The following is a 56,002-nucleotide window of genomic DNA, read 5'->3' as shown; positions in this document are numbered from 1 at the left end:
ACGTGCGAAGTCCTCGGACGGACCGGTGTAGTAGATGCCGCCGTCGTTGGTCGGGGCGAGCATGCACTCGATGCGGCGGATCGGCTCGGGGATGTCGAAGTGCGCGTCTGCCATCGCCTCGATCGTGCGGTCGGCCAGGTCCTGCATCCAGCCACGGAAGGTCTCGCGCCCGTGCACCACCCGCGCAGGGTCGGCGTCGAGGTGGGCCACGGCGGCGTCGACGTCGGCACCGGGGAGGATCCGTTCGGCGGTCGCCGCCATCAGGTCGGACAACCGCTGCAGCTCGGTCCAGCCCCAGGCGTAGGTCTCGTCGAGGTCGACCTCGGCGCCGAGGAAGTAGCGGCTGGCCAGCGCGTAGACCTCGCGCCCGACGCCCTCCTTGTCCGCGCCCTGCGGCTCGAGCTCGTCGCTGAGGAACAGCCCGAACGCTGCCGTGGCGGCGCTCGCGGCGTTCGCCAGGGCGCGCAGCTCGGCGGGGTCGCCGCCATCGAGCCGGTCGACGAGACCGAGGTAGAAGTCGCCCGCGTCACCGACCTGACCGGTCCAGCGACGCACCTGCTCGGCGACCTCGGCGTACTGGCGGGCGGCGACGACGTTGCCCTTGCGCGCCTCGTCGGACAGCGTGACGCGCAGGCCCTCGAGGGCGGCCGGTACGGCGGCGAGCCGTGACGCGATGGCGGCGACTGCCTCCTCGCCCTCGGTCGGCATCAGGTCGAAGACGCCGCGGATCTCGTGGAGCGGGCTCCAGAGCACCGACATGCGCGACCTGTTGACGCCGGCGTCCTCCAGCTCGATCTCGAGCCGCGTGCGCTCGAGGAAGGCGTCGCGCGCCGCGGCCTCCCGGTCGTCGACCGGGGTGGCGGACTCGACGGCCGCGACGACGGCCCGGTTGAGCGCCTCGCGCGCGTCGAACCCGGCGGGGGAGTAGTCGGTCATCTCGTGCTCGTGGCCGGCCACCCCGATCGAGGTGGCGGTCAGCGGGTCGAGGGCGCAGAAGTCCTCGACGTAGGCGTCGCAGAGGGCATCGATGGTGCGGTTCTCGGTCACGGGGCGACCCTAGACCCGTCAGGTGACAGCGCTCGGTGGGGTCAGCGGGGCAGGCCGCTCGCGCGCCAGGCCCCCGCGCCGTGCCGGTGCGTGGTGCGTACGCCGCGCGCGGGCAGGTTCCAGGGCGGGCGGGGCTTGCGCGGGGGCTCGGCGCCCGCCGAGCCGAGCGCCGAGAAGACCGCCACCAGGGCGGCGACCTCCTCGGGCGTGGCGTCCTGGTTGATGACCCGCAGCAGCGGGGCCTCGTCCTGCTCGGCCGTCACAGCGGGATGTTCCCGTGCTTCTTGGGCGGCAGGCTCTCGCGCTTGGTGCGCAGCAGCCGCAGGGACCGGACGACCTCGACGCGCGTCTCGTGGGGGGCGATGACGGCGTCGATGTAGCCCCGCTCGGCGGCGATGTAGGGGTTGGCCAGCGTGGTCTCGTACTCCTCGATGAGCTCGGCACGCTTCGCCTCGACGTCGCCGCCCTCCTCGCCGACCTTCTTGAGCGTCTTGCGGTGCAGGATGTTGGCCGCGCCCTGGGCGCCCATGACCGCGATCTGCGCCGTTGGCCAGGCGACGTTGATGTCGGCGCCGAGGTGCTTGGAGCCCATCACGTCGTAGGCGCCGCCGTAGGCCTTGCGGGTGATGATCGTGACCAGCGGGACCGTCGCCTCGGCGTAGGCGTAGATCAGCTTGGCGCCGCGGCGGATGATGCCGTCCCACTCCTGGTCGGTGCCGGGCAGGAAGCCGGGGACGTCGACGAAGGTCAGCACGGGGATGTTGAACGCGTCGCAGAACCGCACGAAGCGGGCGGCCTTCTCGGAGGCGTCGATGTCGAGGCAGCCGGCGAACTGCATCGGCTGGTTGGCCACGACGCCGACCGCGTGGCCCTCGACGCGGCCGAAGCCGACGATGATGTTGGGCGCGAACAGCTCCTGGACCTCGAGGAACTCCTCGTCGTCGAGCACGGCGGTGATCACGTCGTGCATGTCGTAGGGCTGGTTCGCGCCGTCGGGGATGATCGTGTCGAGCGTCCGGTCGAGGTCGGTGACCTCCATCTCCGGCGACTCGTCGAGCTCGGGAGCCGGGTCGAGGTTGTTCTGCGGGAGGTAGGACAGCATCGCCTTGACGTAGTCGATGGCGTCCTCCTCGTCGGAGGCCATGTAGTGGGCGTTGCCGGACTTGGTGTTGTGGGTCCGGGCGCCGCCGAGGTCCTCCATCGTGACGTCCTCACCGGTGACGGTCTTGATGACGTCGGGACCGGTGATGAACATCGCCGAGGTCTGGTCGACCATGACGGTGAAGTCGGTGACGGCGGGGGAGTAGACGTGCCCGCCCGCGCAGTTGCCCATGATCAGGCTGATCTGCGGGATCACGCCGGAGGCGTGGACGTTGCGGCGGAAGATCTCGCCGTAGAGGCCGAGGCTGACCACGCCCTCCTGGATCCTGGCGCCCGCGCCCTCGTTGATGCCGATGATCGGGCAGCCGGTCTTGATCGCCAGGTCCATGACCTTGGTGATCTTCTCGCCGTAGACCTCGCCCAGCGAGCCGCCGAAGACGGTGAAGTCCTGGCTGAACACGCACGCCATGCGGCCGTTGATCTCGCCGTAGCCGGTCACCACGCCGTCGCCGTAGGGGCGGTTCTTCTCCAGCCCGAACGCGGTCGAGCGGTGGCGGGCCAGCTCGTCGAGCTCGACGAAGGTGCCCTCGTCGAAGAGCATCTCGATCCGCTCGCGCGCGGTCCTGCGACCCTTGGCGTGCTGCTTCTCCACGGCCTTGTTCGAGCCCGCGTGGACGGCCTCGTCGAGGCGCTGCTCGAGGTCGGCGAGCTTGCCGGCAGTCGTGTGCAGATCGATCTGGTCGGGAACCTCGGTTCCCTCGCCCGGCTGTGCACTCACGCGCTGTCCTCCTGGAGTGTGGCTGGTCCGTCACTGGTCCCTCTGGGGCAATCTAGTGCCCATGACGGACGCGCCCGCACCTCGCCCACCCATCGACCTCGCCCGGCTGGCCGCGCCCGCCGGGTGGCGCGTGGAGGTGGAGGAGGCCACGCCCTCGACCAACGCGGCCGTTGCCGAGCGTGCCCGGACGGGTGAGGAGCCCGGTCTCGTGCTCGTCACCGAGCACCAGACGGCGGGCCGCGGCCGGCTCGACCGGGTGTGGGAGACGCCCGCCCGGTCCTCGCTCACCTTCTCGGTGCTGCTGCGCCCGGAGGTGCCTGCCCAGTCCTGGTCGTGGATCCCGCTCCTCACCGGGTACGCCGTCCAGGCCGCGCTCGCCGACCGGCTGCCCGACATCGCGCTCAAGTGGCCCAACGACGTGCTCGTCGACGGCGGCGACACCGGCGCGGGCCGCAAGGTCGCCGGGATCCTCGTCGAGCGGATCGAGACCGACAGCGGTCCGATGGCCGTCGTCGGCGTCGGCATCAACGTCGACCAGACGCTCGACGAGCTGCCGATCGCCCTCGCCACGTCGATCGCGCTGGAGACGGGCGAGCCGGTCGAGCGGACCGGCCTGCTGGGCCAGGTGCTGGGATCGCTGCACGGGCTCCAGGGGCTGCTCGACGACACCGAGTCGCTGCGCCGCGCCTACGCGGACGTGTGCGTGACGCTGGGCCGCACCGTCGACGTCCACCTGCCGGGCGGCGACGTACGCCGTGGGGAGGCGCTCGACATCGACGCCACCGGGGCGCTGGTCGTCGGGACCGACGACGGCGCCTTCACCGTCGCGGCCGGCGACGTGGTGCACGTGAGACCCGCCTAGTGCCATGATCGGCGCGTGGCCTTCCCGACCAAGCTCCTGAACGAGGGCGAACACGTCGTCGTCTCCACCCGCACGCACGCCAAGGCGCTGATCCTGCCGGGGCTGGTGGTCGTCGTCGCCCTGGCCGCTGCGCTGCTCCTGACGGGCGTCGTCGACAACTCCGTCGCGCGGCTGGTGGTCTGGGTGCTGTTCCTGGCGGTGGTGGTCTGGTTCGTGGTCGGGCCGTTCCTCCGGTGGTTGACCACGACCTACACCTTCACCAACCGGCGCTTCATCAAGCGCTCCGGCTTCATCGCCAAGGAGGGTCGCACGATCCCACTCAACCGGATCAGCGGCGTCGACTTCGAGATCGGCGTGATCGACCGGATCTTCGGGTGCGGGACGCTGGTCGTCTCCGACGCCAGCACCGACGGCCGCGTCGAGCTGGACGACATCCCGCGCGTCGAGGAGGTCCAGCTGCAGGTGTCCGACGAGCTGCATCGCCTCGCCGGCGGCGACCGCCGCGACGACGGCACCTGATGGCACCAGACCGCGGCGCTCGCGGCGAGTCCCCGGGCCGGCCGACCGGGGAGCAGCTCGATGACGCCATCCTCCGCAGCACCCCCGAGTTCAACGCGCTCGAGGTCGCTGCCGAGACCGGCCTGACGATCGAGCAGACCCGACGGCTCTGGCGCGCGCTCGGCTTCCCCGAGTTCGTCGGTGAGAAGGCCTACACCGCTGCCGACGTCGAGGCCGTGTCCACCCTGATGAGCTTCGTCGACGCGGGTGCGGTCGACTTCGACATGGCGGTCAACCTCACGCGCGGCGTCGGCCAGACGATGGCGCGGCTCGCCGACTGGGAGGTCTCCACCCTGGTCAGCAGGGTCGAGGAGATGGAGCGCAGCGAGGAGGCGACCGGCTCACGCATCGGCTCGGCCATGCGGCTGATCGAGGAGGTCAACCCGCCGTTCGAGCGGCTGCTGGTCTACGCCTGGCGCCGCCACCTCGCGGCCGCCGTCGGCCGGATCGAGGCGATGGGCGCCAAGGACGAGGACCTCCACACGATCGACGTCTCGGTGGGGTTCGCGGACCTGGTGTCGTTCACCGCGCTGTCCAACACCCTCGACCGCGACGAGATCGGCGACCTGGTGGAGGTCTTCGAGAGCCGCTGCCAGGACGTGGTCGCCCGCTACGGCGGCCGGATCATCAAGAGCCTCGGCGACTCGGTGCTGTTCGTCACCAACGGCGCCGAGGACGCGGTCGCGGTGGCCGAGGGGATCATCAACGTCATCGGCCGCGACGCCAAGATGCCCGACGTACGCCTCGGGCTGGCCAGCGGACCCGTGATCCAGCGGCTCGGCGACATCTTCGGCCCGCCCGTCAACCTGGCCGCCCGGCTCACCCAGGTGGCGCGCCGCAACCGCCTGATCGTCGACCAGAACACCGCCGACCTGCTGCCGCCCGCGGAGTGGGAGAGCCGCCGGCTGCCGGCCCGGCCGGTGCGCGGGTTCGGCCTCGTGGAGCCGGTCGCCCTACGCCGTCGTTGACCCGGCCGACGGGCCACGAGGTGGACCAGACCAGTTCGCCACAATTCACCCATAAGGGTCCCCCCAGTCCCGCAGGCTGCCTACCTTCGCCCCGTGCTGGCTGTGCAAGACGTGCGACTGGACCCCTCGACGCGGCAGGTGTGGAGGGGTGAGCGGGAGATCCGGCTCTCGCGCAAGGAGTTCCAGCTCCTGCATGCCCTGATGGCGCGCCCGGACGACATCGTGACCCGCGGCGAGCTGATGGCGGACGTGTGGCAGACGTCGTTCTACACCAACTCCAAGACCATCGACGTCCACCTCGGGTGGCTGCGACGCAAGCTCGACGACGACCCGCGCAACCCGACGCTGATCACCACGCACCGCGGTCGCGGCCTGCGCTTCGAGTCGGCGGCGCCGGTCCCCGGCTGAGCCGGGCCCGGACGTCGCGCACGCCTTCTATAGGCTCCGGTCGTGTCCTCGACCGGCTCGCACCGTGCCCCCACGCTCGCCGTCATCGGCGGAGGCCAGCTGGCCCGGATGATGGCCCAGCCCGCGATCGCGCTGGGGCTGCCCCTGCGCCTGCTCGCCGAGGCCGAGGGCGTCTCCGCCGCCCAGGTCATCCCCGACCACCTCGTCGGTGACTACACCGACCTGCCGACGCTGCGCCGGGTCACCGAGGGCACGAAGGTGGTCACCTTCGACCACGAGCACGTGCCCACCGACCACCTGCACGCGCTCGAGGCGGAGGGAGTCGCCGTACGGCCCGGTCCCGGCGCGCTCGTCCACGCCCAGGACAAGGCGGTCATGCGCCGCCGGCTCGCCGAGCTCGACGTCCCGTGCCCGCGCAACGCCGTGGTCACCACCACCGCCGAGGTCGAGGCCTTCGGGCTGCCGTGCGTGCTGAAGACCACGCGGGGCGGCTACGACGGCAAGGGGGTGTGGGTGGTGCGCGCCCCCGGCGAGGCACAGGCCGCCTTCGACGCGGCCGACGCGGCAGGCGTGGAGGTGCTGGCCGAGGAGCTGGTCGACTTCCGCCGTGAGCTCTCCGCGCTGGTCGCCCGCTCGCCGAGCGGTCAGGCGGCGGCGTACCCGGTCGTGACCTCCACCCAGCTCGACGGCATCTGCCACGAGGTGATCGCCCCGGCGCCGGACCTCGCGCCCGCACTGGCCGGTCAGGCGCAGGAGATCGCCCTGCGCGTCGCCGGTGCGCTCGACGTCACGGGCATCCTCGCCGTCGAGCTCTTCGAGACCACCGACGGCCGGATCCTGGTCAACGAGCTGGCGATGCGTCCGCACAACACCGGCCACTGGACCCAGGACGGCGCCGTGACGTCCCAGTTCGAGAACCACCTGCGCGCCGTCATGGACCTCCCGCTGGGCTCGCCGGCACCGCGTGAGCGCTGGACCGTGATGGTCAACATCCTCGGCGGACCCACCGACAGCGGGCACCTCTACGACGGCCTGCCGCACGCGATGGCGCGCGACCCGCAGCTGCGCGTGCACCTCTACGGCAAGGACCTCCGCCCCGGCCGCAAGGTCGGGCACGTGAACGCCTACGGCGACGACCTCGAGGACTGCCTCGAGCGCGCCCGGCACGCGGCAGCGTGGTTCCGCGGCGACCTCGGCAACGAAAGCGAGTGAAGACATGAGCGAGCAGCAGCAGGCGAAGGTCGCCATCGTGATGGGCTCCGACTCCGACTGGCCGGTCATGCAGGCCGCGGGGGAGATCCTCACGGAGCTCGGGGTCGCGTGGGAGGCCGACGTGGTCTCCGCGCACCGGATGCCCACCGAGATGGTCGCGTGGGGCCAGCAGGCCCACGCCCGCGGCCTGTCGGTGGTCATCGCCGGCGCCGGGGGAGCGGCCCACCTGCCCGGCATGCTCGCCTCCCTCACCCCGTTGCCGGTGATCGGCGTCCCGGTGCCGCTGAAGTACCTCGACGGCATGGACTCGCTGCTCTCGATCGTGCAGATGCCCGGAGGGATCCCCGTCGCCACCGTCGCCATCGGCAACGCCAAGAACGCCGGCATCCTGGCCGCCCGGATCCTCGGCACCAGCGACCCCGAGCTGCAGCAGCGCCTCGTCGACTACCAGGCCGGGCTCGCCGAGACCGCCCACGCCAAAGGCGACGTCGTACGCCGTGCCGCTGCCGGCGACACCCGCCGCGTGGGCTTCTAGTCGGTCACCCGGCCCCGGAGCGACTTCGTGCGGGCGCGCTGCTTCTTGGCCTGCAGCCGCCGCTCCTTCGACCCGCGGGTCGGCCGCGTCGGTCGCCGCGGCGGCGGGGGCGGGGCGAGCGCCTCGCGCAGCAGCGCCGCGAGCCGCTCGCGCGCGGCCACCCGGTTGCGGTGCTGGGACCGGTGCTCGGACGCCGCGATCGTCACCCGGCCCGACGGCCAGCGCCGCAGCGCCCGGGCCCGCTGCGCATCGCTGAGCGCCGCCGACGAGGCCACGTCGTAGTCGAGCTCGACGCGCGAGTCGGTCGTGTTGACCGACTGACCACCCGGGCCGGGTGACTTCGAGAACCGCTCGACCAGCTCGGCAGCGGGCACGACCAGGCCGTCGGGCAGCCCCGGGCCGGCGGGGACGTGGAGGTCGCGCATGCCCCCATTCTGGGGTTGACGGCCGGTGGGGCCACCCACCACCGTCTGACGGCATGGGGGAGAAGACCGTGGGAGTCGTCGGCGGCGGCATCCTCGGGGTGGCGATCGCGCGCGAGGTCGTGCGACGGCGGCCCGGGACCGAGGTGGTGGTCCTGGAGAAGGAGGACCACCTCGCCGCGCACCAGACCGGGCACAACTCCGGCGTCGTGCACGCCGGCATCTACTACCGGCCGGGCACCCTCAAGGCCGAGCTGTGCACCCGCGGGCGCCTGCTCCTGCGCGAGTTCTGCGCCGAGCACGCGATCGCGTACGACGAGTGCGGCAAGCTCGTCGTCGCCGTCGACGAGGCGGAGATGGGGCGCTTTGACGCCCTGGAGCGCACGGCCACCGCCAACGGGGTGCCGGGACTGAGGCGGCTGACGTCCGCCGAGATCACCGAGGTCGAGCCCCACGCCGCCGGGCTGGCCGCGCTGCACTCGCCGGCGACCGCGATCACCGACTACGTCGCCATCACCCGGGCCATCGCCGACGAGGTGGTCGCCGCCGGAGGTGAGGTGCGGCTGTCCTCGCCGGTGGTCGGCATCCGCCGGGAGGGCGGACGGGTCGCGGTCGACGTCGCCGGTGGAGGCGCGCCCGTCGTCGTCGACCACCTCGTGGTCGCGGCCGGCCTGCAGTCCGACCGCGTCGCCGCCCTGGTCGGGGCCGGGCCGAGCCCGGCGATCCTGCCGTTCCGGGGGGAGTACCTCGCGGTCAGCCGGGCCAAGCAGGACCTGGTCCGCGGGATGGTCTACCCGGTCCCCGACCCGCGCTACCCGTTCCTCGGCGTCCACTTCACCCGTCGCGTCGGCGGCGAGCTCGAGGTCGGCCCCAACGCGGTGCTCGCCACCCGGCGCGAGGGCTACCGACGCCGCGACGTCTCGGCGGCCGACCTGCGCGACGTGCTGACCTACCCCGGGTTCTGGCGCCTCGCGCGCGCCCACTGGCGCACTGGCATCGACGAGGTGATCGGCTCGGCCTCCACCCGGGCCTTCATGCGCAAGGCGTCGCGCTACGTCCCCGCGATCGACGCGGGCGACGTGGTGCGCGCCGGCAGCGGCGTGCGGGCGCAGGCGGTGGACCGCGACGGCAGCCTCGTCGACGACTTCCGCATCACGCAGGCCGACGGCGTCACCCTCGTGCGCAACGCGCCGTCCCCGGCAGCCACCTCGAGCCTGGCGATCGCGGCGCACGTCGTCGACGAGACGTGGGGATGATCGCGGCGGTGCCGGTCCCTAGGGTGTGCCCATGACGACACGCTGGGGCATCGCCGCCACGGGTGGCATGGCCGCCGCCTTCGCCACCGACCTCGCGCTCGTGCCGGACGCCGAGCTCGCCTTCGTCGGCAGCCGCACGCCCGAGCGGGCCGCGGAGTTCGCCGGGAGGTTCTCCGCCACCGGATCGGGCACCTATCGCGAGCTGCTCGCGGCCGACCTCGACGTGGTCTACATCGCGACCCCGCACCCGCAGCACCACGCCCTCGCCCTCGCGGCGATCGAGGCCGGCGTCCCGGTCCTGGTCGAGAAGGCGTTCACGGCCACCCTCGCCGGCGCCCGGGAGGTCGTCGACGCGGCCCGCGCGGCCGGGCTCTTCTGCATGGAGGCGATGTGGACCCGCTTCCAGCCCGCCGTGGTGCGCGCCAAGGAGCTCATCGACGCCGGTGAGATCGGCGAGCCGCTGCTGGTGCAGGCCGACTTCGGCGCCGAGCGCGTCTACGACCCGTCCAGCCGGCTGTTCGACCTGTCCCTGGGTGGCGGGTCCGTGCTCGACCTCGGTGTCTACCCGATCTCGCTGGCCCAGCACGTCCTCGGCCGGCCCGACCGCGTGACGATCACCGGGACGACGTACCCGAACGGGGCCGACCGGTCCGCCGCCATCCACCTCGCCCACGACGACGGTCGCGCCGCGGCACTCGTGTGCACCCTGGCGGCGCAGACACCCGGCCGGGCGGTGGTCGTGGGCACGGAGGGCTCGGTCGAGCTGGTCCCGCCGTTCCACCACGCCCAGCGGCTCGTCGTACGCCGCAGCGGAGGCGACCCCGAGGAGCTCGAGCTGCCAGCCACGGGCACCGGCTACTCCCACCAGGCCGTCGAGGTCCAGCGCTGCCTGGCCGAGGGGCTCACCGAGAGCCCGACGATGCCCCTCGACGACACCCTGGACGTGCAGTGGGTGCTTGCCGAGTGCCTCGACCAGCTCGGCATCGAGATCGGCGAGGGGACCGTCGAGGTCTAGGCGATCCCGTGCCAGCGCTCGGACGCGGGTGCGTCGAGCGGGTCGGATGTGCCTAGGGTTCGCTCGTGAGCACCGATGACGTCCGACTGCACTCGATCTACGACCTCGTCGTCCAGCGCAACCCCGGCGAGCACGAGTTCCACCAGGCTGCCCGCGAGGTCCTCGACAGCCTCGGGCCGGTGGTCGCCCGGCACCCCGACTACGCCGACGCGCGGGTGATCGAGCGGATCTGCGAGCCGGAGCGGCAGATCATCTTCCGCGTGCCGTGGGTCGACGACTCCGGCAGGGTGGAGATCCACCGCGGCTTCCGCGTCGAGTTCAACTCCGCGCTCGGTCCCTACAAGGGCGGTCTGCGCTTCCACCCCAGCGTCTACCTCGGGATCGTGAAGTTCCTGGGCTTCGAGCAGGTCTTCAAGAACGCCCTGACCGGCCTGCCCATCGGTGGCGGGAAGGGCGGCTCCGACTTCGACCCCAAGGGCCGCTCCGACGGTGAGGTCATGCGCTTCTGCCAGTCGTTCATGACCGAGCTCTACCGCCACATCGGCGAGTACACCGACGTCCCGGCCGGCGACATCGGCGTCGGCGGACGCGAGATCGGCTACCTGTTCGGCCAGTACAAGCGGATCACCAACCGCTACGAGTCCGGCGTGCTCACCGGCAAGGGCCTCGGCTGGGGTGGCTCCGCGGTCCGCAAGGAGGCCACCGGCTTCGGCACCGTCTTCTTCGTCCAGGAGATGCTGCGCGAGCGCGGCGACTCCCTCGACGGCAAGCGAGTCGTGGTCTCCGGGTCCGGCAACGTCGCGATCTACGCGGTCGAGAAGGTCCACGAGCTCGGCGGGACCGTCGTGGCGTGCTCGGACTCCGGTGGCTACGTCGTCGACGACGCCGGGCTCGACGTCGAGCTCCTCAAGACGCTCAAGGAGGTCGAGCGCGCCCGGATCAGCGAGTACGCCGAGCGTCGGCCCGGTGCGTCGTACGTCGCCGGCGGGTCGATCTGGGACGTGCCCTGCGACGTGGCCCTGCCCTGCGCCACCGAGAACGAGCTCGACGAGTCGGCGGCGGTGAGCCTGGTCAAGCACGGGTGCATCGCCGTCGCCGAGGGCGCCAACATGCCCACCACGCCCGCGGGCGTCACCACCTTCACCGACGCCGGTGTGCTCTTCGCGCCGGGCAAGGCGGCCAACGCCGGCGGGGTCGCCACCAGCGCGCTGGAGATGCAGCAGAACGCCTCGCGCGACTCGTGGAGCCACGAGTACACCGAGGCCAGGCTGGCCGAGATCATGGCGGGCATCCACCGGCGCTGTGCCGAGGCGGCCGACGACTACGGGCGGCCGGGCGACTACGTCATGGGTGCCAACGTGGCGGGCTTCATCCAGGTGGCGGACGCGATGCTGGCCATGGGTGTCGTCTAGCGGCTGCGCTTGCGCCACTCGATCGCCGGGCAGGTGTCCATCACCATCGGCACCCCCGCGGCGGTCGTGCGCGCGAAGGCGTCCTCGTCGATGACGCCGAGCTGGAACCACACGCCGCCGGCACCGATCGCGACGGCCTCGTCGGCGAACTGCCCGGCCGCCTCGGAGCGGCGGAAGACGTCGACCACGTCGACGGGGAACGGCACGTCGGCGAGGGTGGCGTAGCCCTGCTCGCCGAGGACGGTGGGGGCGTCGGGGTCGGCGAACATCGGGTGGATCGGGACGACCCGCTTGCCGCGCTCCTGCAGGAGAGCGGCGATCGAGTACGCCGTCCGCTCGGGGTGGTCGCCCAGCCCGACCACGGCCCAGGTCTCGGCGTCGTCGAGCATCCGGTCGATCGTCGTGGGGTCCTGCCAGGCGGTGCTCATGGCGCCACGGTAGCCGTCCGGGCCCACGTCGGGCCTGCCGGTGCGAACCCGTGGCTACTGGCGGGTAGTGAAACGCGTGGTGATGCCGGGTCAGACGTGATCCTTGTGGTGGGATGACCCTCGTCACACCACCACCACGAGGGGGAACACCACCCATGCTCCACACCGCATCCCGGCGCCTCGGCGCCGTTGCTGCTACCAGCGCGCTGACCGCCGGTGCGCTCGTCGCCCTGACCGCACCGGCCGCGACGGCCGGAGTCGCGACCAACAACTACAGCTGCGTCAACGCAGTGGCGGGCACGATCCCGGTCAACGTCGTCACCGACGTGACGCTGCCGCCCACCGCGCCGGCGGGCTTCGACGTCCCGGCCGACCTGCTCGACGTGAAGAACAAGGTCACCATCCCCAACCAGGCCAAGGCGCTCTTCACCCAGTTCGGCGTGACCAAGGTCGACATGACGTCCTTCCAGCTGACGCTCGGCGAGGGCACCGTGGGCGCCGGGTCGCTCACGGTCGCACCGGCGGCGTTCGTCGACAACGGCAACGGCACCTCGACGGCGGACGTCAACGGCAAGAACGCCGCGTTCAGCACGCCGGCCGCCGGCACCTACGCCGTGAACGCCCCGGCGACCTACACGTTGGTCGCCACCCTGGGCAACGGAGCCAACGCCGAGTTCGCGTGCACCAACGCTGCCGCACCCACGGCCGTCGGATCGGTGACGATCGACAAGAACGCGTCGACGACCGAGGCGACCCCCGCCAAGAAGGTCACGCCGCTGGGCAAGAAGACGAAGCTCAAGGTCGTCGTGGACGCCGACAACGAGGTCCCGACCGGCACGGTCACGGTGATGCTCGGCAAGAAGACCGTCGGCAAGGGCGTGCTCAACGCCAAGGGCAAGGCCAAGATCGCCCTCAAGAAGGCGCTGCCGGCCGGCAAGACCAAGGTCAAGGTGCTCTACCCGGGTGACGACTTCACCGAGAAGTCGAAGGACAAGGTCGTGATCCGGGTCCGCTGACCCGCGACCCACGGCCCTCACGCCCGGTCGGTGCCTCGGCACCGGCCGGGCGTTGTCGTCCCCGAGTGGTCAGCACCACACCGTCGCAGCCTGCTGCGAAATGCATGGACGTCCTAGGATCTGACCCATGAGCGAGTTCCCCCTCTACGCCCTGTCCGAGGAGCACCAGGCCATCCGCGAGGCGGTCCGGGCGGTCGCCGACGCGAAGATCGCGCCCCACGCCGCCGCGGTCGACGAGGAGGCTCGCTACCCCCACGAGGCGGCCGCGGCCCTGCTCGCCTCGGACTTCCACGCCCCGCACGTGCCCGAGCAGTACGGCGGTGCCGGTGCCGACGCCCTCGCGACCGTGCTGGTCATCGAGGAGGTCGCCCGGGCGTGCGTCTCGTCCTCGCTCATCCCGGCGGTGAACAAGCTCGGCTCCCTCCCGGTGCAGATCGCCGGCTCCGAGGAGCTCAAGCAGAAGTACCTCGGTGCGCTGGCTCGCGGTGAGGGCGGCTTCTCCTACTGCCTCTCCGAGCCCGACGCCGGCTCGGACGCCGGTGGCATGAAGACCCGCGCGGTCCGCGACGGCGACGAGTGGGTGATCGACGGCGTGAAGCGCTGGATCACCAACGCGGGGGAGTCGGAGTTCTACACCGTCATGGCGGTCACCGACACCGAGAAGAAGACCCGCGGCGGCATCTCGGCCTTCGTCGTCGAGAAGTCCGACGCGGGCGTCTCCTTCGGCGCCCCGGAGAAGAAGCTCGGCATCAAGGGCTCGCCGACCCGCGAGGTCTACTTCGACAAGGTGCGGGTCCCCGCCGACCGGATGATCGGCGAGGAGGGCACCGGCTTCGCGACGGCCATGAAGACGCTCGACCACACCCGCGTCACCATCGCCGCCCAGGCCGTCGGCGTCGCGCAGGGCGCCCTCGACTACGCGCTGGGCTACGCCAAGGAGCGCCAGCAGTTCGGCAAGTCGATCGCCGACTTCCAGGGCCTGCAGTTCCTGCTCGCCGACATGGGCATGAAGGTCGAGGCGGCGCGCCAGATGACCTACGCCGCGGCCGGCCGCTCCGAGCGCGGCGACGACGACCTGACCTTCTTCGGCGCGGCCGCGAAGTGCTTCGCCTCCGACGTCGCGATGGAGGTCACGGTCAATGCCGTGCAGGTCCTCGGTGGATACGGCTACACCCGCGACTACCCGGTCGAGCGGATGATGCGCGACGCCAAGATCACCCAGATCTACGAGGGCACCAACCAGGTCCAGCGCATCGTGATGGCGCGCCAGCTCCTCGCCGGGGTCCAGTCAGAGCTCTGACCGGAAGGCCGACACCGCGAGCTGCAGCTCCTCCGACATCCGCTCGAGGTCGCTGGCCGCGGTCGTGACCTGCTGCAGGTCGGTGGTGGTCTGCTCGGTCACGGTGGCCACCTCCTGGATGGTGCTCGCGATCGAGCGGCCGCTCTCGGCCGTCGTGGCGACCGAGCGCGTCATCTCGTTGGTGGTCGCGGTCTGCTCCTCGACGGCACCGGCGATGGCGGTCTGGTAGTCGCTGATCCGCGCGATCACCTCGGAGATCTCGGCGATCGCCGCCACCGCGTGCGAGGCGTCAGTCTGCATCGCCTCGACCTTGCCGGCGATGTCCTCGGTGGCCCGCGCCGTCTCCTGTGCGAGGTCCTTGACCTCCCCGGCGACGACGGCGAAGCCGCGCCCGGCGTCGCCGGCCCGTGCCGCCTCGATGGTGGCGTTGAGCGCCAGCAGGTTCGTCTGCTCGGCGATGCTGGTGATGACCTTGACGACGCTGCCGATCTGCGCCGTGGAGTCGCCGAGCTGGCCGATGGTGCGGTTGGTCGCCTCGGCGGAGGACACCGCCAGGGCGGCGACCTCCGCGGCTTGGTGGGCGTTCTGCGAGATCTCCCGGATCGAGGCACCCATCTCCTCCGCAGCGGCGGAGACGGTGTCGATGCCGCTGCTCACGCCGCCGGCCGCCGCGGCGACCTGCCCGGCGCGCACCGTCGTGTCCTGGGCCGCCTGCTCGATCTCGCGGCTGCCCGCCGTGAGCTGGCCGGCGGCCGAGTGCAGCTGCTCGGCGGTCCCGACCACGCCGTCGATCACGCCGGCGATCCGCTCGGTGACCGCGTTGACCGCGCCGTTGAGCTGGTCCAGCTCGGTCCGGCCCGCGCCCTCGTCGAGGCGTGCCGACAGGTCGCCGTCCCGCAGGGACGCCACCGCGTCACGCAGCGGTCGGGTGATGCTGCGCGAGACGACGAGCGACAGGCCGGCGATCACCAGCAGGACGACGGCTGCCTGCGCGGCGAGCGTGAGGCCGGCGTGCAGGGCGGCGGAGCTGATGTCGTCGACGTAGACGCCCGATCCGACGATCCACCCCCACGGCTCGTAGCCGGCGACGTAGGAGACCTTCGGCTGCGGGTCCTCCTCACCCGGCTTGGGCCACTGGTACTCGACGAACCCGCTGCCGGACTGCTTCACGGTGTCGACCATCTCGACGAACAGCTTCTTGCCGTCGGGGTCCTCGTTGCCGCTGAGGTCGGTGCCGTCGAGCTCGGGCTTGATCGGGTGCATGACCATCGTCGGGCCCATGTCGTTGACCCAGAAGTACTCCTCGCCGGAGTAGCGCAGGCCGCGCAGGACCTCGACGGCCTGCTGCTGGGCCTGGCGCTCGGTGAGCTCGCCGCTGTCCGCCCGGGCGCCGTAGCTCTCGATGACGCCGAGGGCGGTCTCGACGACCGCCTTGGTGCCGGCGTGGCGCTCGGTGGTGATCTCGGACCGCACCTTGAGCACCGCCATGCCGACCACGGCGATGATCCCGACGACGGTGATCAGGACCAGGGCGAGCAGGCGTGTGCTGATGCGGCTGTTGCGCAGGAAGGACATGGGGGAGCTCCAAGCGGGGTGGGGGTCGGGTGTCCCATCGGCGCGGAGGGCGGCCGCCTGAGCGGTCCTCGCGACTGGGTAGCATCGGGTCCACACGAAGGCGGTGGGGCTCGCCGACAACCGTGGCAACGGCCACCAACAGTCCCTACCTGACGAGGTAGGAGGACCATGCCCGAGCACGAGTCACTCGAGGACGCCACGATCGCTGGCCTCCCGATCGACCCCGACGTCGACGGGCCAGGGGTGCTCCGTTCCCACGCTGACGTGCTCGCGGTGATCGCTGCGGGCGGTGCGTTGGGCAGCGTGGCGCGGTGGGCCGTGGGGGAGGCGCTCCCGGCGGACTCCCACGGATTCCCCTGGTCGACGTTCGTCGAGAACTGCACCGGTGCGTTCGCCCTCGGTGCGCTGATGGTGCTCGTCCTCGACGTGTGGCCCCCGCACCGCTACCTCCGCCCGTTCCTGGGCGTGGGTGTCCTCGGTGGCTACACCACGTTCTCGACCTACATGCTCGACGCGCGCGGGCTGCTCGCCGCGGGTCACGAGGTCACCGCCTTCGCCTACCTCGCCGGCACCCTGCTCGTCGGGCTCCTCGCCGTCTGGCTCGGCATCGTCGGCGCCCGCGCGACGGTGGCGGGCGCGCGACGGCGTCGTCGCTCCACCCACCATGAGCAGCCCGACGCGCTGCCGACCGACCAGGAGGACACGTGATGGACACCGACACCCGCGCTGCCCGGCTCACGATCATCGTCGGGGAGTCCGACCAGTTCCACGGCCGCCCGGTCTACACCGAGATCGTGCACCGCGCACACCGGGCCGGGCTCGCCGGTGCCAGCGCCTTCCGCGGCATCGAGGGCTTCGGCAGGTCCCACCACGTCCACACTGCCAGGCTGCTCTCGCTGAGCGAGGAGCTCCCGGTGCTCGTCGTCGTGGTCGACGCCGAGGACAAGGTGCGCGCCTTCCTCCCCGAGCTCGACGACCTGGCCATCGAAGGACTCGTGATCATCGAGCCGGTGGAGGTCGTGCACCGGTGACCGTCCTGATGGTCATCGTCGGAGGGGCGGTGGGTGCCCCGCTGCGCTACCTGACCGACCTCCTCGTCCAGGCCCGCCACGACAGCGTCTTCCCCTGGGGCACGTTCACGGTCAACATCCTGGGGTCGCTCGTGCTGGGCGTCACCGCAGGCGCCGCGGTGGCGCTGGCGCCCCCTGCGTGGGTCCTGGCGTTGGTCGGCACGGGACTCTGCGGTGCGTTCACCACCTTCTCCACGTTCGGGTTCGAGACCATCCGGCTCATCGAGCAGGGGTCGTGGTCGACCGCGCTCGCCAACGCCGGGGCGAGCCTCGCGGTCGGGCTCGGCGTGTGCGCCGGGGCGTACGCCGCGTCCGTCGCGGTCCTGGGATGACGCAGGGGGCGATCGGACCGGCCGTCAGCGCCGGGGGTCCACGATCGTCATGCCAGCCACGGTCGTCCGGTCGTACGCGGGCAGCAGGGTCGCGGCCTCCTCGAGCCCGATGACACGCTCGACGAGGTCCTGCGGCCGCAGCGCGCCGCGGACGACGAGCTCGAGCATCTCGGGGTAGTCCGCCGCTGCCATCCCGTGGCAGCCGAGGACGTCGAGCTCCCACCCGATGACGCGCGCCATCGGCACCCGAGGTTGTCCCTGGACCGGGGGGAGCAGGCCGACCTGGGCCAACCGACCGCGGCGGCGCAGGGCAAGCACGGCGTCGGCGCAGGTCTGCTCGCTGCCGACGGCGTCGACGGCGACGTGGGTGCCGCCCGGGACGAGGTCCGTCACCGCGGACGGGACGTCGACACCGTCGGCGAGGACGGTGTGCTCGGCGCCGAGCCGTGCCGCGACGGCGAGCGCCTCGGGGTTGCGGTCCACAGCGACCACGCGGGCGCCCACCGCCCGGGCGATCATCACCGCGCTCAGCCCGACCCCGCCGGCGCCGACGACGGTCACCCACTCGCCGTCGCGCAGGTGGGCACGGCCGACGAGGGCGCGGTAGGCGGTCGCGAACCGGCAGCCCAGGCTGGCGGCGCTGACGTCGTGGACGTCGTCGGGCACGGCCACGAGGTTGGTGTCGGCGGCGTGCAGCGCGACGTGCTCGGCAAACGAGCCCCAGTGCGTGAAACCGGGCTGCTGCTGGTCGGGACAGACCTGCGCGTTGCCGGAGGTGCACCACTCGCAGGCGCCGCAGCCGCACACGAAGGGGACCGTGACCCGGTCGCCGGCCCGCCAGCGCATGACGCCTGCACCGACCTGGACGACCTCACCCGCCAGCTCGTGGCCGGGGACGTGGGGGAACACCACGTCCTCGTCGTGGCCGGCCCAGGCGTGCCAGTCGCTGCGGCACACGCCGGTGGCGGCGACCCGGACCACGACCCCGCCGGGCGGTGCGGTGGGCTCCGGTACGTCGGTGACGACGGGCTGCCCGGTGGCGGCGGGGACGAGGACTGCGCGCATGGGCCGATTCTTCCCGAGGGGTCCGGTGGGTCGGGGCGGGGTGGCTAGCCTCGGGATCGTGCCCACCCTCACGCTGACCGTTCCCGACGGCGAGGCCGAGGCCTACCTGGCCCCCGCTCCCGGCGGCGAGCCCGCGCCCGGCGTCCTGTTCGTCATCGACGCGATCGGGCTGCGCCCGCGGATCGAGGAGATGGCCGACCGGATCGCCTCCTGGGGCTACACGGTCCTGGCGCCCCACGTCTTCTTCCGCGAGGGCACCGCGGCCGACCTCGCGCCGCAGGGCGACCTCCGCGACCCGGGTGCGCGCGAGGAGTTCATGGGCGAGGCGATGGCGCGGGTGGGGCGGCTGACCCCGGACCTGCTGGCGCGGGACCTGCCGGCGTACCTCGCCGCGCTGCGCGCCCGCCCCGAGGTGGTGGGGGAGGAGGTCGGCGTGACCGGCTACTGCATGGGCGCCCGGATCGCGGTCCGCGCCGCCGGGCTCGACCCCGACGTGGTCGCCGTAGGTGGCTGGCACGGCGGTGGCCTGGTCACCGACCAGCCCGACAGCCCGCACCTCACGCTGGTCACGGCACGCGCGTCCTTCGCCTTCGGCCACGCGTCGGACGACCGGTCGATGCCCCCCGAGGCGGTCGCGGCGCTCGGCGCAGCGCTGGACGCGGCCGGGCTGACGGCGGTCAACGAGGTCTTCCCCGGCCCGCACGGCTACTCCATGGCCGACACGGCGATGTACGACGAGGAGTCGACCGAACGGCACTTCGCGAGCCTGCGCACCCTCCTCGACTCCACCCTCGACTCCACCCTCGGTCCCGGGCGCGCCAACGGCTCGTAGGCTGACGCGCGTGACCGTACGACGCCGCCTGACCGCCGTGGCGGTCCTCGGGGTCCTCGCTGCCACCGGCTGCACGACCGACGACCCCGGGCAGGTCGCCGCGGGCCACTCGCACGCCGGCGGCGGCATCGTGTCGATGGCTGTCGGTGACGGCACCCGCGTCTCCGAGGTCGGCTACACGCTGAGCGACCTGCAGGTGCGCGAGCGGCCACGCGGGATCGGCGAGGTGCGCTTCCGCATCGAGGGCCACGACGGTGGCCCGGTGACCGACTACGTCGAGGAGCAGACCAAGGAGCTCCACCTCTACGTCGTCAACGACGCACTGACCGTCTTCCGCCACCTGCACCCGACCCGCGCCGCCGACGGCACGTGGTCCGCGCCCTTCGACGTACCGGACGCGGGGGCCTACCGCGTGGTGGCGGAGTTCGTCGCGAAGGACGAGGGTGGCAACGGCGACCACGTCGTGCTCGGCCGGCCGCTCGCCCTGCCGCCCGGCGACCCGGGGGACACGGTCGCGGAGGACCGGGTGGTCGGCGTGACCGTCTCGCAGGCGCCGGACGCCGGCCCCAACGGGCTGCTCCGGCTGGTGGTGCGCGACGCGCAGCGCCGGCCGGTGGACCTCGGCACCTACCTCGGCACCTACGGCCACGTCACCGGCTTCAACACCCGGACGGGCGCGATGGTGCACCTGCACCCGCTGGACGCACCGGACGTCACCGAGGACGGGTCCGAGCTGACCTTCCACGCCGACATCGAGCAGGCCGGCGACTACCGGTTGTTCGTGCAGGTGCGCGTCGACGGCTTCCTGCACACCGTGCCGGTCGAGCTCACGGTCGGACCCGCCGCCGGATCAGCCTGAGACGCTCAGCCTGACGGTCGTCACCGGGCTCTCGAAGCGGCTCAGCCGCAGGCTCACCTGGACCTCCCACTCCCCGGCGCGAGGCACCACGACCTCGCCCTGGTAGGTGCCGGCCGCGATCGGTCGCACGGTGACCTCGCCGATGTCGAGGCCGTGGGTGCGCAGCGAGACGACCGGGTTGGTGGCCGGGTCGTAGGGATCGCCGGCAGCGTCCTGCACCTGCACGAGGAGGGTGTTGCTGCCGACCCGCTGCGGGTCCATGACGGCGAGGACCTTGAGCTCGCCTGCGGTGGCGACGCCCGTGCCGGTCATGCCGGACGCCGCGGTGACGGGCGCGGGGCGGGGCGACGTGTTCACCAGCACCCCGGTCACGCCGAGCAGCACCACGAGCAGCACCGCCTCGACGCGCACCGTGCGGGTCACCAGCACGGCGGCGTGCTGGCGGTCGCCGAAGCCGCTGGCGGCCCGGACCGCCGGGAGGGTGCGCCAGCGGTTCCACCCGCCGATGGCGGCCACGAGGGCAGCGATCCCGATCTTGGCGAGCAGCAGCCAGCCGTACGCCGTCTCGACGAGCGGTGCCCACGACCCCACGATCCGCCAGGCCAGGAAAGCGCCGGCTCCGGCCACCACCAGGAGCAGGCCGCCGGCGATGGTCGAGAAGCGGGACAGGGCCTGCGCGGCCAGCAGCTCGCGGCCTGCGAGGGCCCGCAACGTCAGGACGAGGCCCACCAGGCCGCCCAGCCACATCGCTCCTGCGCCCACGTGCAGGACGTCCCACATGATGAGGACCGGGGCCGGGGCGAAGGCCCGCGTGTGGCCCACCAGGGACGGTCCGGCCAGTGCCAGGACCGAGCCGATGCCGATCACCCGGCCAGCGACGAGACCGGGTGGGGCGTCGGTCATCGTGCGCACCACCAGGCCCAGCCCGACCACGACCAGCGCGGCACAGGCCATCTCGTTGACCACGAGGCCGGCGTCGAACCCGCTCCCCAGGTCGCTGAGCTCGAGGCCCTGGCCGTAGACGGACGCCACCGGCACCTGCAGCACCACGGCCGCCGCAGCCACCCCGGCGGCGTACGCCGTCAGCCGGCGCAGCCGACCGCGGACCTGGCGTCCGTCCCAGGCGCGAGGGAGCACGAGAACCACGAACAGTCCGAGTCCCGCGGCGATGAGGAGCCCGAGCAGGGAGAGCACGGTCAGGCCGTCGCGGATCACGGTCACCACGGCCGAGGAGCTCTCCGGCTCGCGAGGTGCGACGACGGACGCGCTGGCGGCGCCGACCGAGAAGGTCAGCGCGCCGGAGATCGGGTGGCCGTCGCCCGAGAGCACGTTCCAGGACACGACGTAGGAGCCGTCGGCGAGGTCGGCGGCGTCCGCCAGCTCCACCGTGACCTCCGTGCCGCTCGCGCCGGCGGTCGAGGGCACCTCGTCGCCCTGCGCGTCGTAGACCGCGATCTGCTGCGACGTCAGCCGGACCGGCTCGTTGAAGGTCAGGGTCACTGTCTCCGGGGCGGCATCCACGACAGCGCCTTCGGCGGGGTCGGAGGAGATGAGCTCCGCGTGCGCCGAGGCCGGCGCGCCGAACCCGACCACGAGCGCGAGCGCGACCAGCGCGGCGGCGACCAGGCCCAGGGCCCGGTGCCGTCGCGCCGGTCGCGTCGCGAGTGTCACGGGGTCGTGCGCGTCCGCGCCAGGGCGAGCCCGCCGGCGGCCAGGCCGAGCAGGCCGGCGACGAGGCCGGCCCAGCCGAGGGCGGCCGAGCCGTCGGAGTCGCCCTCGGCGTCGGGTTCGTCCGAGGCCTCGTCAGCAGAGGAGTGGTGGCCCTCGCCGCTCGCCGGCAGGATCTCGAAGGACGGCGCCGGGTGCTCGAGCTCGTCGGCGTCCTGCCCCTCCGCGGCGACCTCGGTCCAGTCCGTGCGGCCCTTCTCGCAGGTCTGGATCGTCGGGAAGGCGAGCACCTCACCTTCCGCGTCGGGCACCTGGAAGGACAGCTCGAAGGTGTCGCGCTGGCCGTCGGGGAGCGGGGTGGTGGCGGTGTAGGTGATCGACGACGTGCGCTCGGTGACCTCGTTGCCGTGGGCGTCGGTGGTCGGCTGGTCGAGCTCGGTGATCGTGCTCTCCACGTCGTAGTAGGGGTTGCGGGTGGGCGTCACCGACAGGACCGACTCCGGGACCTGGATCTCGATCCTGGTGGTGGGCGACTCCTCGCAGCCGTGGGGGACGCTGAACGTCGCCACGGTGAAGGCGCCGGCCGAGGCGTCGGACACGATGGCGCCGACGTGGGCGCTGGCGGGGGCGACGAGCGACAGGGCGATGGCCGCAGTGGCGGCCGGGAGCGCGCAGACGCGCGCGAGGGTGCGGGTGGACATGGGTCTCCTGAGTGAGGGTGGTGCGGGTCTGGGGTCGCGTGGACACACCTGACCCGCATCGGGGCTCAGGCGTGCCGGACCGCCAGCGGTGGTCCGCGTCTCGGCGAGACCAGCAGGTGCACCAGGGAGACGCAGGGCCGCACCTCGTCGTGCGGCGCGCGGAGACGGCGTACGACGAGGGGAGCGGGGTGCTCGACGAGCGAGACGACGAGGCCGGCGGCCCGCCGTCCGGCCCACCACAGCACCGCGGTGAGCACCGTGACGAAGAGGTGCGCGGCGACCATCTGCCACGTCCAGCCGGGGTCGGGGCTCGTCATCGCCTCGTGGCCGGTGTGGACGTGGTCGGCGACCAACCCGAAGGACTCGTGCAGGCCGAGCTGGGCGGCCGCCACGGCCGGTAGCAGCAGTCGGGCGGGCACGTCGCGGGTGAAGAGCAGGACACCGCCGCCGAGCACGACGGCGGCGATGAGCACCAGCCCGGGCGCCGTGGGCACGGTGCCGCCGGCCCAGGTGTGGGCCGACACGGCGCCCGTGAGGACCACGACGGTTGCTGCGAGTGCGCGGGCCAGCGCGTGCGGAGCCCGCACGTGCTCGACCCTCGGCTCCGCGCTCACGCGGCACATCGTCTCAGACGGCCGCCGTTGGGCCTACCAGCCGTGGTGCCCCCGCGGCCGGCGGTAGTCGCCGTGCCCGTAGGCCGGTGCGCAGCCGCCGCGGCGCCCCCGGGCGAAGAACATCAGCGGGAAGACCAGCAGCCACAGCGGCGCCCCGGTGAGCACGCTGAGGGCGACGAGCAGCGCGAGCACGGGCAGCAACGGCAGCCGGAACCCCTGCCTGCGTCGCGCCGCGGCCGGCTTCGCGGGCGGGTACGACACCTGCGGACGGGGGAGGTCGCTGAAGAGCTGCGCCAGGTCGGCGCGGGTGCGCGCCGTCCAGATGGCGTCGAGCCGCTCGTCGTACTCCTCGTGCTCGAGGCGGCCGTCGGCGTAGTGCATGGCCAGGTCGGCCATGGCGCGCTCGCGGTCGCTGTCTGAGATGCGCAGCCGCGGGTCGGGGGCGCTCATCGCTCGGTGTCCCGTCCGTCCCCGTCCCGGCCGTCGGCGAGGATCCCGTAGAGCCGGCGCCGGGTGTCGACCAGGACGTCGAGCGCGGCGCGCCGCTGCTGCTCCGACCCCTGGGTGGCCAGCTGCCAGACCGCGCTGACGACTTGGCCGATCTCGCTCTTGATGTCGGCCTGGCCGGAGGGCTGGTCGGTGGGCTGCTGCTCGGTGGGCGTGAAGGGCGCCCACACGGCGGCCAGCTCGTCGGTGTGCTCCTCGGCCCAGGCGACGCCCTGGTCGGTGAGCCGGATGGTGCGGCGACCGCGCTCGTCGTCGGACTCGACGAGGCCCTCGTCCTGCAGCTGCTGGATGGTCGGGTAGACCGAGCCGGGTGAGGGGCGCCACTCGCCGTGGCTGAGTTCGGCGATCTCCTGGATCACCTGGTAGCCGTTGATGGGCTCCTCGGCCCGCCGGGCGCGGTGCAGGACGTCGATGATCGCGGTGCGGACGTCGCCGCGACGCACGCGCGGGCTGCGCTGCTGCGGTCGCTGGGGCGCGGTGGCGAACCCGAGGAGCTCGCCAAGCCACGGCGGCGGCCCGCCCGGACGTCGTCCGGTGCTGCCTGCGCTCCATCCGCTCCAGCTGCCGCCGCCGGAGCGGTGGCCGGGGCGGTCGTCGGATCGGTCGTTGCCGGGCCAATCGGCCCCGGGCCAGTGGTGTCCCATGTCGTGCTCCCTCGAACTCGTACGCTGAGTGACGTTCGTGATGTATCGCGGAACTATCGAAGACGTATCGCGATATATCGTGAGCGTACGCCGACGCCCAGGACAGGACAAGGTAGAAATTCGGCCGGTCCTGCTGAGCAACGGGCGGAATTCAGCCCGCTGCGCGAGGCGTGCAGGATCAGTAGGCCAGGGACGCCGTGAAGTAGAGCTCGACCCGGTCTTCGATGGCGTCGGCCATCGCCTCACCTTGCTGCTGGGTGAGCCGGTGGGTGCCGGTGTGGTCGACGAGGAACGCCTGCCCGTGGGCGCTCTGCCAGAGGTGTCGGCCGGGGCCGACGACGCGGGTGGTGAGGCCGCTGTGGGTCTTGGTGCGGTGGTGGCGCCGGCGTAGTGGTCCGGAGTTGTGGGGGCCGGTCTGGCCGGGTGGGCCGGTGTCGTCGTAGGGGACGGCGTGGTCGTAGTCGACGCTGTCGCGGGTGGCGGTGCGTGGGGTGAACGGGAAGCAGTCGCCGCCGGTCTGGGCCCAGACGTGGTCCTTGACCACTTCGGGGTGTTCGTAGGCGTCGACGCGGCGGCGCATCCGCAGGTCGAGGACGGGGGTCACGGTCACGTCGGCGTGGCCGAGGACCTCGTGCAGCTGTCGTACGTCGATGGGGCCGACGCCCTCGATGCGTGCGACGCCGGTGCGGGTGCGCAGTGCCTCGTCGGTGAGGTGGACGAACAGCCGGCCGCGGCCGCGCAGCTTGGCGAGCCGTCGGGCCGACATCGCTGCGAGCTTGTCGAGGGTGTCGGCGAGGTGGCCGGGCGCCCAGGCGGGCCGCTTGTTGTCGGTGGGTTCGCCCTCGTCCGTGTCCTCGGTGGACTCCTTGTCCTCCTTGTCCTCCGTGTCCTCCGTGTCCTCTGTGTCCTCGGTGGGCTCGGTGGGCTCGGTGGTCTCGGTGGTCTCGGTGGTCTCGGTGGTCTCGGTGGTCTCGGTGGTCTCGGTGGGCTGGGTGGGCTGGGTGTCCTCGGTGGGCTCGGTGTGCTCGAGGAGGAGCTTGAGGAGGTCGGCGGGGCGGGCGAGCCAGCCCAGGGCGATGGAGCGGAGCTCGTCGTGGTTGTGGTCGTGGCCCATGGTGATCGCGAGGATGTCGGCCACGCGGTCGATCATCGCGTCGAGCCAGGCGGCGTCGCCGGCCGTGACCCGGGCGATGAGGTGGCGGTAGCCGAACTCATCGGAGCGCGAGAGTGTCACGTAGCGCTGGTGGCGGGAGCGTTCCTGCTCGGCGCGGTGGGTCTCGGGGTCGGCCTCGATGACCTTGGCCCGTGCGATCTCGAGGACCGTGGACGGTGCGTGCCCGGCGATGGTCTTGGCGACCGCGCGGTCGACCGTGACGACCTGTTCGCTGAGCAGTGAGCGGGACAGGACGGCGACCTTGCGTGCCACCCAGGGCTCGCAGTCGCCGGCTTCGACGACCGCCCACGTGAGTGGCAGCCGGTGGACCAGGTCGAGCCCGTCCGCGATGAGCGCGCGGGTGGTGGCGGGGTGTGTCTCGCGTGCCATGGCCAGCTCGGGGATCGCGTGCTCGCGGATCTCGGGCGTGCCATCGCCGCCCGGGGTGAGCATCGGGTCGCGGTCGTCGCGGGGGTGGCCGCTGAGGATGGCCCACTGGATCGCGAGACGGAGCTCGTCGACCTCTGCCAGCCGGCGGACGCGGAGGGCGGTGGTGGCCCTGGTCAGCACCTGTGTCGCCGACGCCTCATCAGCCGCGGGAGGCGGCTGGAGGAGGAGGACTTCAGGCATGCCTGATTCTATCGAACATATGTTCGCACAGCAAGGAGTCAAGGGGTTCATTCGACTGTGAGGACGGGCGATCGCGGCGCATAGACGCACGCATGAAGGAGGCTGCCGGTCTGGATGTGCGGTCACAGTGCCGAGCGGAGTGACTCGGGCATTCGAGTCGAGCCGTCAGTGCGCGCTTCTCTGAGAATCTCGAGCAAGCGGGGAGCTACCTCCGGTCCGGCGTATTCCAAAGACGCGTTGCGTAGGTCAAGGTCGGCGACATGACCAACGACCTCGAGTCGGTCGGCGGCGATCCGTGCTCCACGAAGATCGAGGCCGTTGAAGCGTGCGTCCAGCGCGTATGGGTTGAACAGGTCGACGTTCCGGAGATCGACGTGTTCCAAGGACGCCCCGCCTAAGTGAGTCTTGAACATATCGGCGCCTGAGAAGTCGCTCAGTTCTATGTGGGACGCGCCGAGCAGTGTTCCGCGCAAAGATGCTCGGTTGAGCTTGGAGGCGGTGATTTGGGCGCGCTCCATGAACGCATCGTCGAGCGTTGCGCCGGTGAGGACCGTTCCATCGAGTTGCGCTTCGTCCAGCAAAGCATGTTTGAGGCGTGCGCCGGAGAGCCGGGCGTTGCGCAGGTTGGTTCCTCGAAGGTCGCACCGGGAGAGGTCCAACGGAAACCGCTCATCGCGAGCGGGACGTCGACCGAGAACCGTCAAGGCGGCATCGATGTCTGCCGGCGCTTTCCACGGTCCGTGCTCCCCGTCTCTCATTGCGACGCCCCTTAGCGGCGCATCGTTCGCGTCCCACTGGACTGTGGCTCGAGCTCTGATGAACCCAGCTAGGACGTTGACGGTGGCTTCGTGCTCGGCCGCCGACTCAGCCATCAGCTGTTCGAGCGAATAGATGCCTCCTAGACGCTCCTCCAGCTTGTCTGACGACAGCAGCTGCACGGCACTCCGAAATCTTTCCGAGTACTGCCCCCGCTTCGCGAGAGTGTGAGTGCGCGCGGTATAGATAAGCCCGCCCGCCAGCGCCAGGGCTCCGAGCAGCGTGATGAGCGTGCTCCGCGTCGAGTTGAGAAGCGGATAGCTGGCGGCCTCGCCTCCCCAGCGACCCGGCGGGCTCAACGCGGATGCCAAGGGCACGAGGATCGCCCACAGAATGATCCCGCCTGCTGCCGCGCCTACTGCCCACAAGCCGACACTGCGAAATCGCCGCATGACGGCAGCCTAGAGACACTCAATGCCGTCGGAGGATGTCTCTCTTGTTTCGCCTGCGCCGGTGATCAGCGCTGGCGGTCGGGCCGGGCCGTCTGTCGGGCTTGGCGTTGGGAGCCTTGATGAACCGCCGGAGTTTGCGCTGAGTGTGAACCAGAGGGCCGCTAGCGGTGTCCTTGGGGACTCCGAGGGGCGGCGAAGTGACGTAGGTCGATCGCGTTGCACTGCGGCGCACGATGCCGCTCACCAACGCGAGAGGCGTGTCGCGCCACCTGTGTGAACATCTCAGGCGAGATAGTTCGAGTGCTTCGTCGACTGGTACGAAGTTATTCGCACGACGGGACGCCTGACCGTCCGCTGAGCGGCGAGCTGCCTCGGGCAGATTAGGAGAAGTAGCCGTCCACGCCGATTGCATAGGTTGCGCACTTGCCGCCGTATAGGTCTGCAGCGAACGTCACGGTGTCGCCATCCTCAAGATCGCGGTCTGGCTCCGCGAAGTCGCTGACGTAGTCGACGAGTTTGTTCCCGTCGAAGCAGTAGATGGCGACGCTGTATGGACCGGTCACTGCTGCGCCGGTGTCATTAACTGCTCCGCCGACAATCGCGTCGCCCACGAGGTTCGCTTCCGTCAACTTCAGCGGAGCTGTGTTGTACGAGCTCGTGTCGGCTTCCATAGAGTCTGCTGAGAATTCGTACTCGGTTTTGGCCGCGATCGCTTCGGCGTTATCGAAGTAGATGTAGGCCAGCCCGACTTCCCCGGAAGCCACTTGCGCGGGAATCGTCCCCTGACTGGTGCCGCTCGAGACAAGTGACCCACCGCTGCGCGCCGACGCAGTCCAGTCCACGTGCGAGATGGCCTCGCTGGTGTTGTTGCGAAACGCGAACAGCAGGATGCCCGAGTCCTTTAGGAGCGGTCCGACCTGGATGACGGATACTTCGCCCTCGTCACCGGTGGGCAGGTCGGGCTTGGCGTTCCCCCCTAGGAGGCCGCTGGCGTTGAACGGCAGCGCCTCAACCTCGGCGCTCTCCTCCGAGACGTCTGCTTCCTGGGTGTCCGTCGATTCACCGTTGCTAGAACGAACGGACGAGGTCGACTCACTGGCCTCCGTTTCCTCAGTCGAGGAACCGCACGCGTTCAGCGGGAGCATGACGGCAGTCAGGACAGCGGCAACGCGAACTGGTGTCAGCACGCAACGAACGTAGTCGAGCGGAACGGGACTAGAGCGGCTTTGTCGAAGTCCGACGTCTCCGCCTGCTTCCAGGCGACAACGCGTCGACGCCCAGGCCAAGTGCCCGGCCGGCGGCGCTTCGCAGCGCCACCCCGCCGCCCAGTCGTACGCCCGACAGGCCACCGCCAAGCCCCGCCCCCGCAGCACCTCAGGGATCAGCTGCGCGCGCGACCCGTCGGGGTGCAGGCCGACTTCGGCACGGTCGTGTCGCCGATGATCGCCTTGAACAGGGCGGGCGCCCGGTCGGGGTCGGCGATGATCCGGTTGGGGTCGCTGGGCGCCGACAGGTTCGGCATGGTGCAGGTCTGGCTGTCGCCGGTCATGGCGAGCGCGAACCGGCCGAGGTCGAAGGGGTTCATCTCCTCGTCGACGCGGATCGCGCCGGCGGCGGCCATGTTGATGTTCCAGTAGCGCACCGGGTTGAGGAAGGTCCACGGCGTCTTGGCCTCGCTGCCGAGGGCGCTGATCACCTCGCGCTGGCGGGCGACGCGGTCGAGGTCGCTGAGGGCGGTCACGTGCCGGGACCGCGAGTACGCCAGTGCGGTGAGGCCGTCGACCTCCTGGCAGCCCTTCTTGATGTCGAGGCGGGCCATCGGGTCCTTCATGTCCTGCTTCGGGCACACCTCGACGCCGCCGAAGGCGTCCACGGTGTTGATCACGCTGCCGAAGCCGAGCTCGACGTAGTGGTCGATGTGGATGCCGGTCAGCTTCTCCACGCTCGCGACCAGGAGAGGAGCGCCGTCGATCGAGAAGGCCGCGTTGATCATCTGGGTGCCGTGGCCGGGCACCTCGGTGAGGGTGTCGCGGGGGATCGACATCATCGTGCGTCCGCCCGAGCCGGTGTGGAGCACGATGATCGTGTCGGTGTTGGTGCCGCCCCGCTCGCCGGTCTTCAGCACCTTGCGCTGCTCGTCGGAGAGGTCGTCGGCCTTGTCGGAGCCGACGATGAGGTAGTTGGTGCCGGGCTGGTCGGCCGGCCGGTTGCCGCCGGGCTGGGCGTCGACCTTGTCGATCTTCGACCAGGAGTAGAGGGGCACGCCGACGAGGTAGACCAGGAACAGCACGAGCACCAGCGGGATCAGGCCCAAGCGCAGCCGTGGCCGCCAGCGGCGCTTCTTCGGGCGCGGCGGCGGGGCGGTGGTCGCGGCGCGGGGGCGGCTGGGCGGCTGCCCGCCGGAGCCGGAGCCGGAGCCGGAGCCGCGCGCCTCGCGGCGGGCGACGGGCATCACGCGGGTCTCGTCGGGGCGGGCGGCGCCCTGCGCCGGCACCTGCTGGGTGGCGTCGCTGGGAGGGGACTGCGAGGAGCCCCCGTAGAGCCAGTCGTACTCGGGTGTTCCCTTCTCGGGCATCCCGGAGCCCTGCGGACGATCAGCCATGAGAGGGGACGCTACCGTGCCGGGCATGACCACGAGCGCAGCGCGACCCACGTCGTACAGCCGCGTGAGCCTCGGCATCATGGCGCACTCCAGCGAGGCCAACCTCCTCGGCAACGTGCACGGCGGGGAGATCATGAAGCTCGCCGACTCCACCGCCGGCGCGGTCGCGCACCGCCACAGCGGTGGCCCCGCGGTGACCGCCGCGATGGACGAGATGACCTTCCTCGCGCCGGTCCACGTGGGCGACATCATCAAGACCTACGCCCAGGTCAACTGGGCCGGCACCTCCTCGATGGAGATCGGCGTACGGGTCGAGGCCCAGCCGTGGGGCAACGCCGGCGACGAACCGGTCCACGTCGCGAGCGCCTACTTCGTCTTCGTGGCCATCGACGACGACGGCAAGCCGCGCCCCGTGCCGCCGCTGGAGACCGAGACCCCCGGTGACGTACGACGCCAGCGCGAGGCCGAGATCCGCCGCGCCCACCGGCTGGCCCGCAAGACCGAGATCGACCGGGGCCGAGAGGGATGAGCGAAGGGTGAGTGACTGGCGTCACGCCCGCACCGCCCGCCTGTGGCTCGACGAGCCGGTCGACGGCGACGACGAGGCGCTCTTCGCGATTCACGCCGACCCGGCCTCGTGGCGGCACTTCCCGTCCGGACGGGTGACCGACCCGGCCGCCGGCGCGACGATGGTCGGGGCAAGCCGTCGCCGCTTCGGCCGGGACGGTTTGGCGTACTGGTCGGTGCGCGACGAGGCGGGCGGTCCCGTGGTCGGCCGCGGCGGCTGCGCGGTCCCCGACGACTCCCTTCACGCCGACCCGACCGGGCGCGGCTGGTGGAACCTCTACTACCGCCTCGACCAGCGCGTGGTGGGTCGCTGCTACGCGACCGAGATGGGGGACGCCGCGCTCGAGGCAGCGCACGACGTCGCACCGGAGCGGCCGGTGCTCGCCTTCCTGCTCGCGCACAACATCGCCTCGCGCCGCACCGCCGAGAAGCTCGGGCTCCGACTGGTGTGGCGCGGTCCCGACCCCGACAACCCCGATCCCGGTGCCGTACGCCTGGTGTTCCTCGACCGGCAGCCCGACGACGCCCTCGTGACGGCGCTCGCGGCCGAGGGGATGGGTGCCCGGCACCTCGTCGGCGACTGACCGTCGCTGACCGGGCCGCCACGGCGCGTCGCGACCGGGTGTGACGGGTGTGACTGGTGATACTGGGCGGGCTGACTTCCCCCAGCTGAAAGGCCCTCCCATGCCGCCCGTCCCGCCCTCCGGGTCGCAGCAGACGCGGTTCACCACGCTCGACCGGGCGCAACGCGTCCGGTTCCGCCGCGCGGTGAGCCTGATGCTGATGACCCTCGTGCTCCCGGGGTCGGCCCAGCTCGTCTCCGGCAACCGACGGGTGGGTCGCATCGCGCTGCGGACGTGGGTGGCGCTGGTCGTGCTCGGCGTCGTCGCGGCCGTGACGTCGTACGTCTGGCACGGGGTCGCCTTCTGGGCGGGCACCAACACGATGCTGCTCCAGGTGCTGCGGCTGGGCCTGATGGCGCTCGCGGTGGGCTGGGCCTACCTCTTCGTCGATGCCTGGCGCCTCGGCCAGCCGCTGACCCTGCAGCGCCAGCACCGCTTGGCGATCGTCGGGGTCAACGGCTTCCTCTGCTTCAGCGTCGCCGGAGCGCTGCTGTTCGGTGCGCACATGGTCGGCGTGCAGCGCCAGTTCATGATCTCGATGTTCGGCGACGGCTCGGCGGTCGGCGCGCACCACGGCCGCTACAACGTGCTGCTCATGGGTGGCGACTCCGGCGCCGGACGCTGGGGCCTGCGCCCGGACTCGATGACGGTCGCCAGCATCGACGCCGAGACCGGCAAGACGGTGCTGATCTCGCTCCCGCGCAACATGCAGAACTTCCCGTTCCCCGAGGGATCGGTCATGCACGAGCAGTTCCCCCAGGGCTTCGACGCGGAGGGGATGTACCTCAACGGCCTCGCCACCTGGGCGCTCGACCACCCCACGCTCTTCAAGGGCTCGAAGAACCCCGGCGTCGACGCCACCATCGAGGGTGTCGAGGGCATCACCGGCCTGAAGATGAACTACTGGGCGATGGTCAACCTTCAGGGCTTCAAGGACCTCGTCGACGCGGTCGGCGGCGTGGAGCTCAACGTGCGGCAGAAGATCCCGGTGGGCCTGCCCAGCGACTCCTTCTTCCACTACATCGATCCCGGCAAGCGCACGCTCGACGGCATGGACACGCTGTGGTTCGCCCGGGCGCGCTACGACTCCGACGACTACTCCCGCATGGCGCGGCAGAAGTGCGTGATGAGCGCGATGCTGGAGCAGGTCAGCCCGCAGACCGCGGTCACCAACTTCCAGAAGATCGCCAAGGCGAGCTCGGCGATGGTCTCCACAGACATCCCGCGGGGCGAGGTGGACCGATTCGCCGAGCTGGCGCTCAAGGCCAGGAGCCAGAAGATCGCCACGCTCTCGCTGGTGCCGCCGATGATCAACACGGCGCACCCCGACATCGCCCTCGTGCACCAGAAGGTCGCCGCGGCGATCGCGCGGGCCGAGGGGCAGAAGCCCGCGACGAAGACCGTCGAGGCAGCACCCGACACGAGCACGGACGCCGACGCGGGCTCCGGGGCCGGCACGAGCAGCACGGGCGGGCAGGGCGCGAGCCCCACGCCGACCACGCCCACCGCGCCGCCGTCCGTCACCGGCGGTTCGCTCGGCTCGCTGTCGGAGGGCTACGCCGCCAACGAGTCGGAGGACCTCGGCGCGGTTTGCTAGGCGCCTCCACCGTCCCCCTAGGGTGTAGGCCGTGACGACCGGACCCCTGCCTCGCATCGTCGCGGTCGTGGTCACCTTCAACCGCCTCGGCCTGCTCGAGAAGCTCGTGGCGCGGCTCGGCGAGATCGCTGGCCTCTCGGAGGTCCTGGTGGTCGACAACGCCTCCTCCGACGGGACGGGGGAGTGGCTCGCGGCGCGGGCCCACACGGGCGAGGTCGCGCTGAAGTCCCGCATCCTCCCCACCAACCGGGGCGGCGCCGGCGGCTTCCACCACGGGCTGGCCTGGGCCATCGACCGGGGCGCCGACCTGGTCTGGCTGATGGACGACGACGGCCTGCCCGACGTCGACTGCCTCGAGCGCCTGCTGGAGGAGACCGACAACCTCGACTTCTGGGGCCCGCTCGTGGTCGACGAGGCCGACCCGGGCCGGCTGGTCTTCCCGATCCGCCTGCCCGGCAGCACCCGCGTGGTGCACGCCGTCGACGACGTACGACGTGCCGCGAAGGCCGACCGCATCGACGGGATCGTCATCCCGTTCAACGGCGTGCTCGTGACCAAGGAGCTCGTCGACCGGATCGGTCTCCCGCGCGAGGAGTTCTTCATCTGGGGCGACGACCACGAGTACCGCCTGCGCGCGGAGGAGGCCGGTGCCCGCGTCGCCACCGTCGTCACCGCGACCGTGCGCCACCCCAGCGTCGGCAACCTCGGCACCCCGATGATGTTCGGCCGCACGACCTACAACGACTCGCCGAGCGACCTCAAGCACTACTGCATGGCCCGCAACAACCTGGTCAACCTGCGTGACTACAAGGGGCCCCTGCACGCGACCGCCTTCGTGGTGAAGACGGCGTGGTTCTACACCTTCACCCGCCCGAGCCTGTCACGGCTGCGGCTGAGCCTCAGCGCCATGCGCGCGGGCATCGCCGGCGACTTCGACGGGCACAGGAGGTTCCTCGGATGACGGGGAACGCAGGGGCAGAGACCGTCGCGGTCGTCGTCGTCACCCACAACCGCGCCGAGCTCCTCGGCCGCCTGCTCGACGGCCTGGCCGCCCAGACCCGGCGCCCCGACGCCGTGGTCGTGGTCGACAACGCCAGCGCCGACGACACCGCGCAGGTCCTGGCCGCGCGCACCGACCTGCCGCTACACGTCATCACGCAGGACAACCTCGGTGGCGCGGGGGGCTTCCACGCCGGTGTGCGGGCGGCGTACGACGCCGGGTGGGACCGCGTGTGGCTGGTGGACGACGACGTGGTCCCAGCGCCGGGCTGCCTCGAGGCCCTGCTGGCCGTCGACGAGGACTGCCTGATCGCGGTGCGCGAGGACCTCACCGGAGCGCTGGTCGAGAAGGCCGCGGTCGACTTCGACCTCCGCAACCCCCTGGCGATCCACCCCAAGCGCGCAACGGTCGACGCGACCTACCGCGACCGCGCGTCGATGCCCGAGCTGGTGGAGGTGCAGAACGTCGCCTTCGAGGGCTTCATGACCCGCCGTTCGGTCGTGGCGGAGATCGGCTTCCCCGACCCGGCCTTCTTCATCTTCTACGACGACGCCGAGTACGCCGTCCGGGCCCGCCGCGCCGGCCGTCGCATCATGGCCGTGCGCGACGCCGTGCTGGTGCGCCAGCTCGACTTCAACCAGCAGCACGACCTCTCGGGCTGGAAGGGCTTCTACATGTACCGAAACCTCTTCGTGGTGCACCTGCGCCACGGGGAGAACGCTCTCGTGCGGCTCAAGCCGTGGCTGATCACCCTGGCCGTGGTCCTGCTCAGCCCGCTGCGCGGCGGCCGTGCCGAGGCGCGCAACGTGATCCGCGCCATGGCCTCGGCGCGGGGCATGCGCCGCCTGACCGCTTCCGCCCGCCCCCCTCGTTAGACTCAGTCAGCGCCTCTCACCCACAGGAGTTCCTCCCTTGTCCCAGGGCTCATCTGCCGACACCGACCAGCACCCCGACCTCGTCATCGTCGGTGCGGGGCTGTTCGGTCTCACCATCGCCGAGCGCTGCGCCGAGGAGCTCGGTCTCCGGGTGCTCATCGTCGACCGCCGCCACCACCTGGGCGGCAACGCCTACTCCGAGCGTGACCCGGAGACCAACGTGGAGGTGCACAAGTACGGCGCGCACCTGTTCCACACCTCCAACGAGCGGGTCTGGGAGTACGCCAACCGGTTCACGGCGTTCACCGACTACAAGCACCGGGTCTTCGGCAAGTACCAGGGCCAGGTCTACTCCCTGCCGATGAACCTGGCGCTGATCAACCAGTTCTTCGGCAAGTCCCACACGCCCGACGAGGCGCGCGCGCTCATCGCCGAGCAGTCCAGCGAGATCGCCACCGAGGACGCCACGAACCTCGAGGAGAAGGCGATCAGCCTGATCGGCCGCCCGCTCTACGAGGCGTTCATCAAGGGCTACACCGCCAAGCAGTGGCAGACCGACCCCACCGAGCTGAGCGCCGACATCATCACTCGCCTGCCGGTGCGCTACACCTTCCAGAACGGCTGGTTCAGCGACACCTACGAGGGCCTCCCGGTCGACGGCTACACCGCCTGGCTGACCAAGATGGCCGACCACCCCAACATCGAGGTGCGCCTCGAGACCGACTTCCTGGACCCGGCCAACGGCGTCGCCGAGACCTACAAGGGCAAGGTCCCGATCGTCTACACCGGCCCCGTCGACGAGTACTTCGGCAACTCCGAGGGACGGCTGTCGTGGCGCACCGTCGACCTGGAGGAGAGCGTCGTCGAGACCGACGACTTCCAGGGCACCGGCGTCATCAACTACAACGACCAGGACGTCCCCTTCACCCGCATCATCGAGTTCAAGCACTTCCACCCCGAGCGGGAGAAGACGCACCTGCCCGGCAAGAGCGTCATCGTGCACGAGTACAGCCGGTTCGCGGAGGAGGGCGACGAGCCCTACTACCCCGTCAACACGGCCGAGGACCGCGCCAAGCTGCTCAAGTACCGCGAGCTCGCCAAGGCAGAGCCCATGGTGCTGTTCGGCGGCCGCCTCGGCACCTACAAGTACCTCGACATGCACATGGCCATCGGCTCGGCGCTGTCCATGTACGACAACAAGCTCAAGCCACACTTCACCGAGGGCGCCGAGCTGACCAGCGGAGGCATCGAGGCATGAGCGCCACGTCAAGCGAGACCGTGACCCGGCTGCTCCAGCGGCAGATCCTGCCGATCGACCGCGACACCGACGTCTTCCCCCTCTACGTCGACCTCGAGGAGGCCAAGCTCGACACCGACCGCGACGCGGTCGGCGGCGACAAGGCGGCCAAGGACCTCAACAACGCGGCGATCCGCCAGTCCACCTCCACCGGCAAGAAGCTGCACCCCGACCAGATCCGCTCGCGCACCGCCCTGCGGATCGAGCCGTCGCAGCTGCTGTCCTTCGGCACCTACTTCAACGCCTTCCCGGCGTCGTACTGGCGCCGGCACACCGTCGTCGACCAGGTCGAGCTCACCGTCGACGTCGTCGGCGCCGGCTCCATCGTCACCGTCTACAAGTCGATGGCGCGCGGTCACTCCCAGCGCGTCGACAGCGCAGTGGTGGAGGGGGAGGGTGCCGATGCCCGCGGCTCGTTCACCTTCGACCTCACCCTGAAGCCCTTCGTCGACGGCGGCTGGTACTGGTACGACGTCGTCGCCGGCGACCACGGCGCCACGGTCGAGGGCGCCCGGTGGACCGCGCAGGTCCCGGCCGACCGCGCCGAGCACGGCACGGTCGACGTCTGCATCACCACGATGCTGCCCGACATGAGCGCCCAGCTGCTGGGCCAGCTCGGCGACACCGAGGAGCTCCAGCCCTACCTCGACACCGTGCTGGTGATGGACCAGGGCAAGGACAAGGTCACCGACAGCGAGTACTTCCCGGCCGCGAAGGCGGGACTCGGGGACAAGCTGCGCGTCATCGTGCAGGGCAACCTCGGCGGCTCGGGCGGCTACGCCCGCGGTCAGCTCGAGAGCGTCCGCAAGGGCACCGCCACCTACGCGATGATGATGGACGACGACGTCGTCTGCGAGCCCGAGGGCATCATCCGCGCGGTCACCTTCGGCGACCTGGCCAAGCGTCCGACGATCGTCGGCGGCCACATGTTCAACCTCTTCAGCCGCGCCGAGCTGCACTCCTTCGGCGAGATCGTCCAGCCGTGGCGGTTCTGGTGGCAGACCCGCCTCGACGGCTACTCGCAGTGGGACTTCGGCGCGCGCAACTTGCGCTCGTCGCGCTGGCTGCACAAGCGTGCCGACGTCGACTTCAACGGCTGGTTCATGTGCCTGATCCCGCGGGTCGTCCTCGAGGAGGTCGGCCTGTCGCTGCCGATCTTCATCAAGTGGGACGACTCCGAGTTCGGGCTGCGCGCCAAGCAGGCCGGCTACCCGACGGTGTCCTTCCCGGGCGCCGCGGTGTGGCACGTGCCGTGGACCGACAAGAACGACGGCCTCGACTGGCAGTCCTACTTCCACCACCGCAACCGCATCATCGCGGCGCTGCTGCACTCGCCCTACGAGCGCGGTGGCCGGATGGTGCGCGAGAGCCTCAACCACCAGGTCAAGCACCTCGCGTCGCTGCAGTACTCGACCGCGGAGCTGCGCCACCTGGCGATGGAGGACGTCCTGCGCGGCCCACACGCGCTGCACGGCGAGCTCGCCACGAAGCTGCCGGAGATCAACGCCTTCCGCAAGCAGTGGCCGGACGCGCAGCTGCACGTCGACCGCGACGACCTGCCGCCGGTCCACCGCAAGAAGCCGCCCAAGAAGGGCAAGTCCGACATCGAGATCCCCGGACGCAAGGCGACCCTCGTCGCAGCTGCCCTCGCGCCACTGCGCCAGCTGCGACCGGTGCGCGAGACGGCCACGGACTACCCCGAGACCGAGCTCACCGCGATGGACGCCAAGTGGTGGAACCTCGTGAAGTACGACTCGGCCGTCGTCTCGATGAACGACGGCACGTCGGTGGCGCTCTACAAGCGCGACCCCGCGCACTACCGCGACCTGCTCAAGCGCACCATCGACATCCACCGTCGCTTCCACCGTGAGTGGCCGCAGCTGGCCCAGCAGTACCGTGACGCGCTGGGCGAGATCACCTCGCCCGAGGCGTGGGAGAAGACGTTCGCCCCGTGGATGAGCGACGAGTCCCCGGACGGCGATGCGTGAGCACGTCCAGCCCTGAGACGGCGCCGGAGCCGGGCCAGGTCGAGGTCCGGCACGACCTGGCACACGTGCCGCTCGCCCCGCCCTCGCGCACGTCCGGCGTCTTCGAGGTCTTCCGTCGCCGCTACCTGCTGCGCCTGATGGTGCGGCGCGAGATCCGCGCCCGCTACGCCGGCACCGCCTTCGGGCTCGCGTGGTCCTACATCAACCCGTTCACCCGGTTCCTGACGTTCTACTTCGTCTTCGGGGTCATCCTCGGCCGTGGCAACGGCATGCAGAACTTCGCGATCCACCTCTTCGCCGGCATGGTCCTGGTCAACTACTTCACCGAGTCGGTCACGGCGGGGACACGCTCGCTGCTGTCCAACCGCGGCGTCATCGGCAAGATGGCGATGCCCCGGGAGATGTTCCCGGTCGCCTCGATGCTGGTCTCGCTGTGGCACGCGATCCCGCAGCTGGTGATCCTGGTCGTCGCCTGCGTCGCCACGGGATGGGTGGGCACCGGACCGCTCTGGGTGCCGGACGCGGTCGGGATGGCTGCGTCCCTGCTCGGCTTCGTCATCATCATGGTCTACGGCACGGCCTTCGGGCTGATGTTCTCGTGCGTCAACGTGATCTTCCGCGACTTCCAGCGCATCGTGCAGACCTTCATCAACATCATCCCGTTCAGCGTGCCGATGATGTACCCCTACTACCTGATCGCCGACGGAGAGCGGATCCCGACGCAGTACCACGACCTCTACGTCGCCAACCCGGTCGCCGAGGCGGTCATGCTGATCCAGCGCGGCTTCTGGCTCCCGACGTGCGACGGGCCGTGCGTCGTCAAGCCGGCCACCGGGGTGGTGCAGCCGGATTTCGTGAGCGACCTCTACTCCCGCGGGTTCATCATGCTGGGCATCGGCCTGGTGCTGCTCGCCCTCGGCCAGTTCGTCTTCTCCCGCCTCGAGAAGACCGTCCCGGAGCGCCTGTGATGACCACCTCGATCGTCGTCGACAACGTCTCGAAGACGTTCCGCTACCAGGCCCACCCGACCCTGAAGAAGATGCTGCAGGGCAAGCTGCGCCGTCAGCAGACGAGCGAGACCTTCAAGGCCCTCGACGGCGTCTCCTTCGAGGTCCAGCAGGGCGAGTCGATCGGCCTCATGGGGCTCAACGGCTCCGGCAAGTCGACCCTCCTCAAGCTGGTCAGCGGCGTGATGCGGCCCGATGAGGGCGAGGTGCTCACCCGCGGCCGCATCTCCGGCCTCATCGCGACGGGCGCCGGCTTCCACAACGAGCTCACCGGTCGCGACAACATCTACATGAACGCCGCCATGCTCGGGATGACCAAGGACGAGACGGACGCGAAGTTCGACGACATCGCCGCCTTCGCCGACGTCGGCCGCTTCCTCGACACCCCGGTCGGCAACTACTCCTCGGGCATGTTCGCCCGGCTCGGCTTCTCCGTGGCCGTCCACGTCGACTGCGACATCTTCATCGCCGACGAGGTGCTCGCGGTGGGGGACCGGCCCTTCAAGCGCAAGTGCCTCAAGCGCATGAAGGAGATCCGCGAGTCCGGCATCACGATGTTCTACGTCAGCCACTCCGCGGGCTCGGTCAAGCGCATGTGCGACCGCGCCATCGTGCTGGAGAAGGGCCGCCTCGGCTTCGACGGCGACGTCGAGGGGGCCATCAAGTTCCTCCACTACGACGGCGACGACGACGAGCCCGACTCCGAGGAGAGCTCGGAGGACGAGCGCGACGACGCGCTCGCCAACGACATATGAGACGAGCAGCGGCGGCCGAGGAACGAGGCCGTCGCGTCGCTCGGCCAGGTTGAGCAAGTACCACGGCTGAGGAACGAAGCCGTGACGTGCGCGTCGAAACCCCTCGTGGGTGGTCAGACCGTCGGCGTCCGACACCTCAGGCTGGCCCGATGGATGCCGGCGATGGTGGCGGCAGATTGCGCGTACGGCGCCCCCGGCGCTGCGATGTGCCGCCACCCCCGACGGGCCTGGACGGGGGAGTAGGGCGCCGACGGCGTGTCGTGAGCGCGAATCAGCGCAGATCGTCGAAAATTACATCCATGTAACGGCGTGTCGAGTGGAAATTACACCGTTGTAGTTACTCAGAAACTCTTCCGTGACTGGTGTGACTGGTGTGAACTTCTGCCTTGTGTGACCTTCCCCCACACAGGAACAGAGATTTCTCATGCGACCTCTCCAGGCCCGACTCGTCACCCTCTGCCAGCAGGTGCTGGCACTCGGTGTCGTGCTCGTCGTCCTCACGCCCGCCTCGGGCGTGATCTCCCTCGACATCGTCGGTGACCACCCGGCCCCGCCCTCCGGCGCGACCGGCGGCCACGCACCTGCTGCGCTGATGTCGGCCACGGTGCCGCTGCGCCCGGTGAAGCCGACCGTCACCGAGGTGCCGCTCACGGCCGCCGAGGGCGGCACGTTCGGCCTCCAGGGCCGCACCGTCGCCGGTGGCGCCACCGACGCCCGCGTGGTGAGCAAGCCGCAGGAGGTGACCGGCTTCGCCGCCATCGGCGTGACGTGGAAGCACGGCGAGGACCTCGAGGAGGACCAGATCGACCTCCAGGTGCGCACCCGCTCGGGTGACACGTGGAGCGACTGGGAGGCGCTGGAGTACCACGACGAGCACGGGCCCGACCCGGACAGCGCAGAGGGCGCCGCGTCGCGCCCGGGCACCGAGCCGATGTTCGTCGGCGAGGTCGACGACGTCCAGGTGAAGGCGGCGACCGAGGGGGTCTCCCTCCCCGACGACCTGTCCCTCGCCCTCGTGAACCCGGGCTCGGCCAAGGCCAGCGAGACCGAGGCGCCCGACGACCAGCCCGAGGCCGGCACCGCGTCCTACGAGCAGGATTACGAGCACCTCGGCGCCCTGGAGTCCGGTTCCGGGTCCGGGGACGGCATCACCCTTCAGGCCAACGTGCAGGCGAAGACGGTCGCGCAGCCGACCATCTACTCGCGCGCCCAGTGGGGTGCCGACGAGAGCATCCGCAACAAGAGCTCGCTGCGCTACGGCACGATCAACGGCGGCTTCGTCCACCACACGGTCAACGCCAACGACTACACCGAGGACCAGGTCCCGGCGATCCTGCGCAGCATCTACGCCTACCACGTGAAGTCCCGCGGCTGGAGCGACATCGGCTACAACTTCCTCGTCGACCGGTTCGGTCGCATCTGGGAGGGCCGCTACGGCGGCATCGACAAGCCCGTCGTCGGCGCGCACACGCTCAACTACAACCAGTACTCCTTCGCGATGTCCGCCATCGGCAACTACGAGACCGCCCAGCCCAGCGACGTGATGCTCCGGGCCTACGGCCAGCTCTTCGCGTGGAAGCTCTCGCTGCACGGCGTGAACCCCGCGTCGATGTCGCAGAAGATCGGCAGCAGGACGTTCGCCGCGATCAACGGCCACCGCGACGCCGGCTCCACCGCCTGCCCGGGCAAGTACCTCTACGCCCAGATCCCGCTGATCCGGCAGTACGCCACCTCGGCCGTGCCGCCGACGCCGCCGACCCCGACCGTGGTGCCGATCGCGGTCTCCGAGCCCAACCCGCAGAACAACCTCGACGCGTCGCCGTACCCCGACCTGGTGGTCAGGCGCGCCGCCGACGGGCGTGGCCTGGTCATCCCGACCGGCGGCATGACGTCCTTCCAGCAGCGCATCGTGGTCGGCAAGTCCGGCTGGGACAAGCGTGCCGACGTGCTCGTCTCGCCCGACCTCACCGGTGACGGCCTGGCCGACCTGGTCACGGCCGACAGGTCCGGCAAGGTGCGCATCCGCGCCGGCAAGGGCAACGGCAAGTTCGGCAGCACCGCGAAGAAGCTCGCCCTGCGCGGCTACTCGATGATCACCGCGGTCGGCGACATCAACGGCGACGGCCGCAACGACCTCGTGGCGCGCTTCAAGGGGCGACTGGTCACCCTGCTCGCGACCGGCAAGGGCGGCTTCGCCCGCAAGGTCACCCGCAAGGGCTACGGCAACTACCGGCAGCTCATCGGCGCCGGTGACGTCAACGGCGACGGTCGCAACGACCTGCTCGTGCGCACCAAGAACCGGCTCTACCTCCAGACCGGCTACGGCACCGGGAAGTTCGCCGCCCCGACCCGGGTGGCGGGCCCGTTCAGCAGCTTCAACCGCCTGGTCGCCGGCGACTTCAACCGCGACGGCGTCCCCGACCTGGTGGCCCGCTCGAGCAACGGCAAGGTGCTGCTGCTCCCGGGCCGCGGCAACGGGACGTACGGCGCCGCACTCGGCCCGGCGACGAACCTCAAGACCATGCGCTGGATCACCGGCACCAACCTCGTGGGTGGTCCGGGTGCCGACCTGATCGGCGTGTCGGGCAAGCAGCTGGTGGTCGTCGCCAACCGCGACACCTTCGAGCTCGGGTCGCCGATCGACACCGGCGTCTCCTTCGCCGGCAAGAACCTCCTGCTCAACGCCGGCGACGTCAACCGCGACGGTTTCGGCGACGTGCTGGCGCGGGACGACGCGGGGGAGATGTGGTTCTACGCCGGCAACGGGACCGGCGCCCTCGCCGCCCCCACCTCGATCGGCAACGGCTGGGGCGCGGTCTCGGGCGTCAACGCGGTCGGCGACGTGACGGGCGACGGCAACCCCGACCTGGTCGGCACCTACAACGGCACCCTGTCGGTCTGGGCGGGCAACGGCTCGGGCTTCAACGCCGCCGTCCCGGTCAAGGGTGGCGTGCCGACCCGCGCCGGCCTGCCGAGCGACCTGTCCGGCTTCGACTGGGTGCTCGAGGTCCAGCCGATGACGCTCAAGGGCCAGGTCGACTACATCGTCCGGGACCGGGCGAACGGACTGGCATACGTCTACGGCGGTCGCAGGAGCGGCGTCTCGGCACCCCGCGTGCTGGGCGAGGGGATGGGGGCCTACGACCTGGCGGGGTGACCCGCACGGAGGGCCGCGATCAGCACCGGGCCGTCGCGCGTTCGGCGTCGTAGACGCCGTCGAGACGGGCTGGGTCGGGATTGCGGACAAGGACCAGCGAGCCGCCTCGTCCGAGGGGCTCGGTGAAGGTGGCCATTCCTGGTGGGGAAGCCGGGTCGGCCACCGACAGAAGACGGCCGCCGTCGGTGAGTGAGCTCCCGACGGCGGCCGTCAGGTCGTGGGTGGCAGCGGGTGACCACAGCTCGGCCTGCGTGAGGTCGTCCGTTGCCGGGTCGGCGTCGGTCGGCGGGTCCCACGCGGTGAAGCCGTCGGGCTGCGACCAGATCTCGACCCCGACGTCGAGCACACCCGGAGGCAGCGGGTCCGCGAACCGCACGCCGAGCGGGCGCAGGCTGCAGGCGAGGACGGGCAGTGCCGGAGCGCGAGGCGCCCAGGTGTCGAGGCCGTCGGGGCCGCAGACGACGGCGTCCGGCTCGTCCGAGGTGGTGACCCTCAGCCCGAGGGTCCACGCCGCGCCGAGGAACACCGGTGAGAGCCAGTGGGGCGGCAGGTCGATGCGCAGCGACATCCCGCGCTCGAGGTCGGCCATGTCGGTCAGCAGGCCGGCCGCCTTGGCCACCCAGTTGGCGTACGTCGTCACCGACAGCTCGACCCGCTCGTCCGTGGCGTGGTCGTAGAAGGTGACGAGCGGGCGGCCGGGGTCCCGTCGCAGCTGGGCGGCGAGGACCTCGGCGAAGGTGCTCATGCTCAGACGACCGTGGGCTCCGGGGAGTCCATGTAGGGGTAGTCCTTCATGAAGGTGTCCAGGGCGCTGCCGCTCAGCTCGGAGCAGTACTGCCAGACGCCGACCTGCTTGGAGGGGTCGGTCTCACCGGCGCCGCCGACGGACCAGTGGGTGAACGCGACGTGCTGGCCCTTGGGGAAGGCCTTGCCGTCCTTCGACGTCCACGGCACGGCCTTGAACTTGTCGCGGAGGTTGGTGGTGCCCTGCAGCTTGGACGTCATGCCGCGCAGGGTGTCCATGGCGTCGCCGCTGTCGGCGATGGTCTCGTCGTACCAGAGGATCGTGTAGCCGTGCTCGAGGTTGTGCACGAGCTCACCGAGCTCGGGGCGGTCGGAGGTCTTGTAGAGCTTGCGGTCCATGGTGTCCCACATGTTCCAGTGCTGGCCGAAGGCCGGCGGGGCGTCGTCGTAGGTCATCGGCGTGCCGACGTCGACGTGGTCCTGGTTGCCCTCGGCCTTCTTGGTGGTGACCTTCTGGCAGACCGAGGCCTTGGCGCCGATCTCGCTGAGCGAGTCGGAGGCGTAGGCGCGCAGGTCCCACCAGTCCTTGATCGGCTTGAACGCCGCAGCGCCCACGATCAGCAGGGCGACGAGGACGCACACGCCCACGATGGCCATGCCGCGCCGGTTCTCGGACTTGGACTGCTGGGAGCGGATGGAGTCGATGACCGCCTGACGGTCGGTCTTTGCCTGCTTGGCCACGGTGCTCGGTGTCTCTCGGTCGGCTGCTGGGGGAGCCCTGCGGGGGCTGCGGTGGCAGAGTCTACGTACTGAGGGGTGACAGGTCGCACACGACGCCTGCCGCCGACTCCTCCCACCGGCGGATCCGCCACCCGTGGGCGAAGCACACGGCGGCAACGGCGGTCCGGTCCGCGTCCCCGGGCAGGTGGAGCTGGCCGTGTTCGGGCTCGGTGTCGAAGGTGAGCGACAGCGTCGAGGACATCGACCGCCCGCGTCCCACCACCCTGCCGACGGCGGACTGCAGCTCCGCCAGCGGGACCGGCGCGCCGAACGGGGTCCGGTCCTCGTCGGCGCCGGCCAGGGCGCGTACGACGGCCTCCCGGGCGCCGTACCCGAACAGGTCGGCACCCTCCGGGCGCACGAGGGCGACAGCGCCGGGGCCGTCCTGGCCGGGCGGGAGCACCAGGTCGGCGCGCCCCCGGACGACTGCCAGCGGGCGGCCGGCGAGCTTGCCCTGGGCCAGCTCGGCAGCACCGGCGAGCTCGTCGGCGACCGCGGGCAGGGTCACCACGAGGGGGTTGCCGTAGCCGTCGGTGCGACCCGCGTGGTCCTCGGCCACCACGAGCCCCGCGGCCCCGATCGCGATGTCGGTCTGGCCCTCGCGCCAGGCGCGACCGGCGGTGTCGGTCACGACCACGCCGACGTTGGTGCCGGTGCGCTCGCGGACCTCGCGGCGCAGGTCGCGCGCGCTGCGGTCCGGGTCGAGGGGGAGCAGGACGATCGAGCCGGGTGCGACGTTGGAGGCGTCGACGCCCGCGGCTGCCATCGTCAGGCCGAGCCGGTGGCGCACGATCCGGGTGCTGCCCCGCCGGGCGACCACGCGGTCGGTCTCCTCGTCGATCGCCGCGTCCCGGTCGCCGACGCGGGTGCGACCCTCGGCCTTGCTGACGACCTTGCTCGTCACGCACAGCACGTCGCCGTCGGCGAGGTCGGACCCCACTGCCGCGAGCACGATCGCGGCGAGGTCGTCGCCGGCGCCGACCTCGGGCAGCCCGTCGGGCGCCCAGACCTCGAGGCGGTTCTCCGACCGGCTCATCGCCGGCCGCTGGCGACCAGGTCCACCGCGGCTGCCGCCATGCGGGCGGTCGCGTCGTGGTCGGTCATCATCAGCGGCACCGCGCGGGCGCGGAGACCTGCGTCCTCGAGGCGCGAGAGCTGGTCGGCGTCGCGCTCGTCGACGAGCCACGCGTCGAGCACGCCTCCGGCCGATCGCGCGCCGTAGTGGGCGCCGACCGCGGCGGCACTGACCTCGACGCCGATGCTCGCCAGGACCTGGGCCGCCATCCCGCGCACGTGGGTGCCACCGACGATGGGGGACAGCCCGACGACGGGTGCGGACGTCGTACGGACCGCGTCGCGCAGGCCGGGGACACCCAGGATCGTGCCGACGGACACGACGGGGTTGGACGGCGGCAGCACGACGAGATCGGTCTCGGCGATGGCCTCCAGGACGCCCGGCGCAGGCGTCGCGGCCTCCTGCCCGACCACCAGCACGGACTCGGCGGCGACCTCGGCGCGCAGGCGCACCCAGTACTCCTGGAAGTGGACGACCCTGCGCCCGCTCGGGCTGTCGGGGTCGGCGACGGCGATGTGCGTCTCGACCCGGTCGTCGCTCATCGGGAGCAGGCGCACGCCGGGCTGCCAGCGGCGGCACAGTGCCTCGGTCACCTGCGAGAGCGTGAAGCCGGCCTCCAGCATCTGGGTGCGGACGAGGTGGGTGGCGATGTCGCGGTCGCCCAGGCCGAACCACGTCGGCTCCACGCCGTAGGCCTCGAGCTCGGTCTTCGCGCTCCACGTCTCGTCGCGGCGGCCCCACCCGCGATCGACGTCGATGCCGTCGCCCAGGGTGTACATCACGGTGTCGAGGTCGGGACAGACCTTGAGGCCGTGGATCCACCAGTCGTCGGCGGTGTTGGCGACCACCGTGACCTCGGTGTCGGCCGAACCGCCGGGGACCAGGCCGGACCTCAGGCCGTGCAGTAGCCCTTGGAGGAACCGGGCACCCCCGACCCCGCCGGACAGGACGGTGACTCGGCGCAGGGGCGGCGGGTCGGTCGCCGGGAGCGGGGCACTGTGGGAAGGCATCGGCGCGGATGATGACATAGGAACAGCCTGCCCGAAGCAGAACGGCGATATCCCACCCCATAGCAGATCCGGGCTTGACTTCAGGGTACGACAGGCATGTAATTCCCACAGTGTCGTTCAGTTCTGAACAAGGGGTCGCACCACCGACCCAGGGTCGAAAGGGCGTAGAGCCATGAGAGCAGAACTGTTTCTCCTCGAGCCCGAGGGCGAGGAGTTCGGTTGGCAGGATCGCGCCCTGTGCGCGCAGACGGACCCCGAGGCGTTCTTCCCCGAGAAGGGTGGATCGACCCGGGAGGCCAAGAAGGTCTGCCTGACGTGCGAGGTCCGCGACGACTGCCTCGAGTACGCGTTGATGAATGACGAGCGCTTCGGCATCTGGGGCGGTCTCTCGGAGCGCGAGCGCCGCAAGCTGAAGAAGCGCGCCGTCTGACGCGCGGCCGCCGGAGCCGCACTTTTCTGCGGTTTTTGGCGGCATGGAGCGCCTCGCTAAGGTGCTCCGGTGACTGTCACCGCGCTACTCGTCAGCCATGACGGGGCGCGTTGGCTCCCAGCAGTTCTCGCTGGTCTGACCGGGCAGACCCTCCCGGTGGACCGCATCGTGGCCATCGACACCACGAGCCGCGACGACAGCGTCGCGCTCGTCCGCGCGGCGCTCGGTGAGCCGTCCGACCGGGTGGTCGTCGACGTGGTCCCCGGCTCGACCAGCTACCCCGTCGCGGTCCGGCACGGCCTGGACCTGGCCCCCGCGGTCGACGACGAGTGGGTCTGGCTGCTGCACGACGACAGCAACCCCGAGCCGACGGCGCTGGCCGAGCTCCTCGCCGCCGCCCGCGAGCACCCGGACGCCGCGATCCTGGGACCGAAGCTGCGTGAGTGGCCCTCGCTGCGCCGGCTGCTCGAGGTCGGCCTGACCATCTCCGGCACCGGGCACCGCGAGACCGGTCTGGAGCGCGGCGAGTACGACCAGGGCCAGCACGACGCCGTGCGCGAGGTGCTGGCGGTCAACACCGCCGGCATGCTGGTCCGCCGCCGGGTGCTGGAGTCCCTCGGTGGCCTGGACGAGGAGCTGCCGATCTTCGGCAACGACATCGACTTCGGCTGGCGCGCCGCGCTCGCCGGGCACCGCACCCTCGTCGTCCCGCAGGCAGTGGTCTTCCACGCCGAGGCGGCGCACCGGGGCGTGCGCCGCACGCCGATCACCGGACGGCACACCCACTACCAGGAGCGCCGCGCCGCGCTCTTCACCTCGCTGGCCAACGTCTCGTCGCGCGCGCTGCCCTGGCAGTACGTCCGCCTGTTCCACGGCTCCCTGCTCCGCGTGCTCGGCTACCTCGCGGTGCGCTCGGTGGGGGAGGCCCTCGACGAGCTGGCGGCGGTGCTGTCCGTCCACGGGCGGCCCGGGCAGGTCCGTGCCGCGCGCCGCGAGCGCGCCGCGCGACGTGAGGGCGAGCCCGTCGACGTACGCCGCCTGCTGGCACCTGCCTGGCTGCCCTACCGGCACGGCCTCGACTTCGTCACCGACCTGGCCTCCGCCGCGACGAGCCAGGCCGCCGACGTGGCCGAGCGACGTCGTCTGGCCAAGGCGCCCGACGCCGCGCCGACCCGGGAGCAGCGGCGCGGGGCGGCCGAGGACGACGAGGAGGCCTACCTCACCGACACCGGCCTCGTCGCCCGCTTCTTCACCAACCCCGTCGCGGTGGTGCTGGTGCTGTTCGGTGTGCTCGCGCTGGTCGCCGGCCGGGAGGCCTTCGGGTCCATCACCGGCGGCGCACTGTCACCGGTGCCCGAGGCCGCGGGGGACTGGTGGCGACTGCACGTGTCGTCGTGGCACCCGCTCGGCACGGGCACCGCCGTCCCGGCGCCGGCCTACGTCCTGCCCTTCGCGGTCGCAGCCTCCGTCCTGCTCGGCCAGACCGGTGCCGTCATCTCCGGCCTGATGCTGCTGGCCGTGCCCATCGCCGCCTGGGGTGCCTGGCGGCTGCTCAAGGTCGTCGGCCACCTCGTCGACCCGCTCGGCCTGCCCCGTTGGCTGGTCGTGTGGGGCGCGCTGACCTACGCGCTGGTCCCGGTTACCTCGGGCGCCTGGGGCGAGGGACGCTTCGGCACGGTCGCCGTGGCCGCACTGCTGCCCTGGGCGGCCCACGCCGCGCTCGGTTTCGTCGACCCCGACCGCGACCGCCGCTGGCGGGCCGCGTGGCGGACCGCCGTGCTGGTCGCCCTGGGCGCCGCCTTCGTGCCGGGCTTCTGGTTGTTCACGCTCCTCGCCACGGCGGTGGTGCTCGGCGGCGCGGCGATCATCGCCCCGCGTCTGCTCAAGGAGCGCGACAGCTGGGGTCCGCCCGTCGTCGCGGTGGCCGCGACCCCGGTGCTGCTGGCGCCGTGGCTGCTGCCGCTGCTCACCACCGGCTCCGCGTCCGGCCTGCTGCTGGAGGCGGGTCGGCTCACTGTCGACCAGGTCACGTTCCCCGGCCTGCTCACCGGTCGGCTCAACGAGCTCGGTGCACCGCTGTGGCTCGGCGTGGTGCTGGGCCTGCTCGCCTTCGCGGCCCTCATCCCACGACGGACCCGCGTCGCGGTGGCGATCTGCTGGCTCGTCGCCCTTGCGGCGGCGCTCGTGTCCGGCGTGCTGTCGCACGTGACGCTCGACCTGCCGGCAGTGACCACGCGGCCCAGCCTCGGCCTCTTCGTGGTGATCCTCCAGGGCACCTCGATCATCGCGGTCGTGCTCGGCGCGGACACCTACCTCCGGCGGCTGGACGTCCACCACCCCTGGTGGCAGCGCGCACTCGCGATCGCCCTGGCCGTCGTCGCGGCCGCCGTCCCAGTCGGTGGGCTCGCCTGGTGGCTCGGCACGCCCGACAACGCCATGGCACGTGACGCCGAGCAGACCGTCCCGGTCTACATGCAGCAGAGCTCGCTCCTCGGCGAGGAGCACGGCGTGCTCGTGCTCGACGGCTCGGTCGACGACGGCATCACCTACCGGATCCGGCGCGACGACGGCACGACCCTCGGCGAGGACGAGATCCTCACCCTGGCCGACGAGGACGACGACCTGACCGCCGACGTCCAGTCGCTCGTGTCGGCCCCCACACCCGGCGTCGTGGCCGCGCTCGGCGCGCGCGGCATCGAGTACGTCGTGCTCGCCTCGCCGGCCGACGGGCGCATCTCCGCGCTGCTCGACGCCACCGCCGGCCTCGACCAGGCCAGCGCCGAGGACCGCACCACCCGAGCCTGGCACGTCGACCGGCCGCTCGACGCCGCGGCGGTGGAGGGCGACGGTTCCTGGTGGCGGGTCCTCCTGCTGGTGGTGCAGGGTGCGGCGATCATCGTGGCGCTGGTGCTCGCGGCGCCGACGGTCCGGCAGGGGAGGAGGAGCCGCGATGGCTGAGCCCACGCAGGAGCCCACCCCCGCCTCGCGACCGGCCGGCGGGCGCCGCCGCGTGACCGAGGTGACCCGGCACCGGCCCTCACCCCTGACCCTGCTGGCGATCGCCATCCCGCTGCTGACCGTCGCAGCGCTGGCACTCGTGCGCCCCGCCGAGATCGAGACCTCCATCCACGCGCCGACCGCGGCGCCGCTCGACCGCACCACCGCGGTCTGTCCGGCCCGACTGCCCGGTGCCGACGACCTGCGCATCGGCAACACCGGGCTGGTCTCCGGCGAGCTCACGCTGCGCGTCGGCCGGGAGGACGCCACCGAGGAGCTGGACGCCGGTGTCGCCGCACGCAGCGAGCGTGCTCCGGTCGTGGTCAACGGCACCGGCGACCTCGCCGCCGGGCTCGTCGCCACCCGCTCCGGCGCCGGCTCCGCCGTCCGGTGCGACCAGCCCGCACCGGAGCGGTGGTTCACCGGCGTCGGCGCCGCCGCCGAGCACGCCTCCACCCTGACCCTGGTCAACCCCGACAAGGGGCCCGCCGTCGCCGACGTGACGGTGTGGGACGGCAGCGGGCTGGTCGACGTGCCCGAGCTGCGGGGCGTCCGCGTGCCCGGCGGCGGGTCGGCAGTGTTCGACCTCGCCGAGGTCGTCCCCAACCGTGACGCCCTCGCGCTGAGGGTCGCGGTCTCGCGCGGCCGGCTGGTCCCCAGCGTGGTCGACCTCATCGACCCGCTCGGGCGGGCGAAGCCGGTGCGGGAGTGGCTGCCGGGCCAGGCGGCGCCCGCCACCACGTCGTACGTCGTCGGGGTGGGCACGGCCCCCTCCGACCGCACCCTCACCCTCGCCAACCCCGGCGACAGCGAGGTCCGGGTCGGGATCAAGCTCGTCAGCGGCGAGAGCGAGTTCGCCCCGTCGGGCGTGGAGGAGGTCACCCTCGCCCCGGCCTCGGTCAGCGAGGTCGACCTCAGCGGCATCCTGCGCGGCAGGACTGCTGCCGGCGTCCAGGCGATCCGCCTCGACGCGACGGGGCCGGTGACTGCCAGCCTGCGCAACCGCACCTCCGACGACCTGGCGTTCGCGGTGGCCGGCGCCACCGTCGACTCCGAGGCCGGCATCGCCCTGCCGGCCGGCATCAAGCGCCTCCTCCTCGCCGGAGCCACCGCGCCGGGAGTGGTGACGGTCCAGGCGTGGGACGAGGACGGCAAGGTCGTGGTGCGCGAGCGGCGCGTCGAGCTCGACCCGGCGACCGCGGCCCGGGTCAACCTCCCCGACGACGCGGTCCTCGCGCGCGTCCGCCTCGAGCGGACCGGGGCAGTCGCCTCGGTCGAGGCGAGCGCGAAGGGCCTGTCCCTGCTGCCGCTCGACCAGCTCGAGACGACGAGCCAGGTGCCCGACGTCCGACCGGCCCAGCGCTAAGTCCCGTGCCACCTCAGTCGGTGTAGCGCTCGTCGACCTGCCCGGGAGTGAGGCCGAGGAGCTCGGCGAGCTGCTCGACGACGACGGTGTGCACCATCGCCTCGAGCTCGTCGCGCGTCGTCGCCCGGTGCTCGATCGGTCGGCGGAAGAGGACCAGCCGGGTCGGCGACTGGCCCTTGCCGCGCACCAGCGAGGAGAGCGGCACGGTCTCGTCGCCCCAGTCGTCGGGCAGCATCGGCGCGTCCTCGACGGCGTACTCGACGAGGCCGAGGTGCCGCTGCCAGCGCTCGTCGAGCGGGGTGACCACGTCGAGGACGAGCTGGTCGAACCTCTGCCGCGTGGTCCGCAGCGCCGGCGTGCCGGGCCGCGCCGGCACCACGCCCGGACCCCGCATGCCGCGGCCCCGACGGTCGCGCGTGCGCCGCCGCGCACCCCCTGTCCCGGGGCCCACCTCGTCCATGGCGTCGTCCACGCCGCGAGCCTAAGCGCCCGGCGTGCGTCCGACGGGTAGCGTCGGCGTCGTGAGCCTTGCCCGTCGTTGTTCGCGTACGGCGTGTGGCCGTCCTGCGGTCAACACGCTGACCTACGTCTACGCCGACCAGACCGCGGTCCTCGGTCCGCTGGCGACCTACGCCGAGCCCCACGCCTACGACCTGTGCGAGCTGCACAGCGAGCGCCTGTCCGCCCCGCGCGGCTGGGAGGTCCTGCGCCTCGCCCCGGATCCCCAGGCCCAGGGACCCAGCAGCGACGACCTGCTCGCGCTGGCCGACGCGGTGCGCGAGGCGGGCCGTCCGGCTCCGGCCCCGGTGCCGCTGCACTCGACGGACGACCCCACCCGGGGCGCCAAGCGCGGTCACCTGCGGGTCCTCACGCCCACCGACTGATCCGGCCGTCGCTGGCCTAGGATCCTGCTCGTGAACATCGACGCGCAGCTCATGAGCATCATCGTCTGCCCGGCCTGCCACGGCACCCTCGCCGCGGAGGTCGACGAGCTCGTCTGCCAGGGGTGCGGCAACGCCTACCCGGTCCGTGACGACATCCCGGTCCTGCTGGTCGACGAAGCCCGCAAGCCCGCCTGAGGGACGGGAGCTCACCGTGGCGACCTGGTTCGACGAGGCCCGGCTCGACGACGCGGGTGTCCTGCAGTCCGTCGACCTGCGGCTGCGCACCCTGGCCGAGAGCGGCGCGCGGGTGCGCCGCGAGGCCCACGCGGCAGCCACCGCGACCGCCGAGCTGATCGCCGCCGGCCGCGACGGCGAACGACCGCGCGCGGTGATCGCGGCGGGTCCTGACTCGCGCCTGCTGCGTGCGGTGCTCGAGCCGTGGTGCCCGGTGCCCTTCGTGGCGTGGCCCAACCCCGGCCTCCCCGGCTGGGCCGGCTCGCTCGACCTGGTCGTGATGCTGGCGCCGGAGGGCAACGACCCCGGGTCCGCCTCCGCCGTCGCCGAGGCCGTACGCCGTGGTGCCCAGGTCGTCGTCGCGTGCCCCGAGCGCTCGCTCGTCGCCGAGCACGCCGCCGGGCGGCACGTCACCGTGCTGCCGACCGTGACCGGCGACCAGCTGGCCACCGCCGTGGTGATGCTCGACTACCTCGCCCACGTCCACCTCGGCCCGCGGGCCGACGCCGAGTCGGTCGCGGAGTCCCTCGACGAGGTGGCCACCAGCTGCTCGCCGCACCGCGACCTGGCCGTCAACCCGGCCAAGATGCTGGCGATCGCGATGGCCGACACCAACCCGCTGGTCTGGGGTGGCTCCGTGCTGGCAGCGCGCGCCGCGCGACGCCTGGCCGAGTCGCTGCGGCGCACCTCCGGTCGCTCCGCCATCGCGGGCGACGCCGAGCACCTGCTGCCCGTCATCGAGGCCGCCCGCCAGCACGACGTGTTCGCCGACCCGTTCGCCGACGAGGCGGGCGACCTCCGGCCGCTGCTCCTGGTCCTCGACGACCGCTCCGACGACCCCGTCGTGCGCGAGCAGACGCGCGAGCTCACGGCTGCCGCGGCGCGCCACGGCGTACGCGTCGAGACCGTGGAGACCGACGCCGACGCCGAGGTGGCGCGCTACGCCTCGCTGCTGCTGACCGGCACCTACGCCGCGGAGTACCTCCGCATCGGGCTCGTCGAGGACTGAGGTGCCACTCTTCGGTGGTCGGCGGGAGGCCGGCGACACGCGGTCGCGTGACTTCGTGGTGACCGCCGAGCCGATCGTCACCGCCGACTCGTTCGTCGTGCTCGTCGACCTCGTGGTGCGCTGGGACCACGTCCCGGCCGAGGACGGCCCCGGCCTCGACTGGAAGCCGACCGACGAGGTCGCCATCGCCGCCGTCGCGGTCACGACGCTCCGGGTCGAGGGAGAGCAGGCCACGCGTGACGAGCTGGTGGGGGAGCGGGCCCGCCTCGCGGACCGGGTGACGCGGGCACTGTCCTTTGCTCCAGTGGCTGCAGGCTTCCGGTCCACGCTCGTCTCCCTTGAGGTGCGACCGCACGAGGACGGTGCCCGCCGCGCCAGCGAGTTCCGGGTCGTCGACTGAGCGACTAGCGTCCCAGCCGCATCCCGAACACCAGGGCGTCGCCCCCGTGGACGTAGGCCGTCCGCTCGAGCTCCATGCCCAGGTTGCGAGCCACGCCCTGGGACGCGATGTTGTCGGGCCGGATCAGTGCCACCAGGTGCTCCACCCCGTGCGCGGCCGCACAGTCGCGCACCGCACGTGCGGCCTCCGTGGCGTAGCCCAGGCGACGCCGGTCGGCCAGCAGGTGGTAGCCCACCTCGACGTGGGGCGTGCCCTCGACGTCCTGCACGGTGAGGCCGCAGTCACCGATGAAGTCGCCGTCGTGGGTCTCCAGGACCCACAGGCCGAAGCCGTGCTCGGCGTGGTTCCGCTCCTGCCACTCGACCCAGCGCACGGCGTCGTCGCGGTTGCTGGGCGGGCGGTCCCCGCGCATCGGATCGAAGTCGCGGAGCATGGCGGTGACGTCGTTGAGGTCCGACATCGTCATCCGGCGGAAGCGCAGGCGCTCGGTGGACTCGGGAAGCACGGCGTCAGGCTAGACCGGCCGGGTGCCCGCAGGCGGCTGCTGGTCGACGTCGGCCCAGACCTCGACGAGCTCGACGAGCCGGTCCTCGCGGACGGTGGCGAAGCCGGCCACCGCGAATGCGACGTCCTCCCCGTCGCTGCCGGTGCCGGTCACCTCGGCACGGAGCACGCCCCGGTCCCCGTCGGCCACGACGTCGTCGAGGTGCATCCGCCCGAACCCGGGGTAGTCGGCGTTGAGCCGCACCCACTGCTCGCGGTCGAACACCTCGCCGGTGTGCACGTAGCGGCACGTGAAGTCGTCGTGGAGCAGCACCGGCAGTGCGTCCCAGTCGTGTGCGTCGATGAGCTCGACGAGGCGGGTGAGGAGAGCGGTTGTGTCCATGACCTTCAGTCTGGCGCCCGCCTCCGACAGCCGGTGTGCCGTCAGGCTCCTCGCTCGGGTCCGGAGTGCACGTGGACGTGCAGGTGCTTGGAGTCCTGGTAGCGCCCGAGGTTGGTCAGCACCGCGGCCGCGCCGTGCTCCACCTCGACCCGCCGGGCGATCCGTTGCACGACCGCCAGCAGCGCGCGTACGTCGACCTCGTCCTGCGCCGAGACGGTCGTGAAGGACGCGATGTGCCGCTTCGGCACCACCACGACGTGCACCTCCCAGAACGGGCGGGTGTGGTGGTAGGCCAGCACCAGCTCGTCCTCGTGCACCACCTCGAGCGGTACGGCGCGTGGGATCGCGACGTCGCAGTAGAAGTCGTCGCCGTCGTACGCCGTGCTCATGTGGTCATGATGGTCCATCTCAGATGCGTGGACGTGCCTGTGGCCCCGCCATCGTGGGGACTGGCGGGGTGCGGGGCGGGGTCATGGTCGCTCGGGTGCCCGGGCGAGCGCGACCGTGCCATGCCGGTCCCTCAGGTAGCGGTGGCCGTGGGGGCTGGTCCACTCGAACACGCCCGGCGCGACCATCGTGTAGGTCCAGGAGGAGTGGGTCTTCAAACGGTGGTGGAACCGGCACAGGCACGCCAGGTTGGACGTGGTGGTGGGTCCGGGTTGGTCGCGGCCCTCGGCTTCGGCGTCGTGGTCGTACTCGATGATGTGGTCGACGTCCGCACGCCTGGCCGGTCGGGGGCACCACGGGTACACGCAGATGCCGTCGCGGAGGGCGATCTGTTCGCGCAGCCACTTCGGGATCTCGTAGCCGGGTGCGGACAGCTCGGTGTTGAGGTCGATGACGGGCTTGATGGTGACCTTGGTGTGGGTGTCGGCGCACCAGCCCTGGACCTGGTCGAGCAGGACGAGCCGCTGGCCGTTCTCCATCCGGCCGGTCGGCCCGAAGACCGTGGTCTCACCGTCGGTGGTGGCGTCGAAGTGGGCGTGGATCACGACCTCACGGGCGGAAGGAGTGTTGGCTCGCTCGGGTTTCGATCCGTCGGCTCGTTCCTCACCGGCTGCTCGACCACCTACGGGCGACAGGTCGAACGCTGTTTGGGCGCGGGCGAGGTTGCCCAGGGCCTTGGACCTGCGGACGTCGAGGGACTCGGTCGAGCCGAGCGCCTTCTGCGCCGCAGCATCCTGGGACACGGCGTGGCCCAGGTCGAGGGCGTCGGCGATGCCGAGCACGGCGTCGAAGTGCATCGTGCCGCCGAAGTCGACGTCCTCGTCGTGCAAGGTGGCGTGGCGGGGGTCGATGTAGAGGTAGCCGTCCTCCGGATCCGAGGTCGGGTCCGGTGCCGCGAGGTCGAAACGCTTGATGGTCTCCGCGACCAGCCGGTCGAGCTGGGCGGGACCGATGCGCCCGGCCACGGCGGCGACCTGCGCATCCACGTGCGCCGCTGCCTCGACCGTCAACGTGGGGACGGCGTGGATCGTGACCTCCGCCACGGACCGGGCCTTCCACGCCGGCACCGCACCCGACTGGACCTGCGCCCACAAGC

58 protein-coding genes (1 of these 58 only partly in view) are annotated in these 56,002 nt (G+C 71.6%); 33 read left to right on the top strand and 25 right to left on the bottom strand.

Annotation, left to right across the window (positions count from 1 at the left end):
* The 3 genes in view from ASC64_RS17705 to ASC64_RS17695 are tightly spaced (at most 41 nt apart) and all read right to left on the bottom strand, a layout consistent with a single transcriptional unit that may run on beyond the window.
* Window positions 1–1,047, bottom strand: the 5' portion of a protein-coding gene (locus ASC64_RS17705; protein ID WP_056908874.1) for a DUF885 domain-containing protein. It extends 645 nt beyond the left edge of the window; only the first 1,047 of its 1,692 coding nucleotides appear in the window; it begins with the start codon at window positions 1,045–1,047; its stop codon lies beyond the left edge, outside the window.
* Between the two features lie 41 nt (window positions 1,048–1,088).
* Window positions 1,089–1,310 carry an acyl-CoA carboxylase subunit epsilon gene (locus tag ASC64_RS17700; protein ID WP_056908873.1) on the bottom strand — a complete coding sequence of 74 codons (222 nt, stop codon included), beginning with the start codon at window positions 1,308–1,310 and terminating at the stop codon, window positions 1,089–1,091.
* Complete coding sequence (locus tag ASC64_RS17695; RefSeq protein WP_056908872.1) at window positions 1,307–2,926, bottom strand: acyl-CoA carboxylase subunit beta; 1,620 nt, start codon at window positions 2,924–2,926, stop codon at window positions 1,307–1,309. The genes ASC64_RS17700 and ASC64_RS17695 overlap by 4 nt, the downstream gene beginning before the upstream one ends.
* A 61-nt stretch (window positions 2,927–2,987) precedes the next feature.
* On the opposite strand from ASC64_RS17695, the gene ASC64_RS17690 reads away from it, so the two are divergent.
* The 6 genes from ASC64_RS17690 (at window position 2,988) to purE (ending at window position 7,469) form a co-directional block, all read left to right on the top strand.
* A complete protein-coding gene (locus ASC64_RS17690; protein ID WP_056908871.1) occupies window positions 2,988–3,788 on the top strand; it encodes a biotin--[acetyl-CoA-carboxylase] ligase in 801 nt (266 codons plus the stop codon).
* 15 nt (window positions 3,789–3,803) lie between these two features.
* Window positions 3,804–4,307 carry a PH domain-containing protein gene (locus ASC64_RS17685; RefSeq protein WP_056908870.1) on the top strand — a complete coding sequence of 168 codons (504 nt, stop codon included), beginning with the start codon at window positions 3,804–3,806 and terminating at the stop codon, window positions 4,305–4,307.
* The gene (locus tag ASC64_RS17680) at window positions 4,307–5,314 is read left to right on the top strand and encodes an adenylate/guanylate cyclase domain-containing protein (protein ID WP_082550602.1); all 1,008 of its coding nucleotides are present in this window, start codon (window positions 4,307–4,309) and stop codon (window positions 5,312–5,314) included. The genes ASC64_RS17685 and ASC64_RS17680 overlap by 1 nt, the downstream gene beginning before the upstream one ends.
* A gap of 93 nt (window positions 5,315–5,407) precedes the next feature.
* Window positions 5,408–5,722, top strand: coding sequence for a winged helix-turn-helix domain-containing protein (locus tag ASC64_RS17675; RefSeq protein ID WP_056908869.1), 315 nt, complete (start codon window positions 5,408–5,410; stop codon window positions 5,720–5,722).
* 42 nt (window positions 5,723–5,764) lie between these two features.
* Entirely contained in the window at window positions 5,765–6,934 is a 1,170-nt protein-coding gene (locus tag ASC64_RS17670; protein ID WP_082550601.1) for a 5-(carboxyamino)imidazole ribonucleotide synthase, read from the top strand.
* A 4-nt stretch (window positions 6,935–6,938) separates the two neighbouring features.
* A complete protein-coding gene (purE, locus tag ASC64_RS17665; RefSeq protein ID WP_056908868.1) occupies window positions 6,939–7,469 on the top strand; it encodes a 5-(carboxyamino)imidazole ribonucleotide mutase in 531 nt (176 codons plus the stop codon).
* Here the strand turns inward: purE and arfB are convergent.
* A complete protein-coding gene (gene arfB / locus ASC64_RS17660; protein ID WP_056908867.1) occupies window positions 7,466–7,894 on the bottom strand; it encodes an alternative ribosome rescue aminoacyl-tRNA hydrolase ArfB in 429 nt (142 codons plus the stop codon). The genes purE and arfB overlap by 4 nt on opposite strands.
* Window positions 7,895–7,947: 53 nt before the next feature.
* Here arfB and lhgO point away from each other — a divergent pair, with 53 nt between their 5' ends.
* From lhgO to gdhA, 3 genes are all read left to right on the top strand, one after another.
* Window positions 7,948–9,147, top strand: coding sequence for an L-2-hydroxyglutarate oxidase (gene lhgO / locus ASC64_RS17655; RefSeq protein WP_056908866.1), 1,200 nt, complete (start codon window positions 7,948–7,950; stop codon window positions 9,145–9,147).
* A 31-nt stretch (window positions 9,148–9,178) separates the two neighbouring features.
* Window positions 9,179–10,162 carry a Gfo/Idh/MocA family protein gene (locus ASC64_RS17650; RefSeq protein WP_156385270.1) on the top strand — a complete coding sequence of 328 codons (984 nt, stop codon included), beginning with the start codon at window positions 9,179–9,181 and terminating at the stop codon, window positions 10,160–10,162.
* A gap of 86 nt (window positions 10,163–10,248) precedes the next feature.
* On the top strand, window positions 10,249–11,574 hold the full coding sequence (gene gdhA / locus ASC64_RS17645; protein ID WP_283100200.1) for an NADP-specific glutamate dehydrogenase: 1,326 nt from the start codon (window positions 10,249–10,251) through the stop codon (window positions 11,572–11,574).
* Here gdhA and ASC64_RS17640 read toward each other — a convergent pair.
* Complete coding sequence (locus ASC64_RS17640; RefSeq protein ID WP_056908863.1) at window positions 11,571–12,002, bottom strand: CoA-binding protein; 432 nt, start codon at window positions 12,000–12,002, stop codon at window positions 11,571–11,573. The two genes, gdhA and ASC64_RS17640, sit on opposite strands and share 4 nt — an antisense overlap.
* 155 nt (window positions 12,003–12,157) lie before the next feature.
* On the opposite strand from ASC64_RS17640, the gene ASC64_RS17635 reads away from it, so the two are divergent.
* Window positions 12,158–13,018 (top strand): Ig-like domain repeat protein, encoded by an 861-nt coding sequence (locus tag ASC64_RS17635; protein ID WP_056908862.1) that lies wholly within the window; start codon window positions 12,158–12,160, stop codon window positions 13,016–13,018.
* Between the two features lie 127 nt (window positions 13,019–13,145).
* Window positions 13,146–14,318, top strand: coding sequence for an acyl-CoA dehydrogenase family protein (locus ASC64_RS17630; RefSeq protein ID WP_056908861.1), 1,173 nt, complete (start codon window positions 13,146–13,148; stop codon window positions 14,316–14,318).
* Here ASC64_RS17630 and ASC64_RS17625 read toward each other — a convergent pair.
* Window positions 14,307–15,893, bottom strand: coding sequence for a methyl-accepting chemotaxis protein (locus ASC64_RS17625; RefSeq protein ID WP_056908860.1), 1,587 nt, complete (start codon window positions 15,891–15,893; stop codon window positions 14,307–14,309). The two genes, ASC64_RS17630 and ASC64_RS17625, sit on opposite strands and share 12 nt — an antisense overlap.
* 168 nt (window positions 15,894–16,061) lie before the next feature.
* On the opposite strand from ASC64_RS17625, the gene ASC64_RS17620 reads away from it, so the two are divergent.
* Genes ASC64_RS17620 through crcB form a run of 3 tightly spaced genes read left to right on the top strand, consistent with a single transcriptional unit; the run spans window position 16,062 to window position 17,295 of the window.
* Window positions 16,062–16,601, top strand: coding sequence for a fluoride efflux transporter FluC (locus ASC64_RS17620; RefSeq protein ID WP_082550600.1), 540 nt, complete (start codon window positions 16,062–16,064; stop codon window positions 16,599–16,601).
* A complete protein-coding gene (locus ASC64_RS17615) occupies window positions 16,601–16,924 on the top strand; it encodes a DUF190 domain-containing protein (RefSeq protein ID WP_056908859.1) in 324 nt (107 codons plus the stop codon). The genes ASC64_RS17620 and ASC64_RS17615 overlap by 1 nt, the downstream gene beginning before the upstream one ends.
* Window positions 16,921–17,295, top strand: coding sequence for a fluoride efflux transporter CrcB (crcB, locus tag ASC64_RS17610; protein WP_156385268.1), 375 nt, complete (start codon window positions 16,921–16,923; stop codon window positions 17,293–17,295). Before ASC64_RS17615 ends, crcB begins: the two co-directional genes overlap by 4 nt.
* 24 nt (window positions 17,296–17,319) lie before the next feature.
* On the opposite strand, the gene ASC64_RS17605 is transcribed toward crcB, so the two are convergent.
* Window positions 17,320–18,360, bottom strand: coding sequence for a zinc-binding dehydrogenase (locus ASC64_RS17605; protein WP_056908858.1), 1,041 nt, complete (start codon window positions 18,358–18,360; stop codon window positions 17,320–17,322).
* Window positions 18,361–18,418: 58 nt separating this feature from the next.
* Between ASC64_RS17605 and ASC64_RS17600 the strand changes: the two genes are divergently transcribed.
* Together ASC64_RS17600 and ASC64_RS17595 are read left to right on the top strand one after the other, a co-directional pair.
* Complete coding sequence (locus tag ASC64_RS17600; protein WP_056908857.1) at window positions 18,419–19,192, top strand: dienelactone hydrolase family protein; 774 nt, start codon at window positions 18,419–18,421, stop codon at window positions 19,190–19,192.
* Window positions 19,193–19,202: 10 nt separating this feature from the next.
* Complete coding sequence (locus tag ASC64_RS17595; protein ID WP_056908856.1) at window positions 19,203–20,051, top strand: hypothetical protein; 849 nt, start codon at window positions 19,203–19,205, stop codon at window positions 20,049–20,051.
* Here the strand turns inward: ASC64_RS17595 and ASC64_RS17590 are convergent.
* From ASC64_RS17590 to ASC64_RS17550, 9 genes are all read right to left on the bottom strand, one after another.
* A complete protein-coding gene (locus ASC64_RS17590; protein WP_056908855.1) occupies window positions 20,043–21,722 on the bottom strand; it encodes a copper resistance CopC/CopD family protein in 1,680 nt (559 codons plus the stop codon). The genes ASC64_RS17595 and ASC64_RS17590 overlap by 9 nt on opposite strands.
* Window positions 21,719–22,420: a YcnI family copper-binding membrane protein gene (locus ASC64_RS17585; protein ID WP_056908854.1), complete on the bottom strand. Its 702-nt coding sequence runs from the start codon at window positions 22,418–22,420 to the stop codon at window positions 21,719–21,721. The genes ASC64_RS17590 and ASC64_RS17585 overlap by 4 nt, the downstream gene beginning before the upstream one ends.
* A 65-nt stretch (window positions 22,421–22,485) precedes the next feature.
* Window positions 22,486–23,034 (bottom strand): hypothetical protein, encoded by a 549-nt coding sequence (locus ASC64_RS17580; protein ID WP_056908853.1) that lies wholly within the window; start codon window positions 23,032–23,034, stop codon window positions 22,486–22,488.
* Window positions 23,035–23,067: 33 nt separating this feature from the next.
* Window positions 23,068–23,484 carry a DUF1707 SHOCT-like domain-containing protein gene (locus ASC64_RS17575; protein WP_056908852.1) on the bottom strand — a complete coding sequence of 139 codons (417 nt, stop codon included), beginning with the start codon at window positions 23,482–23,484 and terminating at the stop codon, window positions 23,068–23,070.
* Complete coding sequence (locus ASC64_RS17570; protein WP_056908851.1) at window positions 23,481–24,185, bottom strand: PadR family transcriptional regulator; 705 nt, start codon at window positions 24,183–24,185, stop codon at window positions 23,481–23,483. Before ASC64_RS17570 ends, ASC64_RS17575 begins: the two co-directional genes overlap by 4 nt.
* 178 nt (window positions 24,186–24,363) lie before the next feature.
* On the bottom strand, window positions 24,364–25,968 hold the full coding sequence (locus tag ASC64_RS17565; protein ID WP_156385267.1) for a hypothetical protein: 1,605 nt from the start codon (window positions 25,966–25,968) through the stop codon (window positions 24,364–24,366).
* A 122-nt stretch (window positions 25,969–26,090) separates the two neighbouring features.
* Complete coding sequence (locus ASC64_RS17560) at window positions 26,091–27,176, bottom strand: pentapeptide repeat-containing protein (protein ID WP_056908849.1); 1,086 nt, start codon at window positions 27,174–27,176, stop codon at window positions 26,091–26,093.
* A gap of 380 nt (window positions 27,177–27,556) precedes the next feature.
* Window positions 27,557–28,363: a hypothetical protein gene (locus ASC64_RS17555; RefSeq protein WP_156385266.1), complete on the bottom strand. Its 807-nt coding sequence runs from the start codon at window positions 28,361–28,363 to the stop codon at window positions 27,557–27,559.
* Window positions 28,364–28,557: 194 nt separating this feature from the next.
* Window positions 28,558–29,778, bottom strand: coding sequence for an LCP family protein (locus ASC64_RS17550; protein WP_056908847.1), 1,221 nt, complete (start codon window positions 29,776–29,778; stop codon window positions 28,558–28,560).
* A gap of 25 nt (window positions 29,779–29,803) precedes the next feature.
* Between ASC64_RS17550 and ASC64_RS17545 the strand changes: the two genes are divergently transcribed.
* The 10 genes from ASC64_RS17545 (at window position 29,804) to ASC64_RS17500 (ending at window position 42,644) form a co-directional block, all read left to right on the top strand.
* Window positions 29,804–30,307, top strand: a complete 504-nt coding sequence (locus ASC64_RS17545; RefSeq protein ID WP_056908846.1) for an acyl-CoA thioesterase — start codon at window positions 29,804–29,806, stop codon at window positions 30,305–30,307.
* A 7-nt stretch (window positions 30,308–30,314) separates the two neighbouring features.
* On the top strand, window positions 30,315–30,929 hold the full coding sequence (locus tag ASC64_RS17540) for a GNAT family N-acetyltransferase (protein WP_056908845.1): 615 nt from the start codon (window positions 30,315–30,317) through the stop codon (window positions 30,927–30,929).
* Between the two features lie 100 nt (window positions 30,930–31,029).
* Window positions 31,030–32,565: an LCP family protein gene (locus ASC64_RS17535; RefSeq protein ID WP_056908844.1), complete on the top strand. Its 1,536-nt coding sequence runs from the start codon at window positions 31,030–31,032 to the stop codon at window positions 32,563–32,565.
* 31 nt (window positions 32,566–32,596) lie between these two features.
* Window positions 32,597–33,526, top strand: coding sequence for a glycosyltransferase family 2 protein (locus tag ASC64_RS17530; protein ID WP_235563810.1), 930 nt, complete (start codon window positions 32,597–32,599; stop codon window positions 33,524–33,526).
* Complete coding sequence (locus ASC64_RS17525; RefSeq protein ID WP_056908843.1) at window positions 33,523–34,440, top strand: glycosyltransferase; 918 nt, start codon at window positions 33,523–33,525, stop codon at window positions 34,438–34,440. The genes ASC64_RS17530 and ASC64_RS17525 overlap by 4 nt, the downstream gene beginning before the upstream one ends.
* Window positions 34,441–34,477: 37 nt before the next feature.
* The gene (gene glf / locus ASC64_RS17520; protein ID WP_056908842.1) at window positions 34,478–35,698 is read left to right on the top strand and encodes a UDP-galactopyranose mutase; all 1,221 of its coding nucleotides are present in this window, start codon (window positions 34,478–34,480) and stop codon (window positions 35,696–35,698) included.
* Window positions 35,695–37,725 (top strand): glycosyltransferase, encoded by a 2,031-nt coding sequence (locus tag ASC64_RS17515; RefSeq protein WP_056908841.1) that lies wholly within the window; start codon window positions 35,695–35,697, stop codon window positions 37,723–37,725. Before glf ends, ASC64_RS17515 begins: the two co-directional genes overlap by 4 nt.
* Entirely contained in the window at window positions 37,722–38,693 is a 972-nt protein-coding gene (locus tag ASC64_RS17510; protein ID WP_056908840.1) for an ABC transporter permease, read from the top strand. Before ASC64_RS17515 ends, ASC64_RS17510 begins: the two co-directional genes overlap by 4 nt.
* On the top strand, window positions 38,693–39,487 hold the full coding sequence (locus ASC64_RS17505; protein ID WP_056908839.1) for an ABC transporter ATP-binding protein: 795 nt from the start codon (window positions 38,693–38,695) through the stop codon (window positions 39,485–39,487). Before ASC64_RS17510 ends, ASC64_RS17505 begins: the two co-directional genes overlap by 1 nt.
* A 424-nt stretch (window positions 39,488–39,911) precedes the next feature.
* Window positions 39,912–42,644, top strand: a complete 2,733-nt coding sequence (locus ASC64_RS17500; RefSeq protein WP_056908838.1) for an FG-GAP-like repeat-containing protein — start codon at window positions 39,912–39,914, stop codon at window positions 42,642–42,644.
* Between the two features lie 19 nt (window positions 42,645–42,663).
* On the opposite strand, the gene ASC64_RS17495 is transcribed toward ASC64_RS17500, so the two are convergent.
* The 4 genes from ASC64_RS17495 to cofD form a co-directional block, all read right to left on the bottom strand.
* Window positions 42,664–43,389 carry a TIGR03089 family protein gene (locus tag ASC64_RS17495; protein WP_056908837.1) on the bottom strand — a complete coding sequence of 242 codons (726 nt, stop codon included), beginning with the start codon at window positions 43,387–43,389 and terminating at the stop codon, window positions 42,664–42,666.
* A gap of 2 nt (window positions 43,390–43,391) precedes the next feature.
* Window positions 43,392–44,129: a DUF3105 domain-containing protein gene (locus tag ASC64_RS17490; protein ID WP_056908836.1), complete on the bottom strand. Its 738-nt coding sequence runs from the start codon at window positions 44,127–44,129 to the stop codon at window positions 43,392–43,394.
* Window positions 44,130–44,190: 61 nt separating this feature from the next.
* Window positions 44,191–45,204, bottom strand: a complete 1,014-nt coding sequence (gene cofE, locus ASC64_RS17485; RefSeq protein WP_056908835.1) for a coenzyme F420-0:L-glutamate ligase — start codon at window positions 45,202–45,204, stop codon at window positions 44,191–44,193.
* A complete protein-coding gene (gene cofD, locus ASC64_RS17480; protein ID WP_056908834.1) occupies window positions 45,201–46,253 on the bottom strand; it encodes a 2-phospho-L-lactate transferase in 1,053 nt (350 codons plus the stop codon). The genes cofE and cofD overlap by 4 nt, the downstream gene beginning before the upstream one ends.
* A gap of 172 nt (window positions 46,254–46,425) precedes the next feature.
* On the opposite strand from cofD, the gene ASC64_RS17475 reads away from it, so the two are divergent.
* The 3 genes from ASC64_RS17475 to ASC64_RS17465 all read left to right on the top strand — a co-directional run bounded on the left by ASC64_RS17475 (window position 46,426) and on the right by ASC64_RS17465 (window position 51,046).
* Window positions 46,426–46,683, top strand: a complete 258-nt coding sequence (locus tag ASC64_RS17475) for a WhiB family transcriptional regulator (RefSeq protein ID WP_056605988.1) — start codon at window positions 46,426–46,428, stop codon at window positions 46,681–46,683.
* Window positions 46,684–46,752: 69 nt separating this feature from the next.
* Complete coding sequence (locus tag ASC64_RS17470) at window positions 46,753–49,641, top strand: glycosyltransferase family 2 protein (RefSeq protein WP_082550596.1); 2,889 nt, start codon at window positions 46,753–46,755, stop codon at window positions 49,639–49,641.
* Entirely contained in the window at window positions 49,634–51,046 is a 1,413-nt protein-coding gene (locus tag ASC64_RS17465; RefSeq protein WP_056908832.1) for a DUF5719 family protein, read from the top strand. Before ASC64_RS17470 ends, ASC64_RS17465 begins: the two co-directional genes overlap by 8 nt.
* Before the next feature lie 13 nt (window positions 51,047–51,059).
* Here ASC64_RS17465 and ASC64_RS17460 read toward each other — a convergent pair whose 3' ends face one another.
* On the bottom strand, window positions 51,060–51,518 hold the full coding sequence (locus ASC64_RS17460; protein WP_235563809.1) for a metallopeptidase family protein: 459 nt from the start codon (window positions 51,516–51,518) through the stop codon (window positions 51,060–51,062).
* A 49-nt stretch (window positions 51,519–51,567) separates the two neighbouring features.
* Between ASC64_RS17460 and ASC64_RS17455 the strand changes: the two genes are divergently transcribed.
* The 4 genes from ASC64_RS17455 to ASC64_RS17445 are packed head-to-tail and all read left to right on the top strand — an operon-like array spanning window position 51,568 to window position 53,573.
* Complete coding sequence (locus tag ASC64_RS17455) at window positions 51,568–51,930, top strand: DUF3499 domain-containing protein (RefSeq protein ID WP_056908830.1); 363 nt, start codon at window positions 51,568–51,570, stop codon at window positions 51,928–51,930.
* A gap of 30 nt (window positions 51,931–51,960) precedes the next feature.
* Complete coding sequence (locus ASC64_RS21805; protein ID WP_082550595.1) at window positions 51,961–52,125, top strand: Trm112 family protein; 165 nt, start codon at window positions 51,961–51,963, stop codon at window positions 52,123–52,125.
* Between the two features lie 16 nt (window positions 52,126–52,141).
* Window positions 52,142–53,173, top strand: coding sequence for an SIS domain-containing protein (locus ASC64_RS17450; protein ID WP_056908829.1), 1,032 nt, complete (start codon window positions 52,142–52,144; stop codon window positions 53,171–53,173).
* A 1-nt stretch (window position 53,174) separates the two neighbouring features.
* The gene (locus tag ASC64_RS17445; protein WP_056908828.1) at window positions 53,175–53,573 is read left to right on the top strand and encodes a hypothetical protein; all 399 of its coding nucleotides are present in this window, start codon (window positions 53,175–53,177) and stop codon (window positions 53,571–53,573) included.
* Window positions 53,574–53,577: 4 nt separating this feature from the next.
* Here the strand turns inward: ASC64_RS17445 and ASC64_RS17440 are convergent, their stop codons facing one another.
* The 4 genes from ASC64_RS17440 to ASC64_RS17425 all read right to left on the bottom strand — a co-directional run.
* Window positions 53,578–54,078 carry a GNAT family N-acetyltransferase gene (locus tag ASC64_RS17440; protein ID WP_056908827.1) on the bottom strand — a complete coding sequence of 167 codons (501 nt, stop codon included), beginning with the start codon at window positions 54,076–54,078 and terminating at the stop codon, window positions 53,578–53,580.
* Window positions 54,079–54,087: 9 nt separating this feature from the next.
* Window positions 54,088–54,459, bottom strand: a complete 372-nt coding sequence (locus ASC64_RS17435; protein ID WP_056908826.1) for a nuclear transport factor 2 family protein — start codon at window positions 54,457–54,459, stop codon at window positions 54,088–54,090.
* Window positions 54,460–54,500: 41 nt separating this feature from the next.
* Window positions 54,501–54,848, bottom strand: coding sequence for an HIT domain-containing protein (locus tag ASC64_RS17430; RefSeq protein ID WP_056908825.1), 348 nt, complete (start codon window positions 54,846–54,848; stop codon window positions 54,501–54,503).
* An 81-nt stretch (window positions 54,849–54,929) separates the two neighbouring features.
* On the bottom strand, window positions 54,930–56,002 hold a 1,073-nt coding region (locus tag ASC64_RS17425; RefSeq protein ID WP_235563808.1), incomplete at its 5' end, for an HNH endonuclease signature motif containing protein.

Source organism: Nocardioides sp. Root122 (assembly GCF_001425025.1).
In the GTDB taxonomy this organism is placed as follows: Bacteria; Actinomycetota; Actinomycetes; order Propionibacteriales; family Nocardioidaceae; genus Nocardioides.
Note: the sequence above shows the minus strand (reverse complement) of the source record. Positions and strands in the feature narration are given on the sequence as shown.

Excerpts from the sequence above, each read along its gene's own strand:
- ASC64_RS17690 (WP_056908871.1), top strand. The coding sequence starts at position 2,988 with ATGACGGACGCGCCCGCACCTCGCCCACCCATCGACCTCGCCCGGCTG.
- ASC64_RS17680 (WP_082550602.1), top strand. The coding sequence starts at position 4,307 with ATGGCACCAGACCGCGGCGCTCGCGGCGAGTCCCCGGGCCGGCCGACC.
- purE (WP_056908868.1), top strand. The coding sequence starts at position 6,939 with ATGAGCGAGCAGCAGCAGGCGAAGGTCGCCATCGTGATGGGCTCCGAC.
- arfB (WP_056908867.1), bottom strand. The coding sequence starts at position 7,894 with ATGCGCGACCTCCACGTCCCCGCCGGCCCGGGGCTGCCCGACGGCCTG.
- lhgO (WP_056908866.1), top strand. The coding sequence starts at position 7,948 with ATGGGGGAGAAGACCGTGGGAGTCGTCGGCGGCGGCATCCTCGGGGTG.
- ASC64_RS17650 (WP_156385270.1), top strand. The coding sequence starts at position 9,179 with ATGACGACACGCTGGGGCATCGCCGCCACGGGTGGCATGGCCGCCGCC.
- ASC64_RS17640 (WP_056908863.1), bottom strand. The coding sequence starts at position 12,002 with ATGAGCACCGCCTGGCAGGACCCCACGACGATCGACCGGATGCTCGAC.
- ASC64_RS17635 (WP_056908862.1), top strand. The coding sequence starts at position 12,158 with ATGCTCCACACCGCATCCCGGCGCCTCGGCGCCGTTGCTGCTACCAGC.
- ASC64_RS17630 (WP_056908861.1), top strand. The coding sequence starts at position 13,146 with ATGAGCGAGTTCCCCCTCTACGCCCTGTCCGAGGAGCACCAGGCCATC.
- ASC64_RS17625 (WP_056908860.1), bottom strand. The coding sequence starts at position 15,893 with ATGTCCTTCCTGCGCAACAGCCGCATCAGCACACGCCTGCTCGCCCTG.
- ASC64_RS17620 (WP_082550600.1), top strand. The coding sequence starts at position 16,062 with ATGCCCGAGCACGAGTCACTCGAGGACGCCACGATCGCTGGCCTCCCG.
- ASC64_RS17615 (WP_056908859.1), top strand. The coding sequence starts at position 16,601 with ATGGACACCGACACCCGCGCTGCCCGGCTCACGATCATCGTCGGGGAG.
- ASC64_RS17605 (WP_056908858.1), bottom strand. The coding sequence starts at position 18,360 with ATGCGCGCAGTCCTCGTCCCCGCCGCCACCGGGCAGCCCGTCGTCACC.
- ASC64_RS17585 (WP_056908854.1), bottom strand. The coding sequence starts at position 22,420 with ATGTCCACCCGCACCCTCGCGCGCGTCTGCGCGCTCCCGGCCGCCACT.
- ASC64_RS17575 (WP_056908852.1), bottom strand. The coding sequence starts at position 23,484 with ATGAGCGCCCCCGACCCGCGGCTGCGCATCTCAGACAGCGACCGCGAG.
- ASC64_RS17570 (WP_056908851.1), bottom strand. The coding sequence starts at position 24,185 with ATGGGACACCACTGGCCCGGGGCCGATTGGCCCGGCAACGACCGATCC.
- ASC64_RS17565 (WP_156385267.1), bottom strand. The coding sequence starts at position 25,968 with ATGCCTGAAGTCCTCCTCCTCCAGCCGCCTCCCGCGGCTGATGAGGCG.
- ASC64_RS17560 (WP_056908849.1), bottom strand. The coding sequence starts at position 27,176 with ATGCGGCGATTTCGCAGTGTCGGCTTGTGGGCAGTAGGCGCGGCAGCA.
- ASC64_RS17550 (WP_056908847.1), bottom strand. The coding sequence starts at position 29,778 with ATGGCTGATCGTCCGCAGGGCTCCGGGATGCCCGAGAAGGGAACACCC.
- ASC64_RS17545 (WP_056908846.1), top strand. The coding sequence starts at position 29,804 with ATGACCACGAGCGCAGCGCGACCCACGTCGTACAGCCGCGTGAGCCTC.
- ASC64_RS17535 (WP_056908844.1), top strand. The coding sequence starts at position 31,030 with ATGCCGCCCGTCCCGCCCTCCGGGTCGCAGCAGACGCGGTTCACCACG.
- ASC64_RS17525 (WP_056908843.1), top strand. The coding sequence starts at position 33,523 with ATGACGGGGAACGCAGGGGCAGAGACCGTCGCGGTCGTCGTCGTCACC.
- ASC64_RS17515 (WP_056908841.1), top strand. The coding sequence starts at position 35,695 with ATGAGCGCCACGTCAAGCGAGACCGTGACCCGGCTGCTCCAGCGGCAG.
- ASC64_RS17505 (WP_056908839.1), top strand. The coding sequence starts at position 38,693 with ATGACCACCTCGATCGTCGTCGACAACGTCTCGAAGACGTTCCGCTAC.
- ASC64_RS17500 (WP_056908838.1), top strand. The coding sequence starts at position 39,912 with ATGCGACCTCTCCAGGCCCGACTCGTCACCCTCTGCCAGCAGGTGCTG.
- ASC64_RS17495 (WP_056908837.1), bottom strand. The coding sequence starts at position 43,389 with ATGAGCACCTTCGCCGAGGTCCTCGCCGCCCAGCTGCGACGGGACCCC.
- cofE (WP_056908835.1), bottom strand. The coding sequence starts at position 45,204 with ATGAGCCGGTCGGAGAACCGCCTCGAGGTCTGGGCGCCCGACGGGCTG.
- cofD (WP_056908834.1), bottom strand. The coding sequence starts at position 46,253 with ATGCCTTCCCACAGTGCCCCGCTCCCGGCGACCGACCCGCCGCCCCTG.
- ASC64_RS17475 (WP_056605988.1), top strand. The coding sequence starts at position 46,426 with ATGAGAGCAGAACTGTTTCTCCTCGAGCCCGAGGGCGAGGAGTTCGGT.
- ASC64_RS17465 (WP_056908832.1), top strand. The coding sequence starts at position 49,634 with ATGGCTGAGCCCACGCAGGAGCCCACCCCCGCCTCGCGACCGGCCGGC.
- ASC64_RS17435 (WP_056908826.1), bottom strand. The coding sequence starts at position 54,459 with ATGGACACAACCGCTCTCCTCACCCGCCTCGTCGAGCTCATCGACGCA.
- ASC64_RS17430 (WP_056908825.1), bottom strand. The coding sequence starts at position 54,848 with ATGAGCACGGCGTACGACGGCGACGACTTCTACTGCGACGTCGCGATC.